General features: G+C 33.5%; 46 protein-coding genes and 3 tRNA genes (1 of these 49 only partly in view). 12 read left to right on the top strand and 37 right to left on the bottom strand.

The genetic code is table 11. The features are described from left to right. Positions 1 to 44: 44 nt before the first annotated feature. From HMPREF9225_RS08275 to pheS, 8 genes are all read right to left on the bottom strand, one after another. Entirely contained in the window at positions 45 to 1,139 is a 1,095-nt protein-coding gene (locus HMPREF9225_RS08275) for a tetratricopeptide repeat protein (RefSeq protein WP_008902490.1), read from the bottom strand. Next, positions 1,136 to 1,900 (bottom strand): hypothetical protein, encoded by a 765-nt coding sequence (locus HMPREF9225_RS08280; protein ID WP_008902491.1) that lies wholly within the window; start codon positions 1,898 to 1,900, stop codon positions 1,136 to 1,138. The genes HMPREF9225_RS08275 and HMPREF9225_RS08280 overlap by 4 nt, the downstream gene beginning before the upstream one ends. 70 nt (positions 1,901 to 1,970) lie before the next feature. Further along, positions 1,971 to 3,680 carry an arginine--tRNA ligase gene (gene argS / locus HMPREF9225_RS08285; protein WP_008902492.1) on the bottom strand — a complete coding sequence of 570 codons (1,710 nt, stop codon included), beginning with the start codon at positions 3,678 to 3,680 and terminating at the stop codon, positions 1,971 to 1,973. Positions 3,681 to 3,688: 8 nt separating this feature from the next. Beyond that, a complete protein-coding gene (locus HMPREF9225_RS08290) occupies positions 3,689 to 6,049 on the bottom strand; it encodes an endonuclease MutS2 (RefSeq protein ID WP_008902493.1) in 2,361 nt (786 codons plus the stop codon). Further along, a complete protein-coding gene (locus HMPREF9225_RS08295; RefSeq protein ID WP_008902494.1) occupies positions 6,046 to 8,346 on the bottom strand; it encodes a U32 family peptidase in 2,301 nt (766 codons plus the stop codon). The genes HMPREF9225_RS08290 and HMPREF9225_RS08295 overlap by 4 nt, the downstream gene beginning before the upstream one ends. After that, positions 8,336 to 8,878 (bottom strand): cell division protein ZapA, encoded by a 543-nt coding sequence (locus HMPREF9225_RS08300; RefSeq protein ID WP_008902495.1) that lies wholly within the window; start codon positions 8,876 to 8,878, stop codon positions 8,336 to 8,338. Before HMPREF9225_RS08300 ends, HMPREF9225_RS08295 begins: the two co-directional genes overlap by 11 nt. Continuing rightward, on the bottom strand, positions 8,875 to 11,259 hold the full coding sequence (gene pheT, locus HMPREF9225_RS08305; RefSeq protein ID WP_008902496.1) for a phenylalanine--tRNA ligase subunit beta: 2,385 nt from the start codon (positions 11,257 to 11,259) through the stop codon (positions 8,875 to 8,877). Before pheT ends, HMPREF9225_RS08300 begins: the two co-directional genes overlap by 4 nt. 8 nt (positions 11,260 to 11,267) lie before the next feature. Continuing rightward, positions 11,268 to 12,290 carry a phenylalanine--tRNA ligase subunit alpha gene (gene pheS / locus HMPREF9225_RS08310; RefSeq protein ID WP_008902497.1) on the bottom strand — a complete coding sequence of 341 codons (1,023 nt, stop codon included), beginning with the start codon at positions 12,288 to 12,290 and terminating at the stop codon, positions 11,268 to 11,270. A gap of 70 nt (positions 12,291 to 12,360) precedes the next feature. Between pheS and HMPREF9225_RS08315 the strand changes: the two genes are divergently transcribed. Then, on the top strand, positions 12,361 to 12,867 hold the full coding sequence (locus HMPREF9225_RS08315) for a nucleoside 2-deoxyribosyltransferase (protein ID WP_008902498.1): 507 nt from the start codon (positions 12,361 to 12,363) through the stop codon (positions 12,865 to 12,867). Between the two features lie 66 nt (positions 12,868 to 12,933). On the opposite strand, the gene HMPREF9225_RS08320 is transcribed toward HMPREF9225_RS08315, so the two are convergent. Further along, a tRNA-Cys gene (locus HMPREF9225_RS08320) sits at positions 12,934 to 13,007 on the bottom strand. A gap of 57 nt (positions 13,008 to 13,064) precedes the next feature. Next, positions 13,065 to 14,291, bottom strand: coding sequence for an aminopeptidase (locus tag HMPREF9225_RS08325; protein WP_008902499.1), 1,227 nt, complete (start codon positions 14,289 to 14,291; stop codon positions 13,065 to 13,067). 74 nt (positions 14,292 to 14,365) lie between these two features. Here HMPREF9225_RS08325 and deoD point away from each other — a divergent pair, with 74 nt between their 5' ends. The 3 genes from deoD (at position 14,366) to HMPREF9225_RS08340 (ending at position 15,764) form a co-directional block, all read left to right on the top strand. Beyond that, positions 14,366 to 15,073, top strand: coding sequence for a purine-nucleoside phosphorylase (gene deoD / locus HMPREF9225_RS08330; RefSeq protein WP_008902500.1), 708 nt, complete (start codon positions 14,366 to 14,368; stop codon positions 15,071 to 15,073). Further along, positions 15,060 to 15,641 (top strand): ComEA family DNA-binding protein, encoded by a 582-nt coding sequence (locus HMPREF9225_RS08335; RefSeq protein ID WP_008902501.1) that lies wholly within the window; start codon positions 15,060 to 15,062, stop codon positions 15,639 to 15,641. Before deoD ends, HMPREF9225_RS08335 begins: the two co-directional genes overlap by 14 nt. Positions 15,642 to 15,689: 48 nt before the next feature. Beyond that, positions 15,690 to 15,764 (top strand) — tRNA-Trp (locus HMPREF9225_RS08340). Positions 15,765 to 15,861: 97 nt separating this feature from the next. Here the strand turns inward: HMPREF9225_RS08340 and scfB are convergent. The 12 genes from scfB to polA form a co-directional block, all read right to left on the bottom strand. Then, the gene (gene scfB, locus HMPREF9225_RS08345; protein ID WP_008902502.1) at positions 15,862 to 17,217 is read right to left on the bottom strand and encodes a thioether cross-link-forming SCIFF peptide maturase; all 1,356 of its coding nucleotides are present in this window, start codon (positions 17,215 to 17,217) and stop codon (positions 15,862 to 15,864) included. Between the two features lie 118 nt (positions 17,218 to 17,335). After that, positions 17,336 to 18,688 carry an MATE family efflux transporter gene (locus HMPREF9225_RS08350; protein ID WP_008902503.1) on the bottom strand — a complete coding sequence of 451 codons (1,353 nt, stop codon included), beginning with the start codon at positions 18,686 to 18,688 and terminating at the stop codon, positions 17,336 to 17,338. After that, positions 18,678 to 19,310 carry a P-II family nitrogen regulator gene (locus HMPREF9225_RS08355; RefSeq protein WP_008902504.1) on the bottom strand — a complete coding sequence of 211 codons (633 nt, stop codon included), beginning with the start codon at positions 19,308 to 19,310 and terminating at the stop codon, positions 18,678 to 18,680. The genes HMPREF9225_RS08350 and HMPREF9225_RS08355 overlap by 11 nt, the downstream gene beginning before the upstream one ends. Beyond that, positions 19,303 to 20,766: a DUF1538 domain-containing protein gene (locus tag HMPREF9225_RS08360; protein ID WP_008902505.1), complete on the bottom strand. Its 1,464-nt coding sequence runs from the start codon at positions 20,764 to 20,766 to the stop codon at positions 19,303 to 19,305. Before HMPREF9225_RS08360 ends, HMPREF9225_RS08355 begins: the two co-directional genes overlap by 8 nt. Continuing rightward, on the bottom strand, positions 20,759 to 21,478 hold the full coding sequence (locus tag HMPREF9225_RS08365; protein ID WP_008902506.1) for a metallophosphoesterase: 720 nt from the start codon (positions 21,476 to 21,478) through the stop codon (positions 20,759 to 20,761). Before HMPREF9225_RS08365 ends, HMPREF9225_RS08360 begins: the two co-directional genes overlap by 8 nt. Before the next feature lie 2 nt (positions 21,479 to 21,480). Beyond that, positions 21,481 to 23,328, bottom strand: a complete 1,848-nt coding sequence (locus tag HMPREF9225_RS08370) for a polysaccharide deacetylase family protein (RefSeq protein WP_040551459.1) — start codon at positions 23,326 to 23,328, stop codon at positions 21,481 to 21,483. A 7-nt stretch (positions 23,329 to 23,335) separates the two neighbouring features. Then, entirely contained in the window at positions 23,336 to 24,853 is a 1,518-nt protein-coding gene (locus HMPREF9225_RS08375) for an MBOAT family O-acyltransferase (RefSeq protein ID WP_211203947.1), read from the bottom strand. Between the two features lie 83 nt (positions 24,854 to 24,936). After that, complete coding sequence (locus HMPREF9225_RS08380; protein WP_008902509.1) at positions 24,937 to 25,167, bottom strand: acyl carrier protein; 231 nt, start codon at positions 25,165 to 25,167, stop codon at positions 24,937 to 24,939. A 2-nt stretch (positions 25,168 to 25,169) separates the two neighbouring features. After that, a complete protein-coding gene (locus tag HMPREF9225_RS09870; RefSeq protein ID WP_169304157.1) occupies positions 25,170 to 25,934 on the bottom strand; it encodes a GNAT family N-acetyltransferase in 765 nt (254 codons plus the stop codon). Next, positions 25,912 to 27,396, bottom strand: coding sequence for an AMP-binding protein (locus tag HMPREF9225_RS08390; RefSeq protein WP_008902511.1), 1,485 nt, complete (start codon positions 27,394 to 27,396; stop codon positions 25,912 to 25,914). Before HMPREF9225_RS08390 ends, HMPREF9225_RS09870 begins: the two co-directional genes overlap by 23 nt. Continuing rightward, positions 27,393 to 27,986 carry a dephospho-CoA kinase gene (coaE, locus tag HMPREF9225_RS08395; protein WP_008902512.1) on the bottom strand — a complete coding sequence of 198 codons (594 nt, stop codon included), beginning with the start codon at positions 27,984 to 27,986 and terminating at the stop codon, positions 27,393 to 27,395. The genes HMPREF9225_RS08390 and coaE overlap by 4 nt, the downstream gene beginning before the upstream one ends. Then, positions 27,973 to 30,621 carry a DNA polymerase I gene (polA, locus tag HMPREF9225_RS08400; RefSeq protein WP_008902513.1) on the bottom strand — a complete coding sequence of 883 codons (2,649 nt, stop codon included), beginning with the start codon at positions 30,619 to 30,621 and terminating at the stop codon, positions 27,973 to 27,975. The genes coaE and polA overlap by 14 nt, the downstream gene beginning before the upstream one ends. Positions 30,622 to 30,721: 100 nt before the next feature. Here polA and HMPREF9225_RS08405 point away from each other — a divergent pair. Both HMPREF9225_RS08405 and HMPREF9225_RS10375 read left to right on the top strand, forming a co-directional pair. Further along, positions 30,722 to 30,808 (top strand) — tRNA-Leu (locus HMPREF9225_RS08405). Positions 30,809 to 31,264: 456 nt separating this feature from the next. After that, a complete protein-coding gene (locus HMPREF9225_RS10375; protein WP_008902514.1) occupies positions 31,265 to 31,441 on the top strand; it encodes a hypothetical protein in 177 nt (58 codons plus the stop codon). A 122-nt stretch (positions 31,442 to 31,563) separates the two neighbouring features. On the opposite strand, the gene udk is transcribed toward HMPREF9225_RS10375, so the two are convergent. The 11 genes from udk to HMPREF9225_RS08460 all read right to left on the bottom strand — a co-directional run bounded on the left by udk (position 31,564) and on the right by HMPREF9225_RS08460 (position 46,766). Continuing rightward, positions 31,564 to 32,193 carry a uridine kinase gene (gene udk, locus HMPREF9225_RS08410; RefSeq protein WP_008902515.1) on the bottom strand — a complete coding sequence of 210 codons (630 nt, stop codon included), beginning with the start codon at positions 32,191 to 32,193 and terminating at the stop codon, positions 31,564 to 31,566. Beyond that, positions 32,190 to 33,416, bottom strand: a complete 1,227-nt coding sequence (locus HMPREF9225_RS08415; RefSeq protein ID WP_008902516.1) for a peptidase U32 family protein — start codon at positions 33,414 to 33,416, stop codon at positions 32,190 to 32,192. Before HMPREF9225_RS08415 ends, udk begins: the two co-directional genes overlap by 4 nt. Then, entirely contained in the window at positions 33,403 to 34,056 is a 654-nt protein-coding gene (locus HMPREF9225_RS08420) for an O-methyltransferase (protein ID WP_008902517.1), read from the bottom strand. Before HMPREF9225_RS08420 ends, HMPREF9225_RS08415 begins: the two co-directional genes overlap by 14 nt. Positions 34,057 to 34,082: 26 nt before the next feature. Then, positions 34,083 to 35,747, bottom strand: coding sequence for a ribonuclease J (locus HMPREF9225_RS08425; RefSeq protein ID WP_040551463.1), 1,665 nt, complete (start codon positions 35,745 to 35,747; stop codon positions 34,083 to 34,085). Further along, positions 35,737 to 36,204: a Fur family transcriptional regulator gene (locus HMPREF9225_RS08430; protein WP_023059132.1), complete on the bottom strand. Its 468-nt coding sequence runs from the start codon at positions 36,202 to 36,204 to the stop codon at positions 35,737 to 35,739. Before HMPREF9225_RS08430 ends, HMPREF9225_RS08425 begins: the two co-directional genes overlap by 11 nt. Further along, positions 36,188 to 36,436: a DUF1292 domain-containing protein gene (locus HMPREF9225_RS08435; protein WP_008902520.1), complete on the bottom strand. Its 249-nt coding sequence runs from the start codon at positions 36,434 to 36,436 to the stop codon at positions 36,188 to 36,190. The genes HMPREF9225_RS08430 and HMPREF9225_RS08435 overlap by 17 nt, the downstream gene beginning before the upstream one ends. Continuing rightward, positions 36,429 to 36,854 (bottom strand): Holliday junction resolvase RuvX, encoded by a 426-nt coding sequence (ruvX, locus tag HMPREF9225_RS08440; RefSeq protein WP_008902521.1) that lies wholly within the window; start codon positions 36,852 to 36,854, stop codon positions 36,429 to 36,431. The genes HMPREF9225_RS08435 and ruvX overlap by 8 nt, the downstream gene beginning before the upstream one ends. A gap of 30 nt (positions 36,855 to 36,884) precedes the next feature. Beyond that, positions 36,885 to 37,133 carry an IreB family regulatory phosphoprotein gene (locus tag HMPREF9225_RS08445; RefSeq protein WP_023058959.1) on the bottom strand — a complete coding sequence of 83 codons (249 nt, stop codon included), beginning with the start codon at positions 37,131 to 37,133 and terminating at the stop codon, positions 36,885 to 36,887. A 206-nt stretch (positions 37,134 to 37,339) separates the two neighbouring features. After that, positions 37,340 to 40,882, bottom strand: coding sequence for a pyruvate:ferredoxin (flavodoxin) oxidoreductase (nifJ, locus tag HMPREF9225_RS08450; RefSeq protein ID WP_008902523.1), 3,543 nt, complete (start codon positions 40,880 to 40,882; stop codon positions 37,340 to 37,342). A gap of 319 nt (positions 40,883 to 41,201) precedes the next feature. Next, positions 41,202 to 41,942 carry a class B sortase gene (gene srtB, locus HMPREF9225_RS08455; protein ID WP_040551464.1) on the bottom strand — a complete coding sequence of 247 codons (741 nt, stop codon included), beginning with the start codon at positions 41,940 to 41,942 and terminating at the stop codon, positions 41,202 to 41,204. A 21-nt stretch (positions 41,943 to 41,963) separates the two neighbouring features. After that, positions 41,964 to 46,766, bottom strand: a complete 4,803-nt coding sequence (locus tag HMPREF9225_RS08460; protein WP_050748297.1) for a G5 domain-containing protein — start codon at positions 46,764 to 46,766, stop codon at positions 41,964 to 41,966. 297 nt (positions 46,767 to 47,063) lie between these two features. Here HMPREF9225_RS08460 and HMPREF9225_RS08465 point away from each other — a divergent pair, with 297 nt between their 5' ends. From HMPREF9225_RS08465 to HMPREF9225_RS08490, 6 genes are all read left to right on the top strand, one after another. After that, entirely contained in the window at positions 47,064 to 48,212 is a 1,149-nt protein-coding gene (locus HMPREF9225_RS08465) for a TlpA family protein disulfide reductase (RefSeq protein WP_008902526.1), read from the top strand. Between the two features lie 7 nt (positions 48,213 to 48,219). Continuing rightward, on the top strand, positions 48,220 to 48,372 hold the full coding sequence (locus HMPREF9225_RS10380; RefSeq protein ID WP_040551466.1) for a CD1871A family CXXC motif-containing protein: 153 nt from the start codon (positions 48,220 to 48,222) through the stop codon (positions 48,370 to 48,372). Beyond that, positions 48,365 to 49,255: a 4Fe-4S binding protein gene (locus HMPREF9225_RS08475; protein WP_008902528.1), complete on the top strand. Its 891-nt coding sequence runs from the start codon at positions 48,365 to 48,367 to the stop codon at positions 49,253 to 49,255. Before HMPREF9225_RS10380 ends, HMPREF9225_RS08475 begins: the two co-directional genes overlap by 8 nt. 126 nt (positions 49,256 to 49,381) lie before the next feature. Continuing rightward, on the top strand, positions 49,382 to 50,035 hold the full coding sequence (locus tag HMPREF9225_RS08480; protein WP_040551468.1) for a response regulator transcription factor: 654 nt from the start codon (positions 49,382 to 49,384) through the stop codon (positions 50,033 to 50,035). Then, positions 50,032 to 51,348, top strand: a complete 1,317-nt coding sequence (locus HMPREF9225_RS08485) for a sensor histidine kinase (RefSeq protein WP_008902530.1) — start codon at positions 50,032 to 50,034, stop codon at positions 51,346 to 51,348. The genes HMPREF9225_RS08480 and HMPREF9225_RS08485 overlap by 4 nt, the downstream gene beginning before the upstream one ends. Before the next feature lie 10 nt (positions 51,349 to 51,358). Next, entirely contained in the window at positions 51,359 to 51,925 is a 567-nt protein-coding gene (locus tag HMPREF9225_RS08490) for a hypothetical protein (protein WP_008902531.1), read from the top strand. A 59-nt stretch (positions 51,926 to 51,984) separates the two neighbouring features. Here HMPREF9225_RS08490 and HMPREF9225_RS08495 read toward each other — a convergent pair whose 3' ends face one another. From HMPREF9225_RS08495 to HMPREF9225_RS08510, 4 genes are all read right to left on the bottom strand, one after another. Then, positions 51,985 to 52,791 carry a CPBP family intramembrane glutamic endopeptidase gene (locus HMPREF9225_RS08495; protein WP_008902532.1) on the bottom strand — a complete coding sequence of 269 codons (807 nt, stop codon included), beginning with the start codon at positions 52,789 to 52,791 and terminating at the stop codon, positions 51,985 to 51,987. 150 nt (positions 52,792 to 52,941) lie between these two features. Continuing rightward, on the bottom strand, positions 52,942 to 53,862 hold the full coding sequence (locus tag HMPREF9225_RS08500; RefSeq protein WP_008902534.1) for a carbon-nitrogen hydrolase family protein: 921 nt from the start codon (positions 53,860 to 53,862) through the stop codon (positions 52,942 to 52,944). Between the two features lie 224 nt (positions 53,863 to 54,086). Next, positions 54,087 to 57,107, bottom strand: a complete 3,021-nt coding sequence (locus HMPREF9225_RS08505) for a type I restriction endonuclease subunit R (protein ID WP_008902535.1) — start codon at positions 57,105 to 57,107, stop codon at positions 54,087 to 54,089. A gap of 12 nt (positions 57,108 to 57,119) precedes the next feature. Continuing rightward, a protein-coding gene (locus HMPREF9225_RS08510) for a restriction endonuclease subunit S (RefSeq protein WP_008902536.1) crosses the window boundary here: on the bottom strand, positions 57,120 to 57,671 show its 3' portion. Its footprint extends 60 nt past the window's final position; 552 of the gene's 612 nt are visible here — the last part of the coding sequence; its start codon lies beyond the right edge, outside the window; the stop codon is at positions 57,120 to 57,122.

Here is a 57,671-nt window from a genome sequence, read left to right on the forward strand (position 1 = left end):
AGATTTTGTAAAGCAAATTTAAATTTTATTTTTTTCGGTGATATTTATATACTTTCTATATATTTATACAGTTCTTCTGAAGGCTTAATTGCATATGCTTCTTTTAAAAGTTCTCTAGCTTCTTCTAGTTTATTTAAATTGACATAGATTACTCCCAAATTATATTTTAGATTGTAACTTGTGCTATTATTTTCTATACCTTCTTCTAATATATAGGAAGCTTCTTTATATTTATTTAAATTTACTAAGCATATTGCAAGACTGTTGTAATAATCTTCTCTATTCTTATTTAGGCTAATGGCTTTTTTATACTCTTCTATTGCGAGCTCTATTCTTCCTGTGGATTGATATACAAATCCTCTTAAGAAGTTTAGATAACTTTGATCTACATAGTAAAGACTCACATTTTTTAGAGCTTCTTCTGCTTTGTCAAAGTCTGAATAGTTTATATATGTTTCTGCAATTTCAATATTTGAATAGTCACTTATATCTTCTATCTCTCTTCTCAAAGTATTTTTAAGCTCTTCATCTTCTACTAAATCTCCACTTTCTAAAGACTTTTCAAAGTACATTTTGCTCTTTAGATAATTTCCAATTGCCTTGTTTATAATCCCAAGCCTGTAGTTTGAATATGGAATAATCTTCTTGTCTTCAATTTTTTCATAATTTACCAAAAGATTTTTTATTATCTCTGATTGGTCTTCTTCTTTTAAATCTTTTCTATGCTCATCTAAGTAATTTTCTAAATAGATTAGTTTGTTATATTCTATTTCATCGTCTGAAATTCCAAGTCCAACAAATGAATTTAAATAGATGTATTTATCTAGATTATCCTCTGCTTTTAATGTATTTGTAATTACAAATGATTTTATATCTTTAATTATGGCTTCGAGGATTTCTTTGTAACTATCTCTAAATTTAAATTCTGTATCGCATCCTAAGACATAGATAATTCCTTTGGATATTAAGTCAGCTCTCACTCCGATGTCATTTTTTTCTATGGCAAGCTTCTTAATATCATCTACCATTATAGGAAGCGGAACCTCTTTTAAAAACTTAAAATCTTCTACAGTTGTATCTTCTTTAAGCTCGACGAAGCCTATATTGTTTAATCTCTTTTTTATTTCTTTTTCTATCATATTATTCCCTGAAACTTTCTTTTTCTTATTGATGATCCACGGAGCATCTTGTACATATGGTATCTAAATATTGCAAAGGCTGAAAGTATTATTTCAAATATGAGTATACTTACAATTCTTGCTGGATTTAAACCAAGACTTATAAAGCTATTTATTGAATTTCCTATGTTTTGTAAAAGCAAATTGTCTGAAAAATAAAAGTTTCCTGTTCCGATCAGTATTTTTTCTAATCCAAAAATAACTATCGCCGTAGGTACTATCCAATGTATGAAGTTTTCTTTCATAAATACTAATGCTTCTTGAAATGCAGAGATTCCATTGTCTCCTTCTATATATATTCCCTCTGATACTGAAGAGAAAATTATATTAATAATTATTCCTACTATTATATCTATACTTCCAATTGAGCCTACTCCCCTTAGTAAGTAGTCAAGTATTATTAATATGAAAAATACTGAATAAACTTGGTAAAAATATCTTCCAAAAGAGCCAGGCAAACTTTTTAAATTTATTCTTTTGTAGATTATTCCATCTTCTAACATTTGAAAATAGGATGAGATGAGTAGTGCATACCCCACCGGTCTTACAAATCCAATTAGTAAGTTGCCTCCTGCAAAACTTATCTTTAGACTAATATAACTAAATACTTCTATTAATAGAAAGTAAATCGGCGTTAATATTATGAGAAAAGGACATTCTTTTATGGATTTTATGGTTTTGCTGATACTAATTTTATATACGGATAATATATCTTCTAACATAAATCCTCCTTTATTTATTTCTATAGAAAAAAGGAACTTTTAAGTCCCTTTTTATTTTTCTTATTATTTTTTACATTTTTTCAGGTGCTTCTATGCCAAGTAGTCTTAGTCCTTCTGATATGACATTCTTAACTGAATAGCATAGCATAAGCCTTGTGTTCTTAAGTTTTTCATCTTCTACATTGATGGTTACTTGGTTGTAGTACTTGTTGAAGTCTTTTGCAAGTTCTACCACATACCTACTGATAAAGAATGGTTCATATTTTTCTTTTGCATCTTCTACAACTTCTGTAAATTTGTAGAGATTTCTCAAAATATTTATTTCCATTTCATTATTAAGAAGTGATGAATCTACTTCTTTATTTATATCGAAACCACCTTTTTCAAGAAGTGAACATATTCTAGCGTGAGCATATTGAACATAAGGTCCGCTTTCCCCTTCAAATGATAAGGTCTTATCCCAGTCAAATGTGTAGTCTTTTATTCTTTGATTGAATAGTTCTTGGAATTTTATAGCTCCAATTCCGACTTGTTTTGCAAGTTCTTCCTTGTTTGCTATCTTTACTCCGCTGGTTTCTTCTCTTTCGTTTAAGATTTCCATTATCTTTTCGATGGCTTTGTTTAGTACGTCTATTAAATATACAACCCTTCCCTGTCTTGTGGAAAGTTTGCCATCTGCTAAGTTTATCATGCCAAATGCTACGTGGGTTACTTCGTCATACCAGTCGTATTGCATTTCTTTTAGAACCGCTTTTAATTGTTTGAAGTGTAGATTTTGTTCTGTTGCTACTACATATATATTTTTTTCTGGATGGTATGTTTCGTGTCTGTATTCTGCTGCTGCAATATCCCTTGTTATATAAATGGTAGATCCGTCAGATTTTAGGATTAGAGCTGGTGGTAGATTATATTTTTCTAAATCTACAATTTTCGCTCCTTCAGAGTCTTTTAGTATTCCTAGTTTTTCCATTCTTTCTACTTGTTTCATCATTTTATCTGAATAGAAAGACTCTCCATTGTAGGAATCGAATTTTATTCCGAGTAAATCATAGACAATGTTGAATTCTTTTAGTGATATTTCTCTAATCCAAGTCCAGATCTTAACTGCATCTTCATCACCTTTTTCAAGGCTTGCGAAGTAATGTCTGCATTCTTCTTTTATTTCTTCGTTTTGGTCAGCTTCTGTGTTAACTCTTACATATAGTTTTAATAGTTCTGGAATTGGATTCTTTTCAATCTCTTCTATATTTCCCCAATTTTTAATTGCATAAATTAGCATTCCAAATTGAGTTCCATAATCTCCTAAGTGGTTGATTGATACGACATTGTACCCTAAGAATTTGTGAATTCTCTTTAAACTATCTCCTATGATGGTGCTTCTGATGTGTCCTATATGAAATGGCTTTGCAATATTAGGACTTGAATATTCAACTATTACGGTCTTACCTTCTCCAAGTTTGGATTTTCCATAATTTTCTTTTTCCTTTGAAATTTCTTCAACAACGGTCTTAGCTAACACTTCTTTATTTGTAAAGAAGTTGATATAAGCGCCCTTGTTTTCTACTTTTTCAAAGTATTCTGACTTTATACTTGCTGCCATTTCTTCAGCAATCATGTTTGGATTTTTTCTAAATATTTTAGCTAGAGAAAATACCGGGAATGCATAGTCTCCCATTTCATATGATGGTGGGATTTCAATTTGCATTAGAATATCTTCTTTGGTCATGCTTTCTATTTTATCTGATAATATCTTGGCTATTTCTTCTTTGAAATCTATCATTATTTACCTCACTTAAATGTAACTACCGTTACTCCGTTTCCGCCTTCGTTGTAACTTGCGTCATCAAAAGATTTTATATATTTATTCTTTTTAAAGTCCGCTCTTAATTTTTCTCTTAGAACCATAGTTCCTTTTCCATGTATTATTCTAACAGATTTTAGTCCAGAAAGATAACTGTCATCTAAAAACTTATCTACTTCTACCTTTGCGTCATCGAAATTTCTACCCCTAACATCTATTTCTGTGGTTGCTGTTCTAGATTTATGTTTAATTATGTTCTTTGTAGATGATTTACTTGACTCTTCATCATCTATTCGGATTATGGCTTCTTTCTTAACTTTCATCTTCATCATTCCCGCTTGAACTAGCACATCTCCATTCGAATCTGGCAGTTCGAGAACTGTTCCCTTTGCATTTAGTGACGCAATCATTACAGTTTCTCCAGGTTTTATATTTTCTGCAGGATTTTTAACTGCTTCTATGAGTATTTTATCTTTTTTAGATGCTTTGTTTAGATTTTCTCTTATTAGATCTTGAGATTCTTGTAATCTTCTCGCTTGGTCTTTTGAAACTTCTGAAACTACATCCTTTATTTCTGAAAGGGCAAGTTCTGACTCTTCTTTTGCACGATTTATTATCTGTCTTGCTTCTCTTCTTGCTTTTTCAAGTATATCTTCCCTTTTTTCCTTCATGGATGCGAGCTCTTCTTCCAATCTTTTGTTCTGCTTTTCTAAATCTATTTTATATAACTCTGCTTCTGAACGATGCTTTTCAATTTCCCATCTGTCTTTTTCAATATTTTCTAGAACTTTTTCAAATTCAATGCTATCTTGGGACATTTGTTTCTTGGCATCTTCTATTATATCATCCCTAAGTCCTAACCTTTTTGAAATTAAAAATGCATTACTCTTGCCAGGTATTCCTATTATTAATCTATAGGTTGGTCTAAGTGTATCCACATCGAATTCCATGGAGGCATTTTGAACGCCTTCAGTGGTTAATGCATAGGTTTTAAGTTGATTGTAGTGAGTTGTAGAGATGCATCTTATCTTTCTTTCAAGCATAAAATCCATTATGGATCTTGCTAGAGCAGCTCCTTCTGTTGGATCTGTTCCCGCTCCAAGTTCATCGAAAAGAACTAGGCTTCTTTCATCAGCGTTTTCCAAAATATTTACTATATTTACCATGTGAGAGCTAAATGTTGAAAGGGATTGCTCAATGGATTGTTCATCCCCAATGTCAGAAAATATCTTGTCAAAGATTCCAACCTGAGATCCTTCTTCTGCAGGAATAAAGAGTCCGTACTGTGCCATTATATTTAATAGTCCTACTGTTTTTAAGGTTACAGTCTTACCTCCTGTGTTTGGCCCAGTTATAATAAGGGATGTGAACTCTTTTCCAAGACTTATATCTATCGGCACAACTTCATTCTTTTTAAGTAGTGGATGCCTTGCCTTGTATAGTTTTAAAGATAAATCGTTATTTATTTTCGGTTTTGTAGCCTCCATCTCAAAGGCAAGCTTTGCTTTTGCAAATATAAAGTCGAGTCTAGATAAGATATCTTGATTTCCTTTTATTTGCAGCGAATAATCTGCCACATATGCAGATAATTCCGCAAGTATCCTTTCGATTTCTTCTCTTTCTTCAATCTCTAAAGTCTTAAGCTCATTATTTAAATTTACAACGGCTATCGGTTCAATATATGCAGTTTGTCCCGTGGCACTCATATCGTGAACTAGACCCTTAATTTTATTTTTATTTTCAGATTTAACAGGAATTACATACCTTCCCTCACGCATGGTGACTATATTATCTTGTAAGTACTTGGAGCCAGAGTTCACTATTGAGTCGAGTTTCTCTCTAATCTGTTTGTTCTTAACGAAGATATTTCTTCTGATCTGTCTAAGTTTTGGACTTGCAGAATCAGAGATTTCCTCTTCAGATATTATACATTCACTTATTCTGTCTTCAATCTGTTTAGATGTAAATAATAGAGATGCCATGTCCTCGATTATTTCATGGCTTTTGCCCTCATCATCTTCTTCCTCGATATATTTTTTAAGAAGTCTTGAAACCCTTAAAAAATCTGCAACATTTAATAGACTTCTCGCTCCTAGAGTTCCTCCAAGATCTAGCCTTGCTGTCGCTTCCTTTATATCGTGTATGCCAAAAAGAGGAGGAGTGCCTTTTTTATCAATTATATCTACTGCTTCATCCGTCTCTTTAAGCCTATTATTTATCTCCGTTTCTGAAATAGATATATCTGTTGAGTCTGCTACTTCTCTTCCAAGATCAGATTCACATTTTGTTTTAAGGTTTTCTAAAATTTTATCAAATTCAAGGGTTTTTATTGCTCTTAGCTCTTTCATAATATTCCTCTATTGTAATGTCCTCTCGTTGCAACTATCTCTCTATTTTTGAAAAAATCTTTTAAGTCGTTAAAATCATTTTCTCTAAAGGCGTTAAGTACCATTTCCATAGTTTCTCTATCCTCTGTTGTCTGTACAATCCTTCTTCTATCAATAAAATTTACTAAATTTTTATTGTCATATAAAAGTGGGTGAGAATTATAAATTATTGTCCTTCTATTTTCTCTTCTAAATCCAAAATCTTCTCCCATCGAATCTCGCAAATAATGAAGTCCATTTCTTCTGCATTTTTCACAGTTGGAATTATCTTTACAATTTAGTTCAATAGAAATCGGACAGTGTTCCATCACCATTACATTTAAATAACCGTAGACTATGGATTCAAGATTTCCACTTAGTTTCTTTCTAATTTCTTTTATCTGACTTAAATTTAGTTCGTTTGAAAGACTAATACAATCAGATTGTTTTAAAAAGAATTCTCCCGAAAGTGAGTTGAAAATATTAAAAGAACTGTCCAATGTAAGTGGAATCTCTGAGTCTTTAAACATTTCAAGTTGACCTAAATTGTTAAGTAGTAGTCCTTCAGGTCTATATTTCTCAATATTTTCTTTTGCTTTTTCTAGTTCATCGTCAGTTAAAATCTGCGGCAATTTTATATATTTCTTCGTATTTTTAAAAGAATATAGAGATAATTTTTCTATATCTTTAAGTGGAATATATACAATTTCTACTCCGTCTAAATTCAGTCCATCCAAAACTTCTACATCATTTATTTCTAAAGTTAATCCAGAATCTGTAGTCTTTCTCTTTTCATATTTAAATTCGTAAGGAGTTTTTTCACTGTTCTTATATAAAAATAATTTTTCAAGATTTTTTATAGCTTCTCTTCTCGCTTCGTTTAAAACACTGACAGGTACAAAAGATTCTCCGTCAGTTGTAATATCTAAGTCTTCTTCATTTCTTAGGAAGAAGTTGGTGTCATTTATTTTTTCAAATGATTTTCTGATATTTTCAATAGATATAGGCATGTTCTTAGCTTTTTCAACTAAGTTTTCAGAAGTGTATTCTGCAGTTTTTCCAAGAGATTTTGCTATAACTTTTATCGGATTTCCAACATTTACTTCAATTTTAAATTCAATTGGCAGCTTGTAAATATTTTCAATCTCTTTATCTATATTTTCTTCCAGTTCTCTTGAGTAGGTCCTTCTGATGTCAGAGTTTTCTTCCACTTCAAAAGGAAGTTTGATTTTATTTTTGCCTATCTTTAAATCTTCATTAATGGTAAATCCTTTGAACTTACCATTCTTTAGATTAAATTCGATTCCATCTCCAGTTTTTAGTTCTCTATCCAAGATCATGGTTCCATTTTTAAAGCTTCCTACCACCACACCTCTGTTGTCCGGTCTATCATAGGACATAAGGCTTCTTCCAAAATCTTTAAATCCAAGTCCTTTTGTAAATTTTCTATTAAATAACTGTTCTACATTTTCTATATCCGATTTTTCAAGAGCATTATCTAGTTTTTTTCTATAAGCATGGACCACTTCATAGGCATACTCAGGTCTTTTCATACGACCTTCGATTTTAAAGGAATTAACCCCAGCCTTTATAAGTTCATCGATGGTATCAAAACTCATAAGATCCCTCGGTGAAAGAAAATATTTTTTATCAGAAAATACAGTCTTATCAGGATTTAAAATTTCATAAGGCTTTCTACAAGCTTGGGCGCAAGCACCTCTGTTTCCTGATCTTCCTCCTATAAGAGAACTCATGGTGCATTGTCCTGAATAGGAGATACAAAGCGCTCCGTGAATGAAGTGTTCTATATCTACTCCAAGTTTAGAAACCTTTTTAATGGTGTCCGTGCCAACTTCACGAGCCATTACCACTCTTTCAAATCCAAGTTCTTTTACATATTTAGCGCCGTAGTAATTGTTTATTGTCATTTGAGTAGATGCGTGAACTTCTAAATCCTCATACATTTTTGACAATATAAACCCTAAAGCAGGGTCTTGAACTATTACTCCATGGCACCCTGCTTTATTTAAAAAATCTATATATTCAAAAAATTCATCTAATTCGCCATCAGAAATTAAAATATTGGTGGTTACAAATATCTTAACTCCTCTCATCCTGGCAAGCTTTACAGCTTCTACTATATCTTCATCAGAAAAATTAACCGCAGAAGCCCTAGCTGAAAATCTTCTACCTCCAAGATAGATTGCATCACAACCTGCATTTATAGATGCGATAAGTGAATCCATCTTACCAGCAGGTGCCAATAACTCAATCTTCATTGGTTAAGTTCTCAATTCTTCTCGAAAGTTCGATTATTTGTTTTTGGTTTTCGTAAATGGTATCGTGTAGCTTCTTCTTGCTCTTTTCTTGGTTTTCTAAATCTTCTTTTAAAAGTTTAATATCTAATTTCTTTTGGTTTATATCAGAAATCAAGTTTTTGTTTTCTTCTTTAAGAGCATTTATTTCGTCTGCTAATTCTCTGTTTTTCTTAAACTCAGCCCTATACTTTTCAGTAGCTTCATTGTTTGATTTCTTAGATTCTTCAAGCTCTTCAATGACGCCCATAAGTTTCTTTTCATCTTTTGAGATATTTTGAACTTCATTTAAAATCTTTTTATTCTTTTCAGCTCTGTCTAAAACATTTAACGAAGCTAGAAGAACTGCTTGCATCTGATTTAATCTGTAGTTGTTTCTCTTTACCTCTTTTATATTTTTATCTAATTCGCCAGCTAAAGATCTGATATATTTTTCATCCTCGTTCCCAACGACGTAGAAATTCATATCATCAATAACTACTTTTATCTTTTTCATTTTCCGCTCCTAAGTTTACCATCAAATTGTTTTTCAATTTCTTCCACAACTTTTTCAGAGACTTTTTCTACTTCTTGGTCTGTTAAGGTTCTGTCTTCTGCTCTAAAAGTTAAGCTAAATGCAATTGACTTCTTGTCATCATCTATTCCTTCTCCAGTGTAAACATCGAATACTTTGAAATCTTCTAGAAGTTCACTTCCGTTTTCTCTAGCTACTTCTTCGAGTTGTCCTGCATCTATGTCCTTACTGATTACAAATGCGAAGTCTCTCTTCATTGCAGGGAATTTTGGAAGTGGTTTGTATACTCTATTGTCAGAAGCAAGTTCTACAATCTTGTCGAAGTTAAGCTCTCCAACTAGGCATCTATTTTTAATGCCGAAGTTTTTAAGAACTATTGGGTTTACTTCACCAAATGATCCCAAGTAGATTTCACCAGCGTATAAATCACATGCTCTACCTGGATGTAGGTATGGTACTTCTGTTCTTATAAATTTAAGATCTTCAATTGATAGACTCCAAAGAATGTTTACTATCATATCTTTTAAATCGTAGAAATCACCATGGTTATAGCTTCCAATGCAGAGTTTCAAAACTTCTTTTGGTAAGCTTCCTTCTTGTTTAATAAATGTGTTTCCAAATTCAAAACCGCTGCATACTTCGTTTGATCTTGAATAGTTTTTGTAGAGAATTTCAAGCATATTGGAGATTAATGTGGTTCTCATAACAGAGTATTCTTCTCCAAGTGGATTTAAAATCTTGATAAAGTCTAGTAGGTCTGATCCTTCTTCCAAGTTTAACTTGTCAAATACAGATGGACTTATAAAGCTGTATGACATAAATTCGCTGTACCCATATGCTTTTAAGATTTCTTTTACCTTGATTTCAAGATTTCTAAATCTAGGTCTGTCACCTTTTGTAAGTCCACCGAAAAGTGGTTTTGGTTCTATATTTTCAAATCCATAAAGCCTTGCAACTTCTTCAAATAAGTCAGCTTCGATTTCAAGGTCTCCTCTATATGAAGGTACTTTTGCAACTAGACCACCTTCTACGGTCTTAGTTTCAATCATAAGTCTATTTAAAATATTTTCAATCTCTTCGATTGTAAATTCATGACCGATTAGAGAGTTTGCCTTTTCAAGTCTGAGTTTAATCTCTCTTTCTTTCGGTTCTTCTTTAAGTGTGTCGTAGTTTCCTCCGACAATCTTTGCAGCGCCGATTTCTTCTGCAAGGGCAGCCACTCTATTCACCGCAATTTTAGGAAGTGTTATGTCTACACCTTTTTCGAACCTTGCAGATGCTTCGGTTCTAAGTCCAAGTCTCTTTGAAGTAAGTCTTATGGATCTCTTTTGGAAACTTGCACCTTCAAGTAGAACTCTCTTAGTATCTTTTGTAACTTCGGAATCGAATCCTCCCATTACTCCAGCTACTCCTAGAACTCTAGATCTATCTGTGATTACAATGTCTTCAGCAGTTAAAGCTCTTTCTTCTTCGTCAAGAGTCTTTATAATTTCGCCGTCTTTTGCATCTCTAACGATGATATTTCCATCTAGTTTATCTAAATCATATGCGTGAAGCGGTTGACCGTATTCAAGCATTACAAAATTTGTAAGGTCTACAATATTGTTTACAGGTCTAACTCCTGCAAGCATCAAGTAGTTCTTTATCCATTGTGGTGAATCTTCGATTTTTACATCGGTTAGTACCTTGGTGTAGAATCTACTACATTTTTTAGTTTCAACTACGGTTTCGCCGATGAAATCTATTATATTTTCAGTTTCATTTTTAAATTCAATCTTTGGTTCAATAAGTGGTAGATCAAATGTAGCAGCAGTCTCTCTGCTCATTCCAATAATTGAAAGACAGTCTGGTCTATTCGGAGTTATTTCAATATCTAGGACTTCGTCATTTAAATCTAGGATATCTTTTACATCTGAGCCGATCTTAGTATCAGAAGAGAAGATATAGATTCCGTCCCTAGCTTCTTTTGGAATTACTGATTGAGCATATCCTAGTTCTTCAAGAGAACAAAGCATACCGTTTGATTCTACTCCTCTAAGCTCTCCTTTTTTGATATGAACATCATTTGCAAGAGTTGAGCCATCGAGGGCAACTGGCACTACTGCACCTTCAAATACGTTTGGGGCTCCAGTTACTATTTGTAGAGTTTCGTTTCCTACATCGATTTTACAAACTACAAGTTTATCCGCATCTGGATGTTTTGTAATTTCAACTATCTTTCCCACTACCACCTTTTCTATATCTTCTGCGAAGTTATTTATAGATTCAACGTGGGATCCGGTAGATGAAAGTTTGTTTGCTATTTCTATCGGTTTTTTATTTATATTTACATAATCTTTTAGCCATTTAATTGGTAGTAACATAGTTCCTCCTAAAATTGTTTTAAAAATTTGATGTCATTGTCAAACATCAGTCTAATATCTTTTATTCCGTACTTAACCATGGCAATTCTGTCGATACCCATACCAAAGGCAAAACCTTGGTACTCTTCTGGATCGATTCCACAGTTTCTAAGCACGTTTGGATGAACCATACCACAACCTAGAAGTTCCATACTCCATCCAGTTCCGCCACATACTTCGCAGCCGTCTCCATGACAGTTTGTACAAGTTACATCCACTTCAAGGCTAGGTTCTGTAAATGGAAAATAGTGTGGTCTAAATCTAGTCTTAATATCATCTCCAAATAATTCCTTTACGAATAGGTTAAGGGTGTGAGTTAAGTTTGCTATGGAGATATTCTTGTCAACGATAAGCCCTTCCATTTGATGGAACATCGGACTATGGGTTGCATCTACTTCATCTGGTCTAAAAACTCTACCGGTACAAACCATTCTTATTGGTGCTCCATGTTCTTTCATAGCACGAATTTGTACAGGAGATGTTTGAGTTCTAAGTAATTTTTCTGCATCTAGATAGAATGTATCTGACATATCTCTAGATGGATGGTCTGCTGGAGAATTCAAAAGGTCGAAGTTATTTTCTACTGTTTCTACTTCAGGACCGTCATAAACTGTAAAGCCCATTCTAATAAATAGTGATTCTAATTCTTCAAGAGTTTGAATAAGTGGATGAGAATGACCTACATCTCTAGTTTCTTTATTTAGAGTTATGTCGATTCTCTCTTCTACTAATCTTTTTTGTAATTCAAAGTTTTCTAAATCAGTCTTCTTCTTTTCTAATTCACTTTCTATAGCTTCTCTAACTTCGTTGGCTATAGCACCAATAACAGGTCTTTCTTCTTTGGAAAGCTTGCCCATTTCTCTTAAAACAAGGGTAAGTTCTCCTTTTTTTCCTAAGTATGTTACTCTAATTTTATCCAACTCTTTTAGATCATTCGATAAATTAATTTCTTCTAATGCTTGTTTTTTTATATTTAAAAGCTTATCTTTCATGACTTCCTCCAATTTTTCTGTTAAAATAATTATAGCAAATTACCAATTTCTTTTCAATTAGGAGGGATTTATGAAAGGATATTTAGCAAGCCATTTTTTCAATGAAGGTATGTTTCTTTGGACAGAAAATCTCGCAAAGATTATTAGAGATGAAACTGGACTAGATTTATATGTTCCACAAGAAAATGGAGAGATAAATGATAAGAAAAATAATGACGATATAATAACAGACATCAAAATTTCTCAAGCCGACACCGCCAAACTTAAAGAATCAAATATTCTTATAGCTTGTCTCGATGGTCTTACCATTGACGATGGAGTTGCTGCTGAGATTATGGCACATGGAGTTATGAGAGAATTTGAAATGGAACATGGAATAGATTTTCCAAGACTAATAATAGGAATCATAACGGACATGAGATATCTTGGCACCGGCGAAAATAAATTATACAGAAATCTTATGGTTGTTGGAAAAGTTAAAGAACACGGTCATCTACTAGTAGGATATCCAAAGGACCCAGCATATTTAAAAGAGCTTGTAAAGATAATAAATGATTTTATAAAAGAAAATAATTGATGAGAAGCCTCATATGAGGCTTAATTTTTTTGAATATGCATAAAAAAAGACCCGATTAACGGGTCATGGAGGCGACAACCAGATTTGAACTGGTGATAAAGGTGTTGCAGACCTGTGCCTTACCACTTGGCTATGTCGCCATAACATAAGTTATTTTAACATAGAATTTGAAATCTGACAAGCCTCCTAATTAATTTTTAAATTACAAAATCTCCATCTTTGAAAATTTGCATTTCTGTTCCGTCTTCTTTTATTCCAACGATGCTTGTAGTAGCGTCTCCCACCATGAAATCAACGTGGATTAGTGAATCATTTACTCCAGCTTCAAGAAGTTCTTCTTCACTCATATCTTCGTTTCCTTCTAGACAGGTTGGATAAGCTGCCCCTAGTGCAAAGTGACAAGAAGCATTTTCATCAAATAGAGTTTCATAGAACAAAATATTTGTCATGGAAATTGGTGAATGGTATGGAACTAGTGCAACTTCTCCAAGTCTTCTTGCTCCTTCGTCCATATCAAGCATATCTTTTAAGATTTCATAACCTTCTTCAGCTCCGAAATCTACAACTTTTCCTTCTTCAAATTTAAACCAGAAATTGTCGATTATATTTCCGTTATAGCTTAGAGGTTTTGTAGCATAGACTATTCCATCCACTCCCATTCTATGAGGAAGTGAAAATACTTCTTCTGTTGGAATATTTGCAACAAAAGTTTCTCCGTCCTTGTTAATTTCATCTCCTCCGGTAAAAATATATCCCTTTGGAAGTTTTACATGAAGATCAGTTCCCTTTTCTGAAGTGTAGTGAAGTTCTTTTAATTTGGCTTCATTTAAAATCTTTGAATGTTTCTTCATGGTGGCTATATGTTCATCCCAGTTTGCAATCGGATCTCCACTTGAGATTCTAGAAACTTCCAATATTTTTTCCCAAAGTTTATCTACTGCATCTTCGTCATTTGGAAATACCATATCAGCCCATTTAGGAACAGATGCACCAATTACACACCAAGAATTATTATTCGCCATTATAAGATCAGAAGTTTCCTTAAATGCTTTTGATCTTGCAATCATGCTTGCATTTAATTTTTCTGGGTCAACTCCCTTTAATGAGTTCGGATCGTTTGATATTACTGATAGGAATTTATATTTATTTCCAACCCTGTACTTTTTTTTGTCGATTAAGTATTGTGGAATTTCCTTTAGACATTCGATAGGAGTTCTTTCATAACGAATTCTTCCTATTTCATCATCGCTCCACTCAACGTTTACTTTATGTGCTCCGAAATCATATGCTGCTTCAACTAGCATCTTAGCAAATTCTCTAGCAGCTATGGAAATCTCGATTACAACACTGTCGCCTTCTACAATGTTTAAACCTTTTTTCATAACTACTTCTGCGTATTTTTTTAAATTTTCCGTGTTTTTCATATTTCACCTCATAAATATTATAACATCTTGTAAAATATATTTCACTGTCTTACAATGTAGCTAGGAGGTAGATTATGACACCACATATTAGAGCAAAAGAAAATGAATTTGCAAAGACGGTCCTCATGCCTGGCGACCCTCTTCGTGCAAAATATATCGCAGAAAACTTTTTAGATAATGTTGTCCTTGTAAATGATGTTAGAAATATGCTCGGCTACACTGGAGAATATAAAGGCAAGAAGATTTCTGTAATGGGTTCTGGAATGGGAATGCCATCCATTGGTATCTATTCTTATGAGCTTATAAAATTCTACGGAGTTAAAAATATTGTAAGAGTTGGATCCTGTGGAGCAATAAATGAAGATTTAGATCTCTATGATATTATCCTTGCAAACGGAGCATCCACCAATTCTAATTTTCAATCAACTTATAAATTGAATGGAATTCATAGCGCAACCGCATCCTTTGAGCTTCTTCTTTCTGCGTATAAATCTTGCGAGAAACTTGGAGTTAAACCTCATGTTGGAAATGTTCTATCTTCAGATATTTTCTACCATGACGATCCAAACGATTGGAAAAATTGGCAAAAGATGGGAGTTCTTGCAATAGAAATGGAAGCTCATGCACTTTATTTAAATTGCAACCGTCTTGGCGCAAATGGACTTACCATTCTAACTGTTTCAGATAGCTTAGTTACTGGCGAAGAAACTACCGCTACCGAGAGAGAAAGATCCTTCAACCAAATGATTGAAGTTGCACTTAATATGGATGAAGCTTACTAAGTTTGAAATTATAATTATTATTCTTATCCTTGGACTAGGAGCATTATTCCTAACCAAGGATAATCTTTCATTGGATAATGTTCCTAAGATAGAAAGTTTAAGAAAGAATAAGGATTATAAAGATAATAAAAAAGATGAAAATGAAAGCGAAAACGAAAGTGACTTTGATGAAGGTGAAATCGAAGTCCATATAGATGGCAGAGTAAAAAATCCTGGTGTCTATAAAATAAAAAAAGGAACTAGACTTCAGGATTTAATCGATGAAGCTGGCGGTCTCTTGGACGATGCGAAGACTTCAAACCTAAATCTTGCTAGAAAGTTAAAAGACGAAGAAAAGATTACGATTAAATCCTATCTCGATAAGGATGAGGAAGATTCCAAAATAAATATCAACACCGCTTCTAAAGATATGCTCACCTCCATCCCTGGAGTTGGAAGTAAAATGGCGGACAAAATAATTAAATATAGACAGGAGCACCCATTTAATACTATTGAAGATCTTTTAAATATAACAGGCATCGGTAAGAAAAAGTTTGAAGAAATTAAACTTTATATAACTACAGATTAAGTCTTGATATTTATTCCAATATTTGTTAATATATAATTTGTCAGTTATAGGGGTATAGTTCAGTGGTAGAACACTGGTCTCCAAAACCAGGTGCCGTGGGTTCAAATCCTGCTACCCCTGCCAAGCCACCATTGGGTGGCTTTTTTTATGCTCATTTTTAATAAATGCTATCCGGAATAGCATAAAAATTTATATAAAAAAAGAGGCTTTCGCCTCTTGATTATTCGTTCATTTCATTTGCTAGTACAGATATTGCACACTCAATTCTCTTCTTTTCCATTTCGCAGAGAATTTCGTATGGTTCTTTGATGGTTCCGTTTGAATAGTAGTTGTTTGCGTGGCATCCTCCGGAACAATAGTATCTCGCCCAACATGAATAGCACTTTTCTTTTGTAAATACATTTGAACTTTTAAATTCATTTCTTAATTTTTCATTCTTAATTCCTGTCTTTACATTTCCCATTAAGAATTCTTCTTCCCCAACGAATTGGTGACATGGATAGATATCTCCTGTAGGTGTTACTGCAATATATTCTGATCCTGCTCCACATCCTACTGTTCTTTTAATTACACAAGGTCCTTGGGTTAAGTCAATCATATAGTGGAAGAATAGAAAATCTTTGTTCGTCTTTCTCACTTCTAGGTAGTACTTGCTCATCTTTTCATATTCTTCTAGAATTTTATCCAAGTGTTCTTCTCTTATTGCATAGTCTTCTTTCGGATCTGTTACTACTGGCTCAATAGAAGTCTTCATAAATCCTTGTTCGTAGAAATCTTTTAAATCTTCACCGAAATCCAAGTTTTTATTTGTAAATGTTCCTCTGATATAGTAGTCCTTGTCCCCTCTACCTTCGATTAATTTTTTAAACTTAGGCACGATTATGTCATATGATCCCTTTCCATTTATAGTTGGTCTCATATCGTCATTTATTTTTTTTCTTCCGTCGATTGAGAGAACCACGTTTGACATGTGTTCGTTTAAGAATTCATTTATTTCGTCGTTTAAAAGCATTCCATTTGTAGTTAAAGTCCATCTGAAATTCTTGCCATATTCTTTTTCTCTCTCGTCACCATATTCAACAAGTTTTTTTACAAGATTGAAATTCATAAGCGGCTCTCCACCGAAGAAGTCCACTTCTAAGTTTCTTCTATTTCCAGAATTTTCTAGTAGAAAATCTATGGCTGCCTTTCCAGTTTCTAAATCCATTAGAAGTCTTTCTCCATGGAAGTCTCCTTGGCTTGCGAAACAGTACTTGCATCTAAGGTTGCAGTCATGGGACACGTGAAGGCACATAGCTTTTATAATATTTTGCGGATTGTATACTGCCTTCATAAGTCTAGGATCTTCTGTAAAAAGCATTCCCTCTTTTTCAAGCTCTTTTATTTCATTTAGAGCTGTAACAATATCTTCTCTTTTAAATTTATCTGAATATTTCTTTATTATTTCTTCTTCAGTTAAATTCTTTACATCATCTATAATCGTATAAACTATTTCTTCTACAAGATGCACTGAACCACTAGCTATATCTAGCACTACATAGGCATCGTTTAGATAAAATTTATGAATTGTATCCATCTTTCTCCCTCATTTGTTGTTAAAAAAAGGGCTTTAAGCCCTCATTTAAAATTATACCAGTCTCGATTATATCACTTGTTAAAATTGATGTAAACGAAAAGTTAATATAAGCTGATTATCAAATTTTAATTTCAACCCATTGTCCTTTTTTAAATCTAGTGGACATAAATACATATCTAGATGCTTGATCGGATAAAACTCCTATCCATATGCCCATAAGTCCCATACTAAGTGGAATTGTAAGGACATAGGTGACAATGGTCCTTATAAATGTTACAGATATAAGTGATGCGAATAATGTATATTTTACATCTCCACCTGCACGGAGACATCCTGCATAGATTATTTGAGAAATCTGTGCCATAACTATTACGGTTACAAATCTTGAAATTAATACTCCATATTCAAGAACAGTTTCGTCTGTAAAGAATAATTTAAATATTTCCTTACTAAACACAAGTAGTATCAAAGAAAGTGTAACAGATATTCCAAAACCTATTCTTTGACAAATGTGTCCATATAGTTTTGCATCTTCTTTTCTGCCTGCACCAAGTGACGATCCTGCAAGGGCAACTGCAGCTACTTGCATACCATCTGCAAAGGCAAAACCAATTGATAGAAGTTGCATCCCTACATTGTGAGCTGCGAAGGCATCGGTACCAAGTCTTGCTGCTATAAGTGAAGTGGCAAGAAATCCTACCCTCATAGCATTCATTTCTAAAAACATATTTATTCCAAAATTTGCAATTGATTTTGCAGTTTTAAATGTAGGTTTTATTTTGTTTTTAATTATATAGTCAATTCTAACAAAAGAACTCTTCACAAATAGACTTCTTATGCTCATTATCATTGCCACAACCGTTCCTAGAACAGTTGCAATGGCAGCACCCTTTACTCCAAGGGCTGGAAAACCATAATTTCCACCGATTAAAAGATAATTAAATACAACATTTACTAAGTTAGAAACTAGATTCGTAGTAAAAGCGATTTTTGTATTTCCTGATCCTCTCTGAGCGGCGTTTATTGTCATTGAGATTATACTAAAGATTGAAAATCCCATGACAATATCCAAGTATTCTTTTGCAATTTGATGTGTGTCCGCATTACTTCCAGAGATTCTTATTATCGGGTCACTATATTTTAGGATTGCTCCCGTAATAAAAACACATAGTATTACTGATACGAAAAGAGCGGTTAATAGAGTCTCGTTGGCCGATTTCTTATTTTTTTCGCCGTACCTTCTCGCAACTATCGCTGACACAGCAACACAGATTGAAAAGAATGTGGTAAGTCCTATGAATTTTGGTTGAGTGGTAAGTCCTACTGCAGAAACTGCAGATGTACCTAATGTCGATACCATCAGTGTATCTACAAGTCCTGTAAGAGCAATGAAGAAACTTTCGAGAACGGCTGGCCAGGCAGTCTTAATCGCTCTTTTGTAGTAACTTATTTCGCTTTTTTTAACCTTCAAAAAGTCCTGTAACTTTATTTACATCAAGAGTAAATAAAATTCCAGCTCCCGGTTTTTCTATTTCCATTTCTTCTACGATGGCTTTAGTAATTGGTTCCACTTGTGACTCTAAAACAAGTGACATTACCATTTCTTTTTCCGGTTCTATAATTAAATTAAATAGCGAACTTTTTTCGTGCACTCCAGATCCTCTTCCGTGGAATATAGTTGCCCCTGTTGCTCCATTCTTCGTCGCTATATCTATGACATCTTCACCATTTCCTCTTTCAACTATGACAAATAGTGCTTTGTAATTTGAATTCATAACTTCTCCTTCTTTAAGTTCTATATGCGTTCCCTTTAACATTTCTATATCAGAAGTGTAGCAATAACCCTTGTGCTTTTCGAAAAACTTCTTTGAGATTTCATGAATCGGTTTTTCCAATCCCTTGTTAAGAATAATAAGAAGTGCTTCATTTCTCTCTTCATTAAATCCAAGACTAGTTAGGATTTTATTTTGGCTATAGGTTGTTGTAAGCATAATCGTGCCACCAGTTATCCCAATATTTTTAGCCTCTTGTAGTAACCTAGAAGCATCTCCATTTTTAATTATTGCTGTATAAAAAACATAGTTATTAAGCATCAATACCCTCCTTCTTGGATTTTAATTTAAATAATAAACCTAAAATCGAAATAGAAATTATAGGCATCATGGCAACCATGGCTATAATTCCAAAACCATCTATCAATATATCTGCTCCTTCAATCATGGATGAAGCCCCTTGAGAAAATGCTAATAAAAATGTCGCTGTCATAGGACCTGAGGCAACTCCTCCAGAGTCAAATCCAATACCTACAAAAATATTTGGAATGAAGTATGAAAGAATCATTGCAATTGAAAAACCTGGAACCAAGAACATCCAGAGTTTTATGCTACTACTTAGAATCCTAACCATGGATAGACATACTGCAAGGGCAACTCCTATGGAAAGTGCAACTACAATCATCTTCCTTGGAATACTACCAGCAGTTACATCTTCAACTTGGTGAGAAAGGATATACACTGCAGGCTCTGCAAGCACTACTACCATCCCTAGTACAAAACCTATTACCGGTAGAAGTTTATAATTATTTGCTGCGATAGAAGAACCTATCTGTCTAGCAACGGACATAAATCCCGAGTTAACACCACCCATGAAAAGAACAAGTCCTAAAAATGTATATACCAGACCTTTTAAAATTCTTCTGTATTCTCTCTTTCTTAATTTAAAGAATAATTTATTTGTTATTAAAAATAATAATGCAACTGGAACTATGGCTATTGCAGTATCTTTAGCAGCGTGTCTAAATTCTACGATATAATTTGCAAGACCTGTTGCGTGGGCAACTTCTGTGATCTCTCCACCTTCAACATGCCCTGTAAAAAGTCCAAGCATTATTACTGCAAAGATTGGTCCAGCGGAACAAATGCCAAGAAGTCCAAACGAATCCTCTGCAGATTTTTCAGAACCCTTCATCTTAGATACACCAAGTCCTATTGCAAGGATAAATGGAGTGGTCATAGCTCCCGTGGTTGCACCGGATGCATCAAAAGCTATCCCTGTGAACTCTTCCATGGTGAATATAAGAAGAATAAATATTGCTCCGTAGAGAAAAGTAAATGTCTTTGCAATTGAAATTTCTTTTAATATTCTATAAAAACCTAGAGCAAGCATAATCCCTACTCCTGAGCTGACAGAAAGAACTATTAAATTCTTTGTAAGGTCGCCATTTGTTACATTTTGAATTTGAAAACCTAAAATCATAAGATCCGGTTCTGCAACTGTTATTAAAAATCCTAAAAATAGTCCTGCAAGTACTATTAATATGAGAGTTTTAAAATTTGCTACAAAAACTCCCAAATGGTTACCTATTTCTTCTACGCCCATTTCAGCCCCGAATAAAAATATTGCCAGACCGAAAATAATTAAAACTGCTCCTATTAAAAAGCTAATTAAATCATTTGTACTTAAATCTACAATTGTAAATGAAAGTGCCAACACTATTAAGACTATGGGAATTACAGAAAAGGAAGATTCTTTTATCTTATCTTTAAACATACAACCTCCTTGAAATTCTCGTTACCTTAGACCTATTAAAAATTCTAATAGGAAGTCTTTCACCTATACCGCTATCGATATAGATTAAATTATTATTTATTTCATATAAACCCTTTTGATTCTTGGGAAATATATTTTTATCATGATCAATTATCGCACCCACAAAAGGAATTCTAATTTGACCTCCATGGGTGTGACCGCAAATTCTTAAATCATAGCCCACTATATTTTCACAGTGGATTGGGAAATGATCTGCAAATACGCTATATTTATAATCTCCTTTTACTTTTGATATATCAACATTAGAAATTAGAGTACTTTCTATTATTATATAGGAACCATCTAGAACTTCCACATTATATTTCTGCAAAAGCTCCAAAATTTCAAAATAATTTTTATTTTCCAATTCGTGATTGCCACTTACAAAGATGACTTTCTTCGAATTTTCTGAAACTACTTCTAAAAATTTAGCAAGCCTAGAAAAATTATCTGTACTTCTATTTACCAAATCTCCTGTCAGGATTACCACATCGATACTATCTTTAGATAAAATATTTTTAAGTCTCTTTAAATTTACAAAAATACTCGAATGATAGTCGCTAATTTGATAGATATTTAAACCAAGTTTAAAATCCAAATGCTCAACATAGGTAAAATTCAATTCATAAAAAAGATAAAAAATCAAAAGTAAAAATAATATTATATAGATCATACTTACCTGCCTTCGAGTAGATTTATAGTGTCTTGGTAGGTCCTATGATCCGTCATATTAAATCTTCCTAGTCCAAGTCCTGATTGACGAAGACCTTTTAGAAGATAATTTTGATGTTCTTCCGTTAAAAATGTAAATCTATAATCATTTTCTGAAAGTATAACCGCAGTTATGTCAGAATAGTATCCACCAGGATATGCAAATGCCTTAGTCTTAGAAAAAATACTTTTTAAAGAATCTTCTTCTAGAGATACATCTCTTCTAAAAGCATCCACGAAACTAAAATCATCTTCTCCTTCTAGTGGAATTGCAAAATTTCTAACCGGTTTTTCTTTTTCCAGTGCCGTTGATTGATGCATGTCGAAGCTGTGAGATCCAAACTCAAGCACATCCATCGTATCTTTAGCTTCCTCAATAGAAAAATGTGGAATAATAGGATGATTCGTCTCTTTGTAGGTGTCTTTTCCTATTGAGCTTCCAATGGGAAATACTACCGCATTAAATCCATTTTCTTTTAGAATATTATATGCAAATTCCGTATTTGATCTATAACCATCATCCATGGTTATGAGTACAGATTTTTCCGGAAGATTCTTGCCTTCTCTAATAAAATTATCTAAATCTTTTAAAGTTACAGTGCTGTATCCTGCATCTTTTATCGCCTTCATCTGAGTTTTAAAATTTTCGTAAGAAATTGTATCTCCACCATCTCCCACTTCTGCAAAATGATGGTACATAAATACAGGCAGCCTCTTCTCTGAATCTTTATCCATTTGAAGATCACTGTTGTACCTCTTCATAACATCTTTATAGGTTGCATTTGCCCCTACATGTATTCCGAAATCTTTAGGTACATAGTAGTCATTTACGTAATTTTTTTCATCACCATAGATATATGAAAGCATCATCCTTCCTACATCGTTTCTAAAGTGTGTTCTATCGTAGAAGTATCTCGCATCGTAGGATACGCTAGTCTTACAGAAATCGTAGTAATCTGTTACTTCTGAGAGTCTTTTGTAAAATTCTTCTACTTCTGCCTTGTCATAGAATTTAAAATCTTCGTGGTACATTGGAACTACTACGACTTTTAAAGCTATATTTTTTTCTTTACAAATGTCTACAATCTCTTCCATGGAATTAATAAATTCATCAATATATCCAAGGTTTGGATGATCACCAAAATCGTAGTTGAACTGATGGTAGATCTCTCTATTTTTATATTCTTCAAGATTTGAAATAGGTTCTATGTCCCTAATAGACTTGTCGTAAGAACCATCTAGTACATTGAAAACTGTATAGGATTGTTGCAAGAATTTATGCTCTCTAGATGATTTTAATTTGTCTAAACCATAGTTTGGGTTTGCCAATAGATATTTTGCATAGAACTTAACTGGATTTGTACCATCAAGCTCGTAGTGCATAGCATTATTCATGGTATCATTTCCAACATTGTAGTAACATGCAGATGTAAGACCAATCGGCATAATTATATTCTCTACATCATAGTGTTTTACAAGCCACTTAACAGTATTTACTGAGTCGAGCATATCTGCTCCATAGTAAAAAGTATTGTAGAAATCTTTTCCAGTGTATTTTTTTAGATCTTCACTTGGAAAAGAGCTCGCTCCAGATGCTCCTACAATAAAGCTGTCATATTTTAAATTTTTATTTTTCTTTAGATATTCGACTTTTGCGATTCTTGGATTTTGAGTCATATCGTAGGAAAACCAATCGAAATACTTGTCTTTAAATAATCCAAATGGAGAAGTATAATAGTTTAGTCCTGCGATTGCCACGAGCAAAATAAGTACAATCAAAACAAAAGTCTTTACAAATTTTTTTGAATTCATCATTCACCTAGTACTGTCTATATATAAATTCCGTGCTCACATATGAGTTTTGATAGAATACTCCAATAAATAAAAATAATACTATCACAATTATAAAAATATAATTTATAAGTTTAGATTTTCTTTCTAAGTAGGATTTAAGATCAAATCCAATTTCAGCAAGATAATCACAGATTAAAAGTAAAGTAACTCCCAAGATTATCCTTAAATAGTCATACTTAGTAAGACTAAATGATCTAAATACTTCTAAATTAATTCCATCTAAATTGAAGTTAGAAAAACTATACTTAATCATCCTAAGAGCAACTAAAAATCCAGATGCCCTTGTGAAAAATCTGCCTATACAAACTAGAATATTTGTCCTTAAAATCATAAATATCCTGTATAATTTGCCATCTTTTATACCGAGTTTCGCCTTAGTATTTATAAAAAACTCTTCTAAAATCAAACTTATGGTTATTATAGTTCCATTCCAAATACCAAAGGCAATGTACTTAAATCCTGCTCCATGCCAAATTCCAACTATAAAGTAGATTAAAAATGTGGAAACACTTAGAGACAAGAATTTTCCATACTTAGCTCCCAGATGTTTTCTTCCAAATTTATTTAATTTAAACATCGGCTTTGAAAAATTGACAGGATAAAATACATAATCTTTGAGCCAAGTTCCAAGGGTGATGTGCCACCTTCTCCAAAAGTCTGCAATGGACGTTGCAAAGAATGGTTGCTTAAAGTTAAGGGATAGTTCAACTCCAAATAATTTTGACACACCTCTAACTATATCGATTCCCCCAGAAAAATCTGTGTAAATCTGTATCCCATAAAAAAGTACAGATAAAAATACAAATGCTCCAGAATATCCTGTGTACTCAGAAAATACTGCATTAACGATTACAGAAATTCTATTTGAAATCTCTACCTTTTTAAATAAACCAAAGGCAATTAAAAGTATTCCGTCCCTTAGATTGTCATAGTCTAGCTTTGGAGTTTTAAATAAATCATCCTTCAGTAAATTCCATCTACCTATTGGACCTTGTACGATTTGCGGAAAATAGCTTACAAAAAGTGCAAATTTAAATGGATTTTTCTCCGCCTCAAATTTATTCCTATAAACATCTATTAAATATCCAGTAGCCTGAAAAATAAAAAAAGATATACCTAGCGGCTGAAGTATATTTAATAGTTTTGTATTTATTTCTTCTCTATATAGAAAATTAAGAGCTCCAAATTTATTTGAAATAAGTCCGATAATGGAATAGAAGTATGCACTGTATTTAAATACTGAAAGCATCAGAAAGTTTAAAATAAGCGCAAAAACGAGTACTCTCTTCTTTTTCTTTTCGAGTAATTCTTTTTTATTTTTTCTTATATCTCTATCTAAATTCGATAGATCTTTTATGTTCCTATTTGTCCTATCTATTAAGATTCCGCTTATGTAGACGGAGCTGGTTGTGATTATAAGATATACAATATTTATAGGTTCGTTTAAAAAATAAAATGCATAGGAAGCTACTAATAGTAACACCCATGCACACTTTCTAAATATTGTATAGTATAGACATACCAATAGTGTAACAAATACAAAGAACTGTGGTGAAACTATAGACATTAGTATTCTAATTTTTCCTTTATAAGTTCGCAGATTGAATCAACAGTTTCGAAGTTTTCTTCACTTACATCTTCTACTCCGATTTCAACGCCAAATTCTTCGTTAATTTCAAGCACCAAGTTTACAATGTCAAATGAATCCAAAATTCCATCATCAAGTAGTTTTACATCGTCACTATATTCAAAATCTGGAACTAGATCCATTAATATTTCAATAACTTTATCTTTCATATCTATCTCCTATAAATAATTGATTTTATATTTTTTTCTACAAATCCTAATGATTTATAAAAAGAAATCGCCTCTTCATTGTCTTCGTTTACAAAGAGTTCAATTCTATTATATCCTATTTTTATAGCATAACTACATAGTTTTTCAATAAGTTTCTTTCCAATTCCCTGTCTTCTATATTTTTTTAAAACAGAAATGTGATTTATGATTAATGATCTCTTAGAACCTACTTTAAATTCTATAAATCCTTTTAAATTATTTTCTTCTACTATTCCTAGAATTTCCTCGTTTTTTATGGAAATTATGAGCTCATCAGCAGTCGGAACGCAGCCATAGTACCTATCAAAACTTGAAACTATTTCATCATGCACTTCATTTAAATAACTTTCATCTAATAATTTTACCTCTTCTGAAAAACTATCTTCAAATTTTAGTTCCATTTGAGTTCTCTTTAAAGCTTCTTTAAATCCTAGAGCATTTAAAGTTCCAACGCCTTCTTCATCAAATCTTTTAAATGTATATTCCAAAACTAAATCTTCATTTAAATTTAACTCTATAGAATTATCTCTTAATAAAAATCCGTCGGCAATATAGAATCCATCTCTCTTAAGTAAAATCAAATAGTTTTCTCTATCTTCTAATAAGTATAGACTATCTAAATTTTTCTCGTAATCAGTCTTATTCTTCATTGAAGTGATGAAATATTTTAAATCGAACCTTTTATTTAAGATTTCATCTAACTCGTCAATTGCCTTTATTTTTTTCATAAATAGTTCTAAGCTCATTTCTATCTATCTTTCCATTTCTATTCTTAGGAAGTCTCTCTAAATGTACTATTTCATTTGGAAACATATACTTAGGTATTCTGTCCCTTAAAAACACAATTATATTTCTTCTTTTTATCTCTTCTCCAGAATAGAAAAACACAATCTTTTCATCATCAAAGTCGTAGATACAAGCACCTTCTTCAATTTCCTCCATAGAAGATAAAGAAGCTTCTATCTCTCCAAGTTCGATTCTACTACCCATATGTTTAATTTGGTCATCGCTTCTAGAAAGAAATACGAACTCTCCTCTTTCGTTATACTTTGCAATATCTCCAGTTCTGTAGACTATATCCCTAAAGAAATCCTGTCTTGGGTCTTGGATAAAAGCAGATTTAGTTCTATCTTCGTCCCGATAATATCCACAGGAAATCTTCGAACCTCTTACGACGATCTCGCCCTTTTCACTGCTTTCCTTTAAATCTTCATCCACCAAGAAAATTTCCATATTTGGAATTGACTTTCCAATAGGGATTATTTCATCGTCACTGAGTTTTCTGTCGACAACATAGTAGGCGCAGTCCACCGTGGTTTCAGATGGTCCATAGAGATTTACAAATTTTGCATCCACCTTGTCCATTAGATAATTTAATTTAGAAGTTTGGAAACTTTCACCTGCAAATGAAATTTTATTTACATATTTTAGATTATCTTTCTCCAAAACTTTTGAATTTACCAGAATATTTAGAGCGCTTACTGCCCAGAGAAGCACATTTACCCTATTTCCGTTTAAAAATTCAACCAAATTTATAGGAAGTGCAAAGTATTTTTGCGGAATTACTACGAGTTTTACTCCGCAAGCTCCGAATAGAAATACATCCTTCATCGCCCCATCGAAATAAAAAGGACTTTGACATCCGAGGACGTCTTTTTCATCTATTTCAAATGTCTCCTTCAAGAATTTAACAAGTTCAAGAGTTTGGCTGTGATTTATTAACACTCCTTTAGGCTCGCCAGTGCTTCCAGAAGTCCATATGAGGTAACAAGGGTCTATGTCTATATGACTCTCTCTAATCCTCTTTAATATTTCATCATCCGCGCTGAAACTCCCTCTAGTGTCTATGGTTTCAAAATCAGAAAATACACCATCTTCATTGACAGATAGATAAGCCACAGGTTTTGCTCTTTCAGTCATCATCTCAAGTCTCTTCTTTGGAGTTTTTGAATCCACAGGCATGAAAAAATTGCCAGAATACATAGCCGCATAAAATCCCACCAAAGAATATATGCTTCTATCAGATTCTACTGCCACGGCTCTATTTTTAAATCCAAGTCTTGCGATTTTCGTTCCAAGTTCTCTTGCTCTCTTTACAAACTCCCCTATGGTCATACTCTCATTTTCATCCACAAGGACTACTTTATCAGGATTTTTATTTCTATTTTCTTCAAGTAAATCTAATATCATTTCAATCTCTCTAACGCTTTTAATACATTTTTTCTAAGGCTTTCTAAGCCATCATTGTTTTCTACTACATAATCCGCGAGTTTTCTCTTTTTTTCTATGGAAATTTGAGAATCAATAATCCTTTGTGCTTCTGTCTTACTTATATTGTCCCTTTCCATAAGTCTTTTTAGTTGTATGCTAGGTTTGGAATATACAACCCATACTTCGTCATAATTTAATCCGTAAATTTTCGCTTCATCTAAAGTTTCAAAAAGAAGTGGCACATCTAAAAAATTAATTTCGCCATCCTTAATTCTTGAAAGTATGGTTTCATAAATCGTTCTATGCATAATAGTGTTTAAAATCTTAAGTTTTTCTTCATCTTTAAATACTATATTCCTTACATAGCTGCGATTTAACTTGCCACCTAGAGTCGCATCGTCTCCGAAAAATTTTCTAATTTCGCCTAGGATATCTTCTCTTTCTGCAACTTCCCTTGCAACTAAATCTGAATCTATAACACTATATCCCAAATCTCTTAAAATATTTGAGACTTGGGATTTCCCTGTTGCTATGGAACCAGTTATGCCGATTATTTTACATGGTTTCATACATACTCTTACCAGTATCTAGTGATACTTTTAATGGAACATTTAATTTAACCGCATTTTCCATTATATCCTTCATCAATTCTTCTACCACTTCAAGCTCGTCATTAACTGCATCTACCACAAGTTCGTCATGGATGGTAAGAATTAGTTTAGATTTCAAATTTCTCTTCTTAATTTCACCATACACTTTAACCATTGCAATCTTAATAATATCTGCAGCAGAACCTTGTATAGGAGTGTTAAGAGCAATTCTTTCTCCAAAGGATCTGATGTTGAAATTCTTTGCAGAAAGTTCTGGGATATATCTTCTTCTGTTGAAAATCGTCTTTACATATCCTTGCTTCTTACCAGTTTCAATTTCATAATCCATATATTCTTTAACTTTTTTAAAATTATCAAAGTATCCGTCGATATATTCTTTTGCAAGTTCTCTTGTAATTCCAAGTTGTCTTGAAAGTCCAAAGTCAGAAATTCCATATACAATTCCGAAGTTAACTGCCTTTGCTCTAGATCTTAAAAGGTCTGTAACATCTTCCTTATCCACGTGGAAAACTTCTGATGCAGTCTTGGTGTGGATATCCATTCCATGTTCAAATGCTTCCATCATCCTTGGGTCTTTTGAAAGACTCGCAAGAACCCTAAGTTCAATTTGACTGTAGTCGCAATCCACCAATGTTGAATCTTCACTTGCTAAGAATGCTCCCCTTATGAGTCTTCCCTCTTCAGATCTAATAGGAATATTTTGTAAATTTGGCTCAGTTGAACTGATCCTTCCAGTAGAAGTTCCAGTTTGATTAAATCTCGAATGAATTCTGCCAGTCTTTTCATTTATAAGGGCTTTTAACCCATCGATGTAGGTATTTTTAAGTTTTGTAAGCTTTCTATATTCCAAAATATTTTCTATAATAGGACTTTCGTCGACCAATTTTTCTAGTACGTCTTGTGCAGTTGAATATCCGGTCTTCGTCTTCTTTATCACAGTAAGTCTAAGTTTATCAAATAAAATTTCTCCCAGCTGCTTCGTAGAATTTATATTGAACTCTTCTCCAGAAATTTCAAAGATTGAGCTAGTTAGATTTTCAATTCTATCATCTAAGTTTTTACCTATATCATCAAGTACACTAACTTCAGTCTTAATGCCTGTTAGTTCCATATAGGCTAGAACTTCAAGTAGTGGAAGTTCTATTTCTCTATATAGATCAACCATCTCAAGCTCTTCTAGCTTTTCCATTTGGATTTCTTTTAATTTAAAACTTCCATTTAAAATAAATGAAAAATATTTGAATAGTTCATCTTTCTCTAAATCTGAGTAGGATTTCTTCTTTACGCCCTTTCCAAGTAGGGACTGTTCGTCTTTATATGAGCCTAAATCATACTTAGAAATAATATTTTGAAATTCAAAACTTGATGCAGTTGAATCGAGAAGATATTCTACAATCATAGAGTCATAGGTCAAATTCTTCAAATCTATTTTCTTTGAAAGTAATATTATGACATCTTCTTTTGCATCATAACCAATCTTTTCTATCTTTTCATCTTCAAATAAAGCTCTTAGATCTTCTACGATATCTTTGCTATATTCATAGAAAGAAGTCACGACTCCATCTGATAGACCGATGTAGGTTGGATCTACTCCCTCGTAGATCTTGCCATCTGTTATAAATTTAAATCCCATAAGTTTAGATTTTTTAATCTTATCAATCATCGAATTTAAATCTATAACTTCATATTTCGTAAGTTCAGTCACATCTACCTTTTCGATTTCAGGAACTTTTTCTGTGTCAAGCCTAGCTAAAAGTGTTTTGAAATCCAGTTCCGAATATAGTTTATAGAGTTCTTCGTAGTTATATTCCTCTTTCTTAAAATCATCTAGTTTATAATCTAGAGGAACTGTAGTGACAATAGTTCCAAGCTTCTTGCTCATAAATGCTTGTGCTTTGTTCTCGGTCAAGTTTTCGTTTAACTTCTTGCCGCTTACTTCATCTAAATTTTGGTATAAATTTTCTATGTTTTTATATTCTTTTATTAACTTAATTCCCGTCTTTTCTCCAACGCCAGGCACTCCAGGAATATTATCGGAAGAATCGCCCATAAGAGCCTTTAAATCTATAAATTCTTCTGGAGTAAGTCCGTATTCATCGTATAGATATTTTGGAGTCACTTCAAGAAGATCAGTGATTCCTTTTTTAGTTAAAAGCACAGTAGACTTATCGTCAACCAATTGAAAATAATCCTTGTCACCAGTTAAGAGATAACTTTCAAAATCATTCTTCGCTGCAAGTTTTGAAATCGTTCCAGCGATGTCGTCTGCTTCATATACCGGTGAATCTAGAGTCTTTATATTCATAAGTTTTAAAATATCCATGATATATGGCCACTGTTGCATAAGTTCGCTCGGAGTCTTCTTTCTAGTGCCTTTGTAATCCTTGTAAAGTTCATGTCTAAATGTACGACCTTTCTTGTCGAAGCATACAGCAACATGGGTAGGATTTATATTATCTATTGCATTTTCAACCATCATCACAAAACCATATATAGCGTTTGTATACATACCCTTTTTATTTTTTAAAAGTGGAAGTGCATAAAAAGCTCTAAAGAAAAGTGATGATCCGTCTATAATTAGTATTTTATTCATAATACACCTCTAGTATATTATAGCATAGTAGAGTTAATAGAAGAACACAGCCACCTTATTATTGCAATATATAAAAAAAAGTGTTATTATTATAAAGCAAGCCGAAATGGCGGAACTGGCAGACGCGCGAGACTCAAAATCTCGTGGTGGCAACATCGTGTGGGTTCAAGTCCCACTTTCGGCACCAAAATTTTTTGAGCATTGTAATTTCAACATTTGCAGTGCATCAAACTAAAAAAGTTGGCTACCTGTTGGCTACCCAATTCATATTTATTTAAAATATAACCGCATTAGCGGTTTTTTATTTTGCTTTTTTATTATTTTTTTATTATTTATTAATTTATTTTTAAAAATTTTACAGCCTATTTTTTACAATTCCATTAAAATAATTCCACAATTTCAAATTATCAATTGCAATTCGAATTTCAATAAATTTATTTTGTCTGTCAAAGGTTTTTGAACGGTTGGTGAAAATCCGGTGAAAACGCTAAAAATGCACAAAATATTTATAAAATTTTTTGAAGTTTTTTGTATTTTGTGATTGGAGTCACAGAATTAACAATCAATATCATTTATACTTAGTTTGAAGTTAAGAAATAAGACTTAAAAAGTCAGCAATAAATAAAATTATGGAGGTACACAAATGAGATTTTTTTCTAAAAACAATTCAAACGATATTAAAAACGAAAGAAGCTTAGACAGAGTTAACAGATCATATTTCTTTAGCACAAAGGAATTCTCTTACAACGCTTCATTAAATACAGAATACAAAAACACACTTGCAGATTCAATCTGGAGTGTTAACAGAAGAAATATTTAATTACCTTAATAAACTAATTTTGTCCATTAAAAAGATCTTGCTTAGCGCAGGATCTTTTTTATTTACAATTTTACTTACATAAAAAAAAAGAGGTCTTCACCTCTTTAATTCTTATATTATATTTAATTCTGTTCGTTTTTTAAAATTTGTTTAATCTTTGTGTGGATTAAATCTATTGCTACCGTGTTATAACCGCCTTCCAGGATTATTATATCCGCATACCTTTTTGATGGCTCAACGAATTGTATATGAGCTGGTCTTACTGTGCTCATATATTGTAGTATTACCGAGTCAAGACTCCTTCCCCTATCCTTCATATCCCTTAGAATTCTTCTTATTATTCTAACATCTGCATCTGTATCCACAAATACTTTGATATCTAGTAGATCTCTTATTTCTTTTTCAGCTAGGATTAGTATTCCTTCTAGGATTATTACATCCTTTGGTTCAACTCTTTTAGTCTCTTCTGTTCTATTGTGAATTGAAAAATCATAGACAGGTTTTTCTATTGCTTTTCCTGCTATCAAATCTTTTAACTGTGATACCAATAGTTCGTTATCAAAAGCAAATGGATGATCGTAGTTGGTCTTTACTCTCTCTTCAAATGGTAGGTTGGATTGGTCCTTGTAGTAAGAGTCCTGTTCTATTATAGTTACATCTTTTTCATCTATAAGTTTAATAAGTTCTTTGGTTATGGTACTCTTACCAGACCCAGTTCCTCCTGCAATTCCAATTATAACTGGTTTTTTCATGACTGAGATTTTCTCCTTATCATATATTTTTCTTCTACAGGTTCTATCGTTTTAAATTTATATATTTGTAGAGCCTTGTTGGCAACGTCTATGACATTGTCATCTTCGTCATACATTTCTTCTATTGTTTGAGTAAAATGTTTCCTTCCAGGTCCGAAAATTTCTACTTCTTCTCCAGGAAATATTCTATTTTTTTGTACTACCGTTGCGATTTTAGTATCTTCATCGTAATCAGTTACCACACCCACATAGTCATATCCGCGAATATATGAATTATCTGTGTAGACTTGTGAATCTTCCTTAGCCTTTCCGTAGAAAAATCCTGTAGTCCAATCTCTGTGGCTGACCTTTTTTAATTCTTCTTCATAGTATGGGTCAAATTTATAATTTTTCGGATCGCTATAATATTCATCTATCGCCATTCTATAAGATCTTATGGTTGTTGCTAAATAGTAATCGCTCTTTACTCTTCCTTCTATCTTGAGGGATGCAATTCCCGCTTCGATAAGTTCGTCCAAGTGGGCTATCATGTTAAGATCCTTGGAGTTCATGATAAATGTACCTTCATCATGTTCTTCTATTGGGAAATATTCTCCTGGTCTCTTCTCTTCAACAAGATAGTATTTGTACCTACAAGGTTGAGCGCAGTCTCCCATATTAGCATCTCTTCCTGTCATATAGTTTGAAAGTAGACATCTTCCGGAATAGGACATACACATTGCTCCATGGCAAAATGTTTCGATTTCTATCCCTTCAGTGTTCTTTACAATCTCTCTTATCTCTTCTAGAGAAAGTTCTCTTGCAAGGACTACTCTTTTAGCGCCTTGTGCCTTCCAGAAATTAACAGTCTGACTATTTGTCACAGATCCTTGAGTAGATATGTGTATATCTAGCTTAGGTGCAGCAGACTTAACTAGAGAAAACATCCCTGGATCGGAAATTATAACCGCATCCACTCCAGCATCTTCTAGTTCCTTCGCATACTCTTCAATGCCTATTATATCATTATTGTGAGGTACAATATTTAGAGTTACATGGACATGAGCGCCCCTTTCGTGGGCGTATTCCACTCCCTCTCTTATCTCTTCTATAGAGAAATTCTTAGATGCCTTCCTAAGTCCAAAGGAGCTCCCTCCTAGGTAAACCGCATCGGCACCATAATCTATTGCGGTTTTTAATTTATTTAAATCCCCTGCTGGGGCTAAAAGTTCAATCTTCTTCAAATTTCCTCCTTATTAGTAGAGCTCCATCTCCAATAGGAACAATACTAGAGTAAAACCTTTCATCATCTTTTATATCTTTCAAAAATTTTCTAAGTCTTTTAACTATGGTTATCTTTCTTCTCTTTACCAAATCCTGATTTGCAATCATTCCTCTGAAAAGTACATTGTCACAGACGATTATTCCATCTCTATTTAAAAGTTTTATCGCTTCATCAAAATACTTTTCATACTGTCCTTTAGCAGCATCTATGAAAATAAAATCGTATCTTTCTTTGCACTCTAAGAGATACTCATAGGCATCAGAATGGACAATATCTATTTTATTTTCTAGTCCAGATTTCTTTATATTTTCACTTGCGATTTTTACCATATCCTCGTTTATTTCAACTGTTACTAGATTTTCTACAAAGTCACTCATAGAAAAAGATATGGCTGAATAACCAATAGCAGTTCCAAGTTCCAAAATTTTCTTAGGTTTTGTAGTATTTATAAGAAAATTATAAAACTCTTCGCACTCTTCTTCAATTATTGGAACATGGTTTTTATCTGCGTAATCTCTAAGCTCAGCTAAAAGATCTGATTTAGTTTTATAAAGACTTCTTAGATAGTCTTCTATATATTCGTAGCTAACTTTGCTCATAAATTTAGGGACAAAAATGTCCCTCCTCAAATTTCCATTATAATAGGTAAGATCATCGGATTTCTCTTGGTTCTATGATACAAGAATCCTCTTAAATCTTCCCTTATATTTGTCTTAAGTGTTGACCAGTCTGAAATAGATTTTCTGTCGCATTTGTCTAGAGTCTTCTTAACCATATCTCTAGCTTCGTCCATTAAATCTACAGACTCTCTCACATACACAAATCCTCTAGATATAATATCTGGACCACTTACAACTTTTCCTTCTTGTTTAGAAATAGTAATTACTACTACTATAAGTCCATCTTCTGAAAGATGTTTTCTATCACGTAGAACGATATTTCCAACATCGCCGATTCCAAGTCCATCTACCAATGTATTTCCAGAAGGTACACTTCCAGTAATAGCAGCAGATTTCTTGTTAAATTCAAGTACATCTCCATTTTCAAGGATAAATATATCCGAAGGATCAGTACCCATTTGCGTTGCAAGTTCAGCGTGTTTTAAAAGATGTCTAACTTCACCGTGAGCTGGCACAAAGTACTTAGGCTTAATAAGTGAAAGCATCATCTTTAACTCCTCTTGACAAGCGTGACCACTTACGTGAATTTCAGAAAGTGCTTCATAGATAACCTTAGATCCAGTTTCCATTAGCTTATTAATTACCTTAGCAACAGAATTTTCATTACCTGGAATAGGTGTTGCAGATAAGATGATAACATCTTCTGCAGTTGCTTGAATCTTTCTATGTTCACCAAAGGCAATTCTCGTTAGAGCACTCATAGGTTCTCCTTGAGATCCCGTTGTGATAACCACTGTCTCCTCTGGCTTATATTTCTTCATTTGGTTAATATCTATAATTGTGTTTTTCTTTACATCTACATATCCAAGTCTTCTTGCAGTGTCCATCATAGTTTCCATAGATCTTCCAGAAAGTACAACTTTTCTACCAAATTTTTCGGCAGAGTTTATAATCTGTTGAACCCTGTGGACATTGGATGCAAATGTAGCTATGATGATTCTGTTATTCATACAGCTTTGGAAAATTCTGTTAAATGTCTCTCCAACATTAGATTCACTCATGGTGTATCCCTTACGAAGGACGTTTGTAGATTCTCCAACCATAGCAAGCACACCTTCTTTTCCTATTTCACCAAGACGAGTAAGGTCAATTGGTTCTCCAGAAATAGGTGTGAAGTCAACTTTGAAGTCTCCAGTTACAAATACATTCCCTATTGGACTCTTTATATAAATGGATGATGAATCAGGAATAGAGTGGTTAACCCTTACCCATTCAACTTCAAATTTGCCAAGTTTGATTCTATCCCCTTGGTTTACAACCTTTAAGCAAGATAGTGGTATTCTGTGTTCTTTTAATTTGTTTTCTAATAAACCCATGGTAAGAGGTGTTCCATAGATTGGAATATCAAGCTCTTTCAATAGGTATGGAACAGCTCCTATGTGGTCTTCGTGACCATGAGTTAAAACTAGTCCCTTTATTTTATTTTTGTTGTTTATTAAATATGTGAAATCTGGAATTACTATATCTATTCCAAGCATTTCATCTTCTGGAAAGGTAAGCCCGCAGTCAACGATAATAATTGAATCTCTGTATTCGACTACAGTCATATTCTTTCCTATTTCATGCAGACCTCCTAATGGTATTATTTTTAATTTGTTGTTATTTTGCATTGATTTTATTCTCCTGTAATTTTTCATAGCAATCTTTGCAATAACCCGTGAATTTCAATTGATGGTCTACTATTTTAAATCTTTCGTTTTTTTCTACTTCATTTTCAAGTTCATCAAGAAGGTCAATCTTAACCTCTTGAACCTTGCCACATTTTAGGCAGATTAAATGGTGGTGAGTATGCTCTTTGTCATTTAATTTAATCTCATACCTGGTAACATTGTCGCCGAAATTAATTTGGTTAATAAGTCCAATTTCATAGAAAAGTTGAACAGTTCTATAAACAGTTGCAATTCCAATGCTACTGTCTATCTTTGAAACATCGTGAAACACCTCTTCGGTCGTTAGATGTTTTTCTTTGTTATGGATAAACGAATTGTAAACGAGTACCCTTTGATTGGTGAACTTATAACCGTTTTCTTTTAATTTTTTCTTTACGTATTCAGTGTTTAAATCCATTTTCATTTCCCTTCTCCGTTAGTTCTTCGTAAGCTTCGATAGCTTCTTTTAGCTCAGCATCCCCGATACCTTCTAGATACTCTCCGTCCTTATCCTCTTTGATTCTTAAAATATAGGTGGACTGACCATCCAAAGATTCAAGTACTGCATAAGCCTTATTGTCGATTTCAAATTTACCAACTATTTCGAACTCAACTTCATTTCCATTTTCATCAAAAAATTTTTCAGTCATTATCGTTATTCATCCTATCTATATAAGTCTGCAAAATAATAGATGCAGCTAATTGATCGATATACTTCTTTCTATTTTCTCGTCTGACATTTGACTGAATCAGAGTTCTTTCCGCCTCAATAGAAGTAAACCTCTCGTCTTGAAATATCACTTCAACTCCAAATTTTGGAGTGAGTTTTCTTGCAAATTTCCTTATTCTTTTGCTCATAACCGTATCGCTACCATCCATATTTATAGGCACACCAACCACAACCGTTCCAATATTATAGTCATTTAAAATACCTTCGATCTCTTCATAGGCTTTGTCGTTGGATGTTCTCCTTATGGTAACGAGGTTACTTGCAATAGTACATGTTGTGTCGCTAATAGAAACACCGATGTACTTGTCCCCTACATCAAGTCCCAAAAATCTATTCATAATTATAAAATATAGATGTGAAGATCACATCTATTTCAAATAGCTATTTAGAAGTTCTTCAAGAAGTTCGTCTCTTTCAACCTCTTGTATGGTAGCCCTAGCATTGTTGTGGCCTGTAATATATGTTGGATCTCCAGAAAGAATATATCCAATGATTTGATCAGTAGGATTATATCCCTTATCTTTAAGAGCATCATATACAGTTTTTAAAATGCTTTTAATTCTTTCAGTTTCTAAATCTTGCTTTTGAAAGACTTGAGTTTCGTGATTCTTATTCATAATCTTCCTCCATAACCCATTATACCACATTTTGAGATAATTTACACAATATTGATAATACTTTCATTTAAAAATTTAAAAAAGATATAAGTTTATTTTAAATTCATCTTATAAAAATATCTTTTTATTATTTTACTCTTTCAAAAGATATTTAAAGAAATTTTATATGTAAAAAAGGGACTATTTCTAGTCCCTTAATTTTTATATTATTCTTCTACTGGATGGTAGTTTGAATGCATACGAACGTAGCTTTCGTATCTATCTTTTGCATCTTGTTCTGCTCTTTCGTAAAGAACTTCTGCTCTTTCAGGGAATTTCTTCTTAAGTGAAGTGTATCTTACTTCTCCGTCTAGGAATTCTCTGTAAGGTCTTGTTGGTTCTTTAGAGTCTAGAGTGAATGGATTCTTACCTTCAGCTTTTAGTAGTGGATTGTATCTATATAGGTGCCAGTAACCAGTTTCTACTGCTTTCTTTTCTTCTTCTATAGATACGCCCATTCCTTTTCTGATTCCGTGGTTGATACATGGTGCGTATGCGATGATTAGTGATGGTCCTTTGTAAGCTTCTGCTTCTCTTATTGCTTTAAGTGCGTGGTTCTTGTCTGCTCCTATTGCAATTTGTGCTACGTAGATATATCCATAAGTTGTAGCCATTAGTCCTAGGTCTTTCTTCTTGATTTCTTTACCTGCTGCTGCGAATTGTGCTACTGCTGCTGTAGGTGTTGATTTAGAAGATTGTCCACCAGTGTTTGAGTAAACTTCTGTATCTACTACCATTACATTTATGTCTTCTCCAGAAGCTAGTACATGGTCAAGTCCACCGTATCCGATGTCGTATGCCCATCCGTCTCCACCGAAGATCCATTGTGATTTCTTAATTAAGAATCTTTCCATTTCTCTTAGGTCTTCAACGATTTCTTCTGCTTCTCCTGTGAATGATTTTTCAAGAACTTTTAAAACTTTAGCTGCTGCAGCTTTTGAAGTTTTGTATTCGTCCATTCCTTCAATCCATTCTTTGAAGACTTCATTTGCTTCTGTATCTACTCCAAGTTCAATGAATTTTTCCATTAGAACTTTTATTCTATCTCTTGATTGTGTTTGAGATACTGCCATACCATATCCGTATTCAGCGTTGTCTTCGAATAGAGAGTTAGCCCATGATGGTCCTCTTCCGCAAGAGTCTGTGCAATATGGCATAGATGGTGCTGATCCACCCCAGATTGAAGTACATCCTGTTGCATTTGCGATGCTCATTCTGTCTCCAAATAGTTGAGTGATTAGCTTGATATATGGTGTTTCTCCACATCCTGCGCATGCTCCAGAGAATTCTAGATGTGGTGCGAAGAATTGTGAGTTTTTAACGTTGTTTGGTTCGAAAACTTCTTGTTTTGAAGTAACTGTTGTTGCGAAGTCCCAGTTAGCTGCTTGTGCTTCCAAATCTTCTTCAAATGGAATCATTACAAGTGCTTTTTCTTTTGCTGGACATACTTGAGCACAGTTACCGCATCCTGTACAGTCTAGTGGAGAGATTTGAATTCTGTATTCGAAATCTGATGCTCCCTTACCGATTCCCTTCTTAGTTTCGAATGTTTCTGGTGCATTCTTCTTTTCTTCTTCGTCTAGTAGGAATGGTCTAATAACTGCGTGTGGACAAACGAATGAACATTGGTTACATTGGATACAGTTTTCAATCTTCCAATGAGGAATGTCTACTGCGATACCACGTTTTTCGAATTTAGAAGTTCCTGCTGGGAATGTACCATCTTCCATTCCAACGAATGCAGATACAGGAAGTAGGTTACCTTCTTGTCTACTCATAGGAATTAGGATGTTGTTGATAAATTCGCCTGCGCCTTCGATTCTGTGTGCGCCTTCAGCTTCTGCAGATTTCCAAGATTCTGGAACATTTACAGCGTGTAGTGCTTCTACACCTTGATCTACTGCTTTGTAGTTCATGTTTACAATTTCGTCGCCCTTAGCGCCGTAATCTTTAACGATAGCTTCTTTTAGAAGTTTTGTAGCTTGTTCCATTGGAAGTACTTCTGAAAGTTTGAAGAATGCTGATTGCATAACCATGTTGGTTCTTCCGCCTAGTCCAATTTCTGCTGCTATCTTAGTTGCGTTTATTGTGTAGAATTTGATGTCGTTTTCTGCAATATATTTCTTAAGTGATCCTGGTAGGTGAGTTTCTAGTTCTTCATCTGACCAAGTTGTGTTCATTAGGAATGTTCCACCACGTTTTAATCCACGAAGTAAGTTGTATTGGTAAACGTAGGATTGTTTTGAACATGAAATGAAGTCCATTTCACTTAATAGGTATGTTGAAGTGATTCTGTTAGTACCGAATCTTAAGTGTGACATAGTAACCCCACCTGACTTCTTAGAGTCATAGTCGAAGTAACCTTGTGCATACATGTCAGTGTTATCACCGATGATCTTGATTGCAGATTTGTTTGCACCAACAGTTCCGTCAGATCCGAATCCCCAGAATTTACATCTGATAGTTCCAGCTGGTTCTGTTGAGATAACTTCGTCGATAGGTAGTGATAGATGAGTTACGTCATCATCGATACCGATTGTGAAGTTGTGTCTTGGTTTTTCTGCGTCAAGGTGTTTGTAAACTGCTAGGATTTGTGATGGGTTGGTGTCTTTTGAACCAAGTCCGTATCTTCCTCCGCAGATTTCTGGTTTGTTTGCTTCGTCGTAGTAAATATCTCTAACGTCTAGGTAAAGTGGTTCTCCAATAGATCCTTTTTCTTTTGTTCTGTCTAGAACTGCAATCTTCTTAACAGTCTTAGGCATTGCATTTAAGAAATGTTCTTTAGAGAATGGTCTGTAAAGATGAACTTTTAGTAGACCAACTTTTTCGCCTTTGTCCATTAGGTAATCTACAACTTCTTCTATACATTCAGTAACTGAACCCATAGCAACGATTACTTTTTCAGCATCTTCTGCGCCGTAGTAGTTAAATAGTCCGTATTTTCTACCGGTTAGTTCTGAAATTTTTTCTAAGTAATTTTCAGTAATTCCAACTACATCGTTGTAGTATTTGTTTGAAGCTTCTACTTCTTGGAAGTAAATATCAGGGTTTTGAGCAGTACCACGAACTTGTGGGCTTGTTGGGTTAAGAGCTCTATCTCTGAATTCTTTGATAGCTTTTTTGTCTACTAATTTCTTAAGATCATCATAGTCAAGTACTTCGATTTTTTGAATTTCGTGAGAAGTTCTAAATCCATCGAAGAAGTGACAGAATGGAACTCTAGATTTGATTGCTGCTAAGTGAGCAACTCCACCTAAATCCATAGCTTCTTGAACTGATCCAGATGCAAGTAGTGCAAATCCTGATGCTCTAGCTGCCATAACGTCTTGGTGGTCACCGAAGATTGATAGTGCGTGTGAAGCAAGAGCTCTTGCTGCTACGTGGAATACTCCTGGTAGAAGTTCCCCTGCGATCTTGTACATATTTGGAAGCATTAGAAGTAGACCTTGTGAAGCAGTGTAAGTAGATGTAAGTGATCCTGCTTGAAGTGCTCCGTGAACAGCTCCTGCTGCTCCACCTTCTGATTGAAGTTCTTTAACTAAAACTTCTTGACCAAATATATTCTTTCTTCCTTGAGCTGCCCATGCATCAATATGTTCAGCCATTGGTGAAGATGGTGTAATCGGATAGATACATGAAACATCAGAAAACGCATAAGCTACGTGAGCTGCTGCTTCGTTTCCATCCATAGTTTTGAAATGTTTAACCATTTAAACCTCCTAAATTTAATACCTGTTACTAGATAATAGTTTTACATAAAACGACCATTGTCATTTCAGATATAACTATTATATAACTAAAATAAATGTTAAACTGTGATATTTATCACATGAATTGATAATCAGCTTATCAATCTCACATTGTTACCTATTATTCTATCACAAAAATTTAACTTTAACAGTATTATTAATTTTTTATGATATATAGGTTCTATTAAAAATATTAATCCTTTATAAATTTACTTAATCTTTTTCTATTAAATTAATTATATTTAAATTTTAATAAAAAAATAGACCCGAAGGTCTAAGTTTATTTTTGTAGTACAGCCTGCACTGCCATTCTATCGTCTATATCTGAACAAGTTGACAGAGTTAGAAGTCTTTCTCCAAATTTTGGAAGTTCTCTTTTTATAATATTCTTCTTTTCTATTCGAGATAATAACTCTTTCCACTCATTCTCATCATAGCTAGGTGATCTATAATTTTCATAGGCATCCGCATCATATACGGCAAAAATTTTGTAGGTAAATCTTCCGTTTAAAGTATCTACGATTATATAAGGATTATCCTCCACATATGAAGGGTCTCTATATTTATTCAAAGAGTTAAAAACATGACCAGATCTGACATTATGTCCATAGAGAATAGTATTTTGATCAGAGAAGTCATTTGAATTTCTCGCATCCATAAATACAGCACCGAAAGGATGATAAGCTCCAGTGTAATCATGGTCAAGGTAGAATGAATTGTCATTCCCTTTAACAATAGGAAAATCTAAATCCAAATTTTTTATATAAATCCTTCCAATGACATCCGGATAAGATTTGTGAAGTGACTCAACAAACTCTCTACCTGCCTTTATCTCTTTATCTAAAGCATCATCAGAATTTTCAGAAATACTATTAGTAATTTCTTCCAACCTTGAAGAATAATCCACCTTTAAATTGTTATAAGACTGGTTATCCATTCGATAATTATAGATTTTGTAACCAGACCAAGCTATGATTATAACAAGGAGGAACTGAATTATACTTATTAACTTTTTATTCAATTTAGCCCTCCTCTTTTTTTATTATTCTTCGTCTTCTTTTTTCTTTCTTTGTAAAAATGCTAGCGCTGAAGCAGCAAGACCAGCAATGCCTACATATCCATCGATTCCTGCATCGTAAGTCTTAGGTGCTTTTGAATAATCGTTTATATTTGTATTTGATTTAGCTTTTTTACCTTTTATAGTTTCAGAATATTTGTTTTTAGAAACATAATATTCTCCAAGTTCTTCTGGTGATTTTTCAGTTTTACTAGTTTGTTCAAGTTTATCTGAAGTTTCTCCACTTGGATTACTTTTAGCTTCACTAGATTTTTCTTGTTCAGATTCTTTATCTGATTTATCTTGTTCAGCCTTTCCTGTTTCTTTATTTTCAGAATTTGAAGAATTGTTGTCTTTTTTATTAGATTTGTTATCGTCGGATTGTTCTCCTGGATTTACATTTTCATTAGGTTTGTTATGATTTTCTTCTCCAAGATTTTCTTCATTTGGTTTTCCTGGTTTGTTATCTTCTGATTTTTCTGGTTCAACGGGAACTGGGCACATATTTTCAGTTGGCTTTGTCCCTACTCTTACAATCTTATTAACTGGAGCTTGCTTACTTGTCTCATCTTCCACACTTACAAATTTTCCAAGTTCTTTATCAAAGTAGGTTTTTACCGTTACGCTACCATTTTCGCCTGGTTTAGTTGGATCCTCTACAACAGTTCCAGCATCAATAGTATTGTCATAAACATATTCTGTGTTAAATGGAATTTCTACTATCTTTTCTACTGGTTTCGTACCGATCTTTACAATTTCTTTAACTGGTTCTTTTGTTCTCTCTTCTTTAGAGTACTCTTTATCAGCTAATACTCCATTTGTGTATTTTTGTGTAACAGTTTCCTTGGATTCTCCATTTACACCTTTTTGAGCGAGTTTTTGAGTTCCTGCATCCATTGTGTCATCATAATGAATTTCTCTTTCAAACGGAATTGTCTTTTCTATTGTGTGAGTAAATTCTCCAGTAAAATCTTTTGTACCAACAATAATTTTTTGTTTTGCTGGGGTTACAACAACTTTTTCTTCTGTACTAACTTTACCAGTTTCTGGATCATATTTATTGACAATCTTTCTTTCAACCTTACCAGGAGTTAATTCTCCCTTATTTACAGTTCCTTTATATAAAGTATTATCTTCAACATATTCTACATCAACTTTTACATCATCATTATAGTTTTCGTTGTTTGTCTCAACCTTTGTACCTACAACTATGACTTCGTTAATAGGAGCTTTGTATTTGTCTGTTACTTCTCTTGTATTTAAGTCCCCGTCAAACTTACCATTAATAAGATTCCTGTAATACTCAGTTGTCTTGCTGCCTGCTTGTCCAGGAGTTTCTACACGAGTTGTTCCAGCTACCATAGTATCATCATATTTTATTTCTACCTTATATGGTATTTCTTCTGTAATTTCCTTAGAGATGTGTTCTGTTACAGTCTTTGTACCAACTTTAATAATACGATTTACAGGTTGTGTTTCACTTACAACTTCTTCTTTTATTTCACCTGGGACACCATTTTCGAATTTTTGAGTATATTTAACTGTCTTAGATCCCCTTACACCTTTTTGAACTTCTTTTGTTTCTCCTACTGGTAAATTTTGATCTTCTTCAACTATTGTTATATATTTTGTTTCTTCTGTCACTTCATGACTTGACTCACCAGTGAATTTTTGATCTCCAACCCTTATTATAGCCTTAACAGGGTCAGTTTTATAGACTTCTGGTTCTCCTACAACTTGTGAATTTTCAATTTTATAAGTTGTAGTTTTACTGCCAGCTTTACCTTCTTTGTCAACTACCTTTTCCCCTGGTTTTAATGTAGGGTCAAATTTAATTTCATATTCAAAAGGAATTTCTTCTTCGTGAACTATTGTACTTTCGGTCTTAGTGCCGATTAGCATCTTTTTGTTTTTCGCTTCTTTAGTTATTTCTTTAGTTGTAGTTATTTCTCCAGTTTCAGGATTCCTGCTTGTAGTAATTGTTACTTCGCCATCTTCACCTTGTTCTTTTAACTGCATTGTGCCTTTTTCCAAAGAATCGCTAGTTTCATAATCAGTATCAGCTGGTATTGTTACAGTAGTTACTGCTGGTTTTGTACCAATTCTAATTTCTGCATCAACTTTCTCAGTTATTGTTTTAGTTTCAACAGCTTCCTTGTCTTTTACAAAATTACCGTTTTCGTCAATGATTCCTTTTTCACCGTTAATTACTACTTGTTTGAAAGTGGTTTCAGTTTCCCCAACTCGACCTTCAGTTTTTACAACCTTACCTATTTCTAGGGTGTCATCGTAAATTACTTTGGTTTCAAAAGGTATTTTACTATTGAAAGTTTTAGATACTTCTTGTTGATACTTAGGTCTGGCGATAAATTGCGCCTTTACAATTTCTTCTTTCTCTTCGCCGGTTTTTTCATCCTTGTAATTTACCTTGACATTGACATAGAGGTTTTCTCCGCCCTTAATGTCGGCATCTTCAGGGACTACTGCTGTTACCACACCGGTTTTGGGATCTACTTTAATATCTGTCCATTCGTTACCTGCACTATCTTTGTATTTACTACCATCTTCTGGCATTACTAATTCATAAGATTCTGGTTGATTTTTCTTGGTTGCTGCCTCATCATTTGGTAGCTCTGGTGTTTGAGTTACAGTATCTCCCTTATAACCAATCTCTGCATGATATTCTGGGCGGTTATTATCAGATTCTTGTACGACAAAGTGGAACCAGTGAACATCTGTTGAACCGTTGGTGTAGGTGTATTCTACTGGTATTGCAACAAAGTCTCCTGCCTTGGCAGATTTTGGTGGAGTAACAGTAAATCTAGAAATGTCATTAGGATTAACATCTACCTTCCACTTATCCTTCTCTTCCTTGCCTTCATTTTCTCTATTGACAAAGTCTAATTTTATAATACCTGCAGCTTCTCCTCTATCTTCAGCTGCATTCATTTCTACATCTGACTTGTCTTCTTCTCTTGGGTTTGTTGGCTGTTGAATGTCAACTACAAATTTTTTGCCAGGTACCACATTAGAATATGTGTGCTCTGATGTAACATCTCCATTTTGATCAACGAATCTTTGGTCGTAGTAACGAGTGTCATCAAGGTTTAGCTTGAAGTTCCCGATTAGGTTGTAGTGGTCGTAGCGGTCGATGCCTTGCTTATCAATTTTGACATCTTCCCCCTTGTGGTTGATGATGTCAGACCCTGCCCCTGTTTCTACATAGGTTCCTGTTTCGCCATAATCATCCGGTGTTTCAGCAATAGCTTTAAATTCTTCTAAAGTTCTTGGACGAGCAAAGAATTTAACATCTAGGTTTTGAAGGGCTTTGTAGTCTGGACTATTAAAAATAGATTTCTTATCTACGATATATTTGCCATTTTCATCCTTCTTGAGAGCACCCTTAGGCATTTGGATGTGGATATTGCCGTCATCGCCGATATAGGCACTTGCTCCTGGAACAATCGCTCCTGTAATAGGGTTATAGACTTGACCTACTAGTCTATCCTTGGCGTTTGCGTCAATATTGTCTACCTTAACACCCGTGTCAATGTCTTGGCCTTGGACAAATACCTTTTTATTGTATTCGCCGCTTAGCTTCATAAGCTCTAGCTTATCATTTTCATTTGGCCATGGATTGACCTTGTAGCCTAAAGCGAAGTTATCTCCAAAAAACTTAACTCTTGGGTTATCTTGAGTGTAATTGTCTTTCATACCGAAAGATGTGGAGGAGTTATCCTTGTTGTTAATATGCCTTAAGGTTTCTTCACTTGCTTCATAGTTCAAGTTCCTTTGCTTTCCAGAAGCGGTTATTTCTCCTTTTTCATCTGGCGTAAATGTTACATCAGGGGATTCAGGAGTTAATTTATCTCTCTGATCCATCATAGTTTTTTCGCCTAATTCTGCTGGTACAAGTCCAGAATCTGTAACATAAACCTTAGTATAGGTTCTTTGACCGGTCTTCTTGTCGATGGTGATTTGATAACCATATTCAGTCTTACTTGGCGATTCTGCTGATGGGTTTTTAAAGTCAACTTTAAATCCGTCTTTTATCTGCTTCTCATCAGTATTATTGAGTTCCTGATTTACATTTCCCGGTTGTAAATCCGTTTCCTTATAACGTTCAGATTCATTGTAGTCTTGGATTTTCTTTTCATCTTCACCATAATTTGGATCATCTGCTTTTTGAAGATTTTTATCTTCTTTATTTTGCTCTCCAACTTCTCCTGTCTTTTGAGCTTCTTCTTTCTTCTCTTCAGATATTTCTAATTTTTCTTCTTTTTCTTCTTTATTTTCTTTATTTTCTAAATTTTCTGTTTGAGGTTCTTTTGAAACTGATTTTTCATCTACTGTTCTATCCTCATTTTTTACCATTTCTCTATGGTCTTCAGTAGATTTATCTTCATTTAGAACACTTACAATTTCTTTATCATTTTCTTTTGAATTTTTATTTATAGATTCATTTTCTTCTACTATATTTGCAGAAGATCTACTTGTGCTTGTAGCTTCTAATCCTTCTTGGTTAGAAACTGCTTCTACTTTTTGTATAGCATATTCTTCATCTTTTTTGTCATCTCTCCGAGACAAAACCTCTCCTACTATTTCAGTTCTTGGTGCACTAGTTGCTCCAACACTTACTTCTTTTGCGTAACCCACTCCAGGTATTAGCACTATTGCTCCTAAGAACACAGGTACTAAACCTACACTTAGTTTACGCATGCCGTATTTTGGTTTTGTATTTGCAGATTTTTCTTTTTTCTTATTCACAACGTCTTTTAATCTTTCCATTTTCTCATCCTTTCTTTTCATCATGTCAATAAATTTTAAAATTTGAAATCTTAAAATTTTGCGTGCAATGTTTAATTGTTACCCGACATTTTAAAGAAATTAACATAAATTTTCGAAAAACGCTAACTGTTTAACTTAAAGATGGGGTTTTTTCAAGGATTTTTACCTATAAAAATTTTTTTAAAAAATATTTTGTCATTTCATAAACGTTTCATAATTTACCTATAGAATTGATGTATAAGCTATTGGGAAATAGATTTTATCCCGACAGATTACTTTTAAATTTTAGGAGGAAATATGAAAAAGAATTTACTTAAAACATTATCTCTTGTACTTACTATCTGTTTAAGTTTAAGTACAGTTGGTTGCCAAAAGAAAGATGGCAATGCAAAAAATAACAAAGAAGTCAAAACTAACGAATCTGGTATGTCTTTTGAAGCTAATCAAAAAGACAATAACGAAACTTTCAAGCCTGCTGACTACTGTCTACAACCTAAGGACGAATACACCTACGAATTTCTAGGTCTTAAGTTCAAGTTAAACGACAAGATTCTAGAAGGTATGAAGAACAAAGATGTTGCGATGCTAGATGACCAAAGTCCTATTGACCAAGATTTAAAGTATGCCATGTTAACTTTTAGTTCTCTTACTGAAGAACAAAAGAACGCAGAAATAAATAAGATGGGTGAAGGTTATGTTGAATGGCAAAACAGCCTTGAAAGAATCGGAACTCTTGGTATGTTCAAGAAAGGCACTTCCGAAGATGAAATTTCTAAAATTACTAAGTGTGATACTCATAAAATGATTGGAACTTCTTCTGACGGAGAATTTGAATACTACCTAAGCACAAATAAAGCTAGCAAATTTGCTGAAGAACTAGATAAGACTGAAGTAAATATTATTGATAAAAAGGCTAGACCTGAAAATGGTTTTGTCCTAGCTGAAAAGACTGATCTTGAAAACACAGTTCCATTTGGCGGAGAAGGTGTAACTGATCTAAGTAATATCGTAACTAAAGATATCGAAGGCAAAGAATTTTCTAAGGCTGATTTCGAAAAATACGACCTAACCATGGTAAATGTATTTGCAACCTGGTGTACTGCTTGTGTTAAAGAAATCCCTGATCTAGTTAAACTTCAAGAAGAAATGAAGTCTAAAGGCGTTAATATCGTTGGAATCGTAACTGATACTGTAGATGATAACGGAGAAAATAAAGACGCTATCGAAAAATCAAAAGTTATTCACGAAAAAACTAATGCAAACTATCCATTCCTAATGCCTGATAAGACTAACTTCAACGGAAGACTTAACGGCATCCAAGCTCTACCAGAAACTTTCTTCGTAGATAAGAATGGAAAGATTGTTGGAGAAACTTATTCTGGTTCTCACAATTTCAATGACTGGAAAGAAATCGTTGAAAAAGAACTTGCAAATTTAAATAAATAAAATAAATATAATGAAAAAGATAATTAAGAGTCGCTACTTTACTCTTCTCATTCTTGTAACGAGTGTGGCTATGACCTACTACGGATACCAAAATGGAGAAGTTAAAGTAGTGCTTGAAAAAGCCATAAGAATTTGTATGGAGTGTATCGGCATTGGATAATATTAAAACAGAAAAAAAGTTTAAATCCAAAAAAGAAATCTATAAGACTAGAGACAATTTTAGACATTGTTTTCAATTTCTCTGGTTTATGATCACCAATTCATTCTTTGAAGGATTTAAAACTGGAAAAATATATACTGGAAAACTAAAACAGCTTTGCGTTCCCGGCATGAACTGCTATTCATGTCCGGGAGCCAAAGGCTCCTGTCCCATCGGTTCTCTCCAAGCGGTAATAGGAAATTCTAATTATAAGTTTAGCTACTATGTAGTTGGTTTTCTATTCTTCATAGGAGCACTCATGGGTAGGTTTGTCTGCGGGTGGCTATGCCCCTTCGGACTAATCCAAGATCTACTCTACAAAATTCCTGGATTTAAAAAGATTAAAACTTTTAAATACGATAAATATTTAAGAAGATTGAAATATTTCATACTAATTGTATTTGTCATAATTCTACCCCTATTCCTAGTGGATGTACTTGGCCAAGGCTCACCATACTTCTGTAAGCTCATATGCCCTGTCGGCATGTTGGAAGGCGGTATACCTCTAGTACTTCTAAATAAAACTATGAGGTCTGCCATTGGATTTTTATACTATTGGAAAGGCGCTATACTTATTGGTACCATCCTACTTTCAATAATAGTCTATAGACCTTTCTGCAAGTACATCTGCCCACTAGGAGCAATCTATTCACTTTTCAATCCAATCTCCATGTTTAGATATAGACTGGATAAGGATAAATGTATAAATTGCGGCAAATGTGCAAGAGTTTGCCAAATGAATGTAAATCCAGTTGAAAATTGCAATAGTTTAGAATGTATAAGATGTGCAAGGTGTAAGAATGCATGCCCTGTACACGCAATAGACTATAGTTTTAAAAACTAATTATTAGAAAAGAGATGTTAACATAAAAGAATCATGGTTATAACTATGGTTCTTTTTTTTATACATATCAAAATCCACACAATTAATCTGTTTTTTAGTATAATAATTATAAGTAAAGGAGGTATTATGAAAATATTAGTAGTTGAAGATGACCGTACCATAAGAGAAGGTATAAGTGAATATTTGAGCGAATTTAACTATACTGTCCTTGAGGCGAAGGATGGAAAAGAAGCATTACAAAAGTTTGGTCCATCTATAAACCTAGTCATTTTAGATATTCAAATACCTTTTATAAGTGGACTTGAAGTCTTAAAAGAAATCAGAAAAACGAGTAGTCTTCCAGTGCTTATGCTCACTGCATTTAACGATGAAGAATACAAAATAGATGCCTTTACAAATTTGGCAGACGGATATATGGAGAAGCCATTTTCTCTACCGGTTTTAAAAGCAAGAATTGATTCACTGATTAAGAAAAGTTACAAAGATGTAGAGCTCTTTGAATATAAAGATACAGAGGTAAACTTCACCAGCTACACCGCCAAGGTGGACGGAAAAAGTATAGACGTAAATGCCAAGGAGCTAGAAATACTAAGATGTCTACTTGATAACGAAGGAAGAGCGCTTACAAGGTCTCAAATCATAGATAGTGTTTGGAAAGAAACGGAAGAAATCCCATTTGACAGAGTCATAGACGTGTATGTAAAAGAGCTTAGAAAAAAACTAAAACTCGATTGTATAGTAACCATTCGAAATGTGGGATATAAATTGGAGAGAATATGAAAAATATAAAGATATTTCCAAAGATGTTCATACAGATTTTTTCTGTACTAGGAATCATAACTATTCTAACCCATTTACTTGTGTTCTTTATATTTCCAAAGACATATCTTGAGACAAGAAAAGAAGAAATTTTCACGAGAGCCAACGAAATTTCTGCCAGCATGGATGGTAGAAAGATAGAAAATATAGAAGAAGCTTTAAAATTATATTCCGATAGCAGCGAAATAAAAGCCTATATAAAATCTAAAGAAAACGAAAATGAAATCCCGGTTGGAGATATAAATATTGATCTAGAGGGCTCAAACAACTCTCTAATTCTCGAAGAAAGAGAGATCAGCCTCGATACAGGAGAAAAGGTTGAGTTGCAATTCATATCTTCAAAAGATATGCAGAAAGAGGCGAAGAATCTGAGTTTTAAATTTCTTCCCTATTCCCTTTCCGCTTCAATTCTATTTTCAGCGATAGTTTCGCTTATCTATGCAAGAATGATTAAAAATAATATACAAGAGATAAAAAATGTCACAGACAAGATGATGGAGCTAAATCGTCAGGTCAGACTAAAGGTGGACTCAAAAGATGAAATGGGGCAGCTTAAAGAGCAGATAAATAGCCTCTACTCCACTCTTTTAAAATCCATCGACGATGTGGAAATAAAAAACTCAGAAATTTTAAAATTAGAAAAATTAAAATATGACTTCTTAAAAGGATCCTCCCACGAACTCAAAACTCCACTTGCAAGTCTTAAGATAATCCTTGAAAACATGAAGTACAAAATTGGAAAATACAAGGACAGAGACCATTATATCGACGAATGCATAGAAATTGCCGACGAACTCTCCCAAAATATTTCTCAAATACTCACCGTTTCATCTTTAGAAAATTTAAAGGACGATGAAGAAGAAGTAAAGGTTTCTGAAATCTTGGATGGAGTTTTAAACAAGTATGAACTCATGGCGAACCAAAAACATATTAGAATAAAAAATAATATTTCCGAAGAGAATATATATATTGGAAGGACCGCCCTTCGAATAATCCTATCCAATTTAATTTCCAATGCAGTTAAATATTCCGACGAATATGGTACTATATATATAGGATCAGAAAAAGGACATCTATACATCGAAAACACTTATGAAAATAAAAGTAGTATCGATATAGATAAAATCTTTGATGTAAACTTTGATCTTAGCAAGAAGAATAGCAATGGACTGGGGCTCTATATAGTTAGTAGTCTTCTTAAAAACTACAAGATTAAGTATAGAGCAACCCAAGACGATTCAAGTTTTAAATTTGAAATAGAGTTAAATAGATAAGGAGAAAAAAATGTTTATATTAGAATTATATCAAGATGGAATAAGCACAGAGCTAGGACTATTTGACACCATAGAAGAAGGAAGAAAATTTGTATCTCAATTTAAAGGATACAAATTTGAAGAGATAGACGGATTTGAATACGAAACTATAAAGCTAGATTCAATCTCAGACTATATGGAACTAGAAATAAATGGCAACATAGTACCACTAACTAAGTTTATGTTTACAGAAGATGGAGACATAGAAGTATATTGGAAAGAAATTCCAAACCTATCTAAAAAAGGAAAAGGAATCGTAGAAGGTGCAACGAGAGTAGATGCCTACACAGTAGCGAATTCAGATTTAAGAGAATATATCGAAGCGAGAGAAAATAATTATTTAGAAGTAAAGAAAAATCTAGAAAATAAAGGCTACCAAGTAGAAAGAGCCTACTTCGGATCAGAAGACGGAGAAGCAATCCTATATAGAAAAAAAGATTCAGAAGATTGGCACTTCTTAACCCATATGGATCCAGAATTCACAGAAGAATTCGATTTAGATGAACTTTTAGAAATGGTAGAAGAAGATAAAAATTAAAATAAAGATTAAAAACCACCTTAGTGACGATTAAGGTGGTTTCTTTTATTTTATTATTTTTAAATAGTTTTTTTGTTTAGATTTTTAAGCGAATATAATCCTATTGATATTAAAGCTACATAAATTACTATTCCAATTGGGCTTAGTCCCTGGTCTAGTATCGGCACCATCACCAACGAATTGTTTACAGCGTGAACTATGATTGAGGATTTGATGGATTTTGTCTTGTAATAAACATATCCTAAAACCAGTCCCATAAAAAATGTATTCGGAGTCTGTAAAATATTGAAATGGTAAATTCCAAAAACTAACGCCGTTAAAAATATTGTCATCTTCAGAGAGGTTTCTTTCTTCAATTCCTCAAACAAAACTCCTCTGAAAAGTATCTCTTCAACTATTGGTGCTCCAAAGACAACTGCAAAAATAATTATTATCCCGTCCAAAGGTCCATTTACTTTAAATACACTTTCCATTAGATCGTTGGCAGATTTTAAAAGCTCAGAGCCGGCAAATACTTTAGTTATTATATTTGTAAACATAATTCCAAAACCGACAGTGCCTAGTCCAACTCCTACTAATTTAATCGGTTTGTCGATCTTTTCTATTTGGATATATCTTCTATTTAATTTAGCAACAAAAGCTTTGTTCCTCTTTTTTATAAAAAATGTTAAAATAATCATCTTCAAAATTTGTCCAGCTAGAATTCCATAGGCTGCAAAATCTTTAGAATTTAATATGTTGCCAGTTTTAATATTAGAAATAAATCCAGGAACAAACAATCCTACAATTGCATCTATAAATATATTAAAAATTAAAAATCCTATGATTATTAGAAATGTTTTTATAAATCTTTTAGTTTTTTCCATATCTTTCCCTCCTTTTGTAAAACTTTCTCTTATAAATCATTATAATAGATACCTATATGAAAAAACCACCTTTACGGTGGCTTTTGCTGTTAGTATGGAAATTTTATTTTATCAAATTTTGAACTCACAAATATAATTTAGAATACAAAATTATTTATCGTTTACTTTAAGTTCAAGTACATCAGGACGAGCATAATGACCGATAGCGTCATGTTCCATTTTGCAAGCAGAAACCAAATTCATATCAAGTTCTGCAAAAATTATTTTTTCTTCATCCCACACAGGCTTTGTTAAATAATGTCCATAAGGATCAATTATACAGCTTCCACCTCTACATACAAATTCCGGAAGTTTAGATATAGCATCGTACTCACACAAATCAGAAGGATATGAACTGCGTCTGATAATCATATCTGCATTTACAAAGAAACATTTCCCCTCTATTGCAATGTGTTGAATAGTAGCTTGCCACTCAGGATTGTCATTGGTATTTGGTGAAATATAAATTGTAATACCCTTTTGATAAAGTGCCACACGAGCAAGTGGCATATAGCTTTCCCAACAAATCATGCTACCTATTGGTCCCCATGGTGTTTCAGTAATAGGAAAATAATCCTTGTTTGCATCTCCCCACACTACACGTTCAGAGCCTGTTGGTTTTAATTTTCTGTGTACTTTATATGATCCATCTGGTTCAAAAATAACATTGCTATTGTAGAGCGTTCCGCTTACGGCATCTCTCTCAGAAAAACCAATGCTTACATATGCCCCTGCCTTTTTCGCAGACTCTGAGAGCTTTTGAAACTCGGTATCTCCAACTACAATGGAGGCATCGTAGTATCTCTTCCAGTCCTTTCTGCCATCCTCATTTCGTTTCCCAACGCTAAATCCGAAATTCATCCCAACAGGATATCCTGGAATAAATAGTTCCGGGAAAACAATTAATTCTGAATTTTGGCTAGCAGCTTCATCAATATATTGAAGCACCTTTTCAAGGGATGCACTTTTATTAAACATAACTGGTTCCGCTTGTACTAATGCGATTTTACAAGTGTTATTTATATTCTTCATACCAGAAATTTTTCTCCTTATATAATTTAAAATTATTTACAACAACATAATATTATAGTGTTTTTTCCTTTGCAATAAACTAGATTTAATTCACCAACATAAAGATAACTTATATAACCAAATCTTTCTATTTTCTCTTCTAAAGTTTGTCAGAAGTTTAGTTATTGATTCCACTATAAGCCTTTTAATCCTAATTAATAGAGCTTTCCTCTAGGATAAAAGTTTTAAATGCCAACGAATATTTCCACTATTTTTCTTATTTTATCTAGTATAGATTCTTTCTTCTTTTCTCTAGCTCCTTGCCTACGGGAAGTCGGCGGGATTAGTCCGTCGAGTTCATCTCCTGCAGACTCAACGTAACCTCTCTTTATAGCTTTTTCAATGAAGCGGTTAGATCCATCCTTCAACTTTTCTTCTTCTACAATTCTTTCTATGTTTTTTTCTTTTTCTTTCCTTGCAAATGCGTAGAAAGATTCCAAAATATCATCTGTATTTTTAAGTTCAGACAGTCTCGTATGATTTATAAAATCCATAACAAGACCTTCTTTTGCCCTCGTGCCAAGACTAGACCTTATAACTCTTCTTACTTCTGCCTTTAGACTTTCTATATCGTTATTTTCTTTAGATTTTTCAAGAATTAGCGCTAAGATATAGTCCAAATTTATTTCGTCAGTCTTAAGAAGATCAATTTGGAATTCCACATCTGAGAAATCTATTCCAGTTTCACCATCTGTCGAACTTGGTTTCCTCAAAGAATTTTCTCTTATATCCACATAGACACTTCTCATATCCTGCATAAGTCTATCGGAAATTATATTGTCAAAGTTTTCGAACTCATCGAAGTTCTTTAAAATATTTTCTGCTTTTAAAAGTTCGCCAAATAGCTGTGCAAATTCTTTTTTGTCCGCATCTAGGACTATTTCTGTAGGATCAGGGAATTTCGCTACGATTTCTTCGCAAATATCTACATAACCTTTGGTGATTTTGCCGGTTTCTTCATCGGTGAATCCATGCATATAATCATCATAGCTCTTTTCCAAGATGATATTCACACTATTTTCATCGCCAAAAGTTTTAATAGCATCCTGTGTCGCCTTTTCCAAATCTCTAAAACAAACTATGTTTCCAAAGGACTTAACCTTATTTAAAATTCTATTTGTTCTCGAAAAAGCTTGGATAAGACCATGATATCTAAGGTTTTTATCTACAAACAAAGTATTTAAAGTTGGCGCATCAAATCCGGTTAAAAACATCCCCACTACGATTACTAAATCTATTTCCTTGTTCTTAACTTTTAAAGAAAGATCCTTGTAATAGTTTTGGAAGTCACTACCTTCTGTAGAAAAATTGGTTTTAAAATATCCGTTGTAGTCTTCTATAACCTTGTCCAAAAATTCTTTGCCAGTAAGTTCCATTGCAGAAGGATCGAAATTTTCCTCTGTTATTTCTCCAATAGCAGATTGTTCTTCATTAGGAGCAAAACTAAAAATCGTTCCAACCTTTAACCTCTTCTCTTCTGGAAGAGATGCTTGTTGTCTTGCAAACTCTTCGTAGTATAGTTTCGCAGCATCTATACTCTGTACAGCAAACATGGCATTAAAACCATTTATTCTTCTATGTTTTAAATCGTAATATTCATTTCTGTGAGTCTTCGTGTCAAATACTCTTAAAATATACTTGGTAATCTCTGCGATTCTCTCTGGATGTAGGAGCATCTTATTTTCAATCTTCTTTAGCTCGCGCTCATCCTCTTCCATCTCAGCAGATTTGAATTTCGGAGTGATATTGTTGTAATCAACCTTGAATTTCAAAACCTTGCCGTCCCTAATCGCATCTGTGATTACATAAGAATGGAGTTGAGCTCCAAATATACCAGCAGTAGTCTCTCCATTTAGAGAATTTTCCGCAAATATAGGAGTGCCAGTAAAACCAAATTGGTAGTATTTTTTAAAAGATTTTCTAATATTTTTCTGAGCATCGCCAAATTGCGAACGGTGACACTCATCATAAATAAGCACACATTGCTTGTTATAGATTTCATGACTCGGATACTTCTTTACAAATTCATTTAGCTTTTGAATAGTAGTTACAACTATTCTATTGTCCGATTTTTCAATTGAGCGTTTAAGCTCCTTGGTATCCTTGCTTCCATTTACACTGTCCGGTTGAAATCTCTGATACTCCTTCATAGTTTGATAGTCCAAATCTTTTCTATCTACTACAAAGAATACCTTGTCTATAAAATCTAAATCAGTAGCAAGCCTAGCAGCCTTAAAAGAAGTAAGAGTCTTGCCAGAACCAGTGGTGTGCCAAATAAATCCACCAGCCTCTGCTCTGCCGAACTTCTTCGCTTCATAGCTTGATTTTATCTTCCAGAGGATTCTCTCAGTTGCAGCGATTTGATAGGGTCTCATGATGAGAAGAGTATCGCTAACATCAAAAACACAGTACTTAGTAAGCACCTCTAAAAGAACACGCTTTTCAAAAAAAGTTTTCGTGAAATCTTCTAGATCGCAGATGACTTTGTTCTTTGCATCCGCCCAATCACAAGTAAATTCATAATTATCTTTATTCTTTGCAGTAGTGTTTGCAAAGTATTTTGTATAAGTTCCATTTGAAATTACAAAAATCTGGATGTACATGTATAGAGAACCGTCACTATTGAAGCTTTCTTTTACATATCTATGGATTTGGTCATAAGCTTTATGTAAGCTTCCACCTCTTTTTTTAAGCTCAATATGCACAAGAGGAAGACCATTCACAAGAATAGTCACATCATAGCGATTGCTGTGAGTCCCCTTTTGTGCAAATTGGTTTAGAACTTGAAGATAATTGTTAAATATGTTTTTCTTATCGATGATCTTTATATTTTTAAGAGTTCCATCGTCGAAAGTGAAATCGTAGATGTAGTTATCCTGAATCTTTCTCGTCTTATCAATCATCCCATCGTTTGGAGCGTCCAAGTATTCAACTAGAAATCTATTCCATTCAGAATCCGAAAAAGTAACACCATTTAACCTCTCAATCTGAACCTTTACATTTCTATACATCTCCTCTTTGGATTTAAACTTCACATGCTCATAGCCTTGGGAAACTAAATTTTCAATAAGTTTCCTTTCGAGATCCGCTTCACTCTGGTATCCAGGATCCCTAACATCCAAATCTTTTTTATAATTAGCAAGGATAATCCCGTTAGGCATCTCTGCAATCGTAGACGTATTATAATTTGCAATTATATCGGACATAAAAACTCCTTTCTATCTAGGAAAATCTAAAAGTTTCTCTCTGTAGTATTCATATTGTTTCTGTCTTAGCTCAATCTCTTTAGGTAATCCTTCGTTAATATCATTTATTAAACTATCGAACTTATCAAGAATAGAAACCACATATTCTTGAACATAAAGTGGTGGGACTAAAATCTCATAATCCATAATCTTTGCTTTATTTCCTCTCGGCATTTTTGCCCCTTTTGAATGTTTTATATCATAATCAAAAAATTGTTCACTAGATAAAACTTGGTATAAATATTTTGATAATAAATTATTATTAAATGAATCTTTTTTTCTTATAACAAGAACATCTGGACTTGCTCCGCCTTCAATGTCAGAAATCCATATTTTTCTTAAATATGGTCTTATATTTCCTATTAAAATATCTCCTTCTCTAAATAAGTTAAAGCTTCCACTAGTTGGAACATTTTTTGAGTCCACTTTTCCAAGTTTATTTTTTAATAAATTATCAACTCCTACATAATTTGTTTCATTTAACTCTGTAATATTAATTTTATTATTAGAATAAGTCGTTATATC

The organism is Peptoniphilus duerdenii ATCC BAA-1640 (assembly GCF_000146345.1).
Classification (GTDB): Bacteria; Bacillota; Clostridia; order Tissierellales; family Peptoniphilaceae; genus Peptoniphilus_B; species Peptoniphilus_B duerdenii.

Coding starts and splice junctions, on each gene's coding strand:
- HMPREF9225_RS08380 (WP_008902509.1), bottom strand. CDS start 25,167: ATGAAAGATAAAGTTATTGAAATATTAATGGATCTAGTTCCAGATTTT.
- ruvX (WP_008902521.1), bottom strand. CDS start 36,854: ATGAATAGATTTTTGGGACTTGATGTAGGGGACAAGTACATCGGTGTT.
- HMPREF9225_RS08500 (WP_008902534.1), bottom strand. CDS start 53,862: ATGAAGAATATAAATAACACTTGTAAAATCGCATTAGTACAAGCGGAA.
- HMPREF9225_RS08370 (WP_040551459.1), bottom strand. CDS start 23,328: ATGAATTCAAAAAAATTTGTAAAGACTTTTGTTTTGATTGTACTTATT.
- HMPREF9225_RS08295 (WP_008902494.1), bottom strand. CDS start 8,346: ATGAAGATTGAGTTATTGGCACCTGCTGGTAAGATGGATTCACTTATC.
- HMPREF9225_RS08445 (WP_023058959.1), bottom strand. CDS start 37,133: ATGAATAAGAATCACGAAACTCAAGTCTTTCAAAAGCAAGATTTAGAA.
- HMPREF9225_RS08275 (WP_008902490.1), bottom strand. CDS start 1,139: ATGATAGAAAAAGAAATAAAAAAGAGATTAAACAATATAGGCTTCGTC.
- HMPREF9225_RS08435 (WP_008902520.1), bottom strand. CDS start 36,436: ATGACTGAAAAATTTTTTGATGAAAATGGAAATGAAGTTGAGTTCGAA.
- argS (WP_008902492.1), bottom strand. CDS start 3,680: ATGATAGATTTCAAAGAAGAAATAGCCAAGATATTATCAGATAAAATA.
- deoD (WP_008902500.1), top strand. CDS start 14,366: ATGACACCACATATTAGAGCAAAAGAAAATGAATTTGCAAAGACGGTC.
- HMPREF9225_RS08420 (WP_008902517.1), bottom strand. CDS start 34,056: ATGAGCAAAGTTAGCTACGAATATATAGAAGACTATCTAAGAAGTCTT.
- HMPREF9225_RS08325 (WP_008902499.1), bottom strand. CDS start 14,291: ATGAAAAACACGGAAAATTTAAAAAAATACGCAGAAGTAGTTATGAAA.
- HMPREF9225_RS08430 (WP_023059132.1), bottom strand. CDS start 36,204: ATGGATTTAAACACTGAATACGTAAAGAAAAAATTAAAAGAAAACGGT.
- HMPREF9225_RS09870 (WP_169304157.1), bottom strand. CDS start 25,934: ATGAAAAAAATAAAGGCAATTGACGAGTTAGATGAAATCTTAAATAAA.
- HMPREF9225_RS08290 (WP_008902493.1), bottom strand. CDS start 6,049: ATGAAAGAGCTAAGAGCAATAAAAACCCTTGAATTTGATAAAATTTTA.
- HMPREF9225_RS08355 (WP_008902504.1), bottom strand. CDS start 19,310: ATGCTTAATAACTATGTTTTTTATACAGCAATAATTAAAAATGGAGAT.
- HMPREF9225_RS08360 (WP_008902505.1), bottom strand. CDS start 20,766: ATGTTTAAAGATAAGATAAAAGAATCTTCCTTTTCTGTAATTCCCATA.
- udk (WP_008902515.1), bottom strand. CDS start 32,193: ATGAAAAAACCAGTTATAATTGGAATTGCAGGAGGAACTGGGTCTGGT.
- HMPREF9225_RS08495 (WP_008902532.1), bottom strand. CDS start 52,791: ATGGAAAAAACTAAAAGATTTATAAAAACATTTCTAATAATCATAGGA.
- pheT (WP_008902496.1), bottom strand. CDS start 11,259: ATGTTACTACCAATTAAATGGCTAAAAGATTATGTAAATATAAATAAA.
- nifJ (WP_008902523.1), bottom strand. CDS start 40,882: ATGGTTAAACATTTCAAAACTATGGATGGAAACGAAGCAGCAGCTCAC.
- HMPREF9225_RS08490 (WP_008902531.1), top strand. CDS start 51,359: ATGTTTATATTAGAATTATATCAAGATGGAATAAGCACAGAGCTAGGA.
- polA (WP_008902513.1), bottom strand. CDS start 30,621: ATGAATAAAATACTAATTATAGACGGATCATCACTTTTCTTTAGAGCT.
- HMPREF9225_RS08315 (WP_008902498.1), top strand. CDS start 12,361: ATGAAAGGATATTTAGCAAGCCATTTTTTCAATGAAGGTATGTTTCTT.
- HMPREF9225_RS08480 (WP_040551468.1), top strand. CDS start 49,382: ATGAAAATATTAGTAGTTGAAGATGACCGTACCATAAGAGAAGGTATA.
- HMPREF9225_RS08300 (WP_008902495.1), bottom strand. CDS start 8,878: ATGAAAAAGATAAAAGTAGTTATTGATGATATGAATTTCTACGTCGTT.
- HMPREF9225_RS08485 (WP_008902530.1), top strand. CDS start 50,032: ATGAAAAATATAAAGATATTTCCAAAGATGTTCATACAGATTTTTTCT.
- coaE (WP_008902512.1), bottom strand. CDS start 27,986: ATGAAACCATGTAAAATAATCGGCATAACTGGTTCCATAGCAACAGGG.
- HMPREF9225_RS08425 (WP_040551463.1), bottom strand. CDS start 35,747: ATGCAAAATAACAACAAATTAAAAATAATACCATTAGGAGGTCTGCAT.
- scfB (WP_008902502.1), bottom strand. CDS start 17,217: ATGGATACAATTCATAAATTTTATCTAAACGATGCCTATGTAGTGCTA.
- HMPREF9225_RS08390 (WP_008902511.1), bottom strand. CDS start 27,396: ATGATATTAGATTTACTTGAAGAAAATAGAAATAAAAATCCTGATAAA.
- HMPREF9225_RS10375 (WP_008902514.1), top strand. CDS start 31,265: ATGAGATTTTTTTCTAAAAACAATTCAAACGATATTAAAAACGAAAGA.
- HMPREF9225_RS08365 (WP_008902506.1), bottom strand. CDS start 21,478: ATGATCTATATAATATTATTTTTACTTTTGATTTTTTATCTTTTTTAT.
- HMPREF9225_RS08505 (WP_008902535.1), bottom strand. CDS start 57,107: ATGTCCGATATAATTGCAAATTATAATACGTCTACGATTGCAGAGATG.
- HMPREF9225_RS08280 (WP_008902491.1), bottom strand. CDS start 1,900: ATGTTAGAAGATATATTATCCGTATATAAAATTAGTATCAGCAAAACC.
- HMPREF9225_RS08465 (WP_008902526.1), top strand. CDS start 47,064: ATGAAAAAGAATTTACTTAAAACATTATCTCTTGTACTTACTATCTGT.
- HMPREF9225_RS08460 (WP_050748297.1), bottom strand. CDS start 46,766: ATGGAAAGATTAAAAGACGTTGTGAATAAGAAAAAAGAAAAATCTGCA.
- pheS (WP_008902497.1), bottom strand. CDS start 12,290: ATGAAAGATAAGCTTTTAAATATAAAAAAACAAGCATTAGAAGAAATT.
- HMPREF9225_RS08335 (WP_008902501.1), top strand. CDS start 15,060: ATGAAGCTTACTAAGTTTGAAATTATAATTATTATTCTTATCCTTGGA.